This window comes from Salinicola lusitanus (assembly GCF_038648475.1).
GTDB classification, from domain to species: domain Bacteria; phylum Pseudomonadota; class Gammaproteobacteria; order Pseudomonadales; family Halomonadaceae; genus Salinicola; species Salinicola lusitanus.
Window position 1 is genome coordinate 3,823,012 of the sequence record NZ_CP151919.1, and the last position, 57,546, is coordinate 3,880,557.

Genomic DNA, 57,546 nt, shown 5'->3' on the forward strand with positions numbered 1-57,546 from the left:
GAACGGATTGAGCTTGCTCAATTGAGGCTTGAGGGATTTGGCCGACACCAGCCAGCCGCCCAACATCGTCGGGCCGAGAATCGCCGCCACCGTGAACAGCAGGAAAAGCGGCAGCAAGGCGATCAGGGTATGTTCGCCCATCGACCAGACATGGCTCAGCATGCGGGCCGTGTCGAACGCCAACCCGTGGTCGAAAAGAAAGGCCTGCTCCATGACGATGCTCAGCTCGTCATAGAGGTTGTTGCCCATGATCCAGAGTCCGAGCACGCCACTGACCAGCAACAGGAAGGTGGCGAGCTCGCGAGAGCGCGCCACCTGCCCCTCCTCGCGCGCTTTCTCGATGCGGCGGGGAGTCGCTGGTTCCGTCTTTTCCTGATCGCTGTCGTTCTGTTCGGCCAAGCGCGCGTCCCGCCCGGGAATGATTGGATGGACGCTATTCTGCTGGGAGGGAGGACAGTTCAAAGGGCGAAATAGCAGCGCGTTCGCCCTGCTATTTCGGGGGGAGAGGATGCGGGAAGGATGAAACGCCCGATAACGTGCGGGGTTGCCGTCAGAATCCCAGGCTGTCGAGCAAGTCGTCCACCTGGTCCTGACTGCTGACCACATCGGCGGCTTGGGGGTTGATCTGCGGCCCGTTCAGCAGAGAGCTTGACTGCGACGATGACTGCGTGGCCTGTTCCCGACGCTCGGATCCCTCGGGAGCGTTGTCGATCAGGACCTGGAGCAACTGCTGCTCGATCTCGTGGATCACCTCCATCATTCTCTTGATGACCTGACCGGTGAGGTCCTGGAAGTCCTGCGCCATCATGATCTCGAGCAACTGCGCATTGGTGGCGCTGGTCTGCTTCGGCACGGTCTGCAGGTAGGAACGCGTGTCCTTGACCAGCATCTTGGCTTCGTCGAGCGCCTTGGGTTCGGCGAACCAGGCATCCCAGCGCTTGTCGAGTGCGATCGCTTCGCTCTCCAGCGTGTTCTGGATGGGCTGAGCATGATCGATGGCGTTGAGTGCGCGCTCTGCGGCCTGCTCGGTCATCGACGCGACATAGCTGAGCCGGTCGCGGGCATCGGGAATGGCCTGGGCCGCTTTTTCCACTTCCTTGTCGAGACCCAGCTCGCGCATGTTCTCGCGCAGCATGCGGGTCAGGTGACCAATTCTGTGGATCAGGTCGTCGGGCGCTACGCTTTCGGCAACTCTGGCTTGAGGATTGGCACTACTCATGGTCTCCCCTCCCGAGGCGTTATTTGCCCAACTTTTCGAAAATTTTATTGAGTTTTTCTTCGAGCGTCGCGGCGGTGAATGGCTTCACGACATAACCATTGGCACCCGCCTGGGCAGCCGCGATGATGTTCTCTTTCTTGGCCTCGGCCGTCACCATCAACACCGGCAACGAGGAGAGTTTCGGATCCTGGCGAATTTCCTTGAGCATCTCCAGGCCGTCGAGATTGGGCATGTTCCAGTCGGAGACCACGAACTCGAAGCCGCCGGCCCTGAGCTTGGTCAGGGCTTCCTGACCATCCTCGGCTTCGTCCACGTTCTCGAATCCGAGTTCCTTGAGCAGACTGCGGACGATCCGACGCATGGTCGGGAAATCGTCCACCACCAGAATGCTCATGTTCTTGTCAGCCATCGTCTGTCCTCATCGAATCGTTTGGCGGGCCTGCTGAGAGTTATCGGCAGCGGACCCGCTCGCTTTAAACGCGCTGCGCGCGCCCCGCTATGTGCATCTGCTGGACCAGATGACCCGCGATGTCCTGCAGCCCGATGGTCTCGGTCGCGCCGCCCAGCGCAATGGCCTCCTTCGGCATGCCGAAGACCACGCAGCTCGCCTCGTCCTGGGCCACCGTGTGGGCACCCGCCTCGCGCATCTTCAACAGGCCCGCTGCCCCGTCACGCCCCATCCCGGTGAGAATGACGCCCAGCGCATTCCGACCGGCGCAGGTCGCCGCGGAGTCGAACAGCACATCGACCGAAGGGCGATGCCGATTGACGGGCGGCCCGTCGTCGAGCGCGATCACGTAGTTCGCCCCCGAGCGAGTCAGGCGCATATGCCAGTCTCCCGGGGCGATGTAGACATGTCCCGGCAGGACCCGTTCGCCGGCTTCGGCTTCCTTCACCGTCACTCGGCAGAGTCGATCGAGCCGTTCCGCGAAGGAGCGGGTAAAGCCACCCGGCATGTGCTGGGTGATCAGCACCGCCGGACTATTGGCCGGGAGCGGCTCGATGACCTGACGAATCGCTTCGGTGCCACCGGTCGACGCGCCGATGATGATGATCTTCTCGCTCGAGAGCATCGGCGCCTTCAAGACTTCCCGGGGCGCACCGGACTCCACCATCCGCCCCTGTTGCCGCGGACGCGCCTGGGCGGCAGCCCGGATCTTGTCGGCGATCATCCCTGCATATTCCATCATCCCCTCGCGGATGCCGACTTCGGGCTTGGCCACGAAGTCGACCGCGCCCAGTTCCAGCGCCTTGAGGGTGATTTCGGAACCGCGTTTCGTCAGGGAGGAGACCATCAGCACCGGCATGGGCCGCAGCCGCATCAATCGCTCCAGGAAATCCAACCCGTCCATGCGCGGCATCTCGACATCCAGGGTCAACACGTCGGGGTTGTGCCGCTTGATCAGATCGCGTGCGACAAGAGGGTCGGGCGCCGTGGCAACCACGGTCATGTCCGGTTGGTCATCGATGATTCTGGTCATCAGGTCCCGGATGAGTGCCGAATCGTCGACACATAGCACTTTGATCATCGGTTTCACCGTTCACTCCTTGCCGCATCAGACACGGTTCGCGGTGACGGCGATGCCAACGTGTAGACGGTCTGCCCTCGCAAGCGGAAAGCCTGACTCAGGAAGGAGAAGTTCTCCGAGTGGCCGGCGAACAGCAATCCATCGGGCTTCAACTGGGCGGCGAAGCGGCGCAGGATCTCGGCCTGAGTCTCCTTGTCGAAATAGATCATGACGTTACGACAGAAGATGATGTCGAACGGCCCGTTGATCGACCAGGACCCGGTGACCAGGTTGAGCGGTCGAAAATCGATCATCGCGGCGAGCTCCGGACGCACCCTGGCCTTGCCGGCCCGGGCACCGCTGCCACGCTGGAAGAATTGGCGACAGCGGGCCTCGCCGAGCTTCTCCACCGTCTCCAGCGAATACACGCCGGCTCGCGCCGTGTTCAACGCCTCGGTATCGATGTCGGTCGCCAGGATTTTCACCTGGGAGGCAGCCGCGCCCAGCGTCTCCTTCACCGTCATCGCCAGCGAATAGGGTTCCTCCCCGGTCGAGGCGCCAGCACACCAGATCTTGATGCCGGTGCCGCGACGACGTACCTCTTCGGCCAGCGTCGGGAAATGATGCGCCTCGCGAAAAAAGGCTGTCAGGTTCGTGGTCAGCGCGTTGGTAAAGGCCTCCCACTCCTCGGAATCCGAACGGGCTTCGAGCCTGTCGAGATAGTCGCCGAAGCGAGTCATGCCATGCAGGCGCAGGCGCTTTGCCAGTCGGCTGTAGACCATTTCACGCTTGTTTTCCGCCATGACGATACCGGCACGACGATAGATCAAGTCTCGGACCCGCTCGAAGTCACGTGGGGTAAAGTCGAGATCTCGCGTGAAACGCACGGCACCGTCGTCGCCACCATCGCCCTTGCCGGGTGCTGAGAACATGACCGCCTCGGTTTTCAAAATGCCTCCCACTCCTCGTTGTCATCCTTCACGTTATGCCGATCGGCACCCGGCAACTTGGCAGTCACCGGGGAGGGTTTCGCCAACTGCCGCTCAGGGTGCTTGCCAAGTCGGGGATCGCCGGGCTGCGTCACACGCTCCTCGCCGCTACCCGCCAGCCGGAAGACCGCGATCGAGAGAGAGAGGTGCTCGACGCTGGCGCGCAGCTCAGCGGCGGAGGAGGCAGTCGTCTGCACCCGCTCGGCGTTCTGCTGGGTCACTTCGTCCATCTGCGCGACAGCCTGACTGATCTGCTGGATGCCGCTGGTCTGCTCTTCCGAAGCCGCGGAAATCTCGCTGATGATGTCGTTGACGCGGGTCACCGCGTTGACGACTTCCTCGATCGATCCCTCCGCCTGCCGTACCAGATCGGCGCCATGTCCCACTTCCTGGCTGGAGCTGTCGATCAGGTTGCGAATCTCCTTGGCGGCGTTGGCACTGCGGCTGGCCAGGTTGCGCACCTCGTTGGCCACGACCGCGAAGCCTCTGCCCTGCTCCCCCGCCCTTGCCGCTTCGACGGAGGCATTCAACGCCAGAATATTGGTCTGGAACGCGATCGAGTCGATGACCCCGACGATATCGGCAACCTTGCGCGAGCTTTCGGTGATTCGCCCCATGGTCCCGACGACCTCGCCCATGACCTGGCCGCTGCGGCGCACGGTATCGGTGGCGCCATTGGCGAGTTGGCTGGCCTGGCGAGCGTTGTCGGCGTTCTGTTTCACGGTCGCCGTCATCTGCTCCATGCTGGAGGCCGTCTCCGCCAGCGATGCCGCCTGCTGCTCGGTACGCGAGGAGAGATCCTCGTTACCACTGGCGATATCCCGGGTCGCCGGCACCACCACGGCGACGTTCGAGTTCACGTCGCCGGCGATCGTTCCCAGGCTCTGGCGCATGTTGTTGAGCGCCCCGATCAGGCGCCCGACCTCATCGTTGCCGCGCTGCCGCAGCGTCGCGCCCAGGTTGCCCGAGGCGATCTGCAGCGTGAAGTCCAGCGCCTCGCGCACCGGTTTGAGCGTCGCCCGAATCGTGGTTATGCCGACGATCAGCAGCATGATGGCACCTGCTGCCAGCAGCGAGAGCAGGATGATCATCGTCATGCGCTGGGAGCTGGCGGCGTCGACCGCCAGCTCCGCACCACTCTGGCGTTTCGCCTCGACCAGCGCGTTGAGATCGGTGCTGGCCTTGTCGCTGTTGGCCTGCAGCACATCGTTGTAGGCCACGTAGGATTGGTAGAAGTCGCCATTGTTGAGCGCCGCCATGACCCCCTTCAGCCCGTCGTCCCGATAATTCTCGAGATCGGCGGCAAAGGTGTCCGCCGCGGCCGTCTGATTGATGGGCCGGTTCTCATAATAGGCGTCCCAGGTATCGTTCAATTCGCTGATGAGCGCATCGACTTGCACGTTGATTGGCGCCAAGTCGGCGGCCATCGGATTACTGACCGGCTTGGAGACCAGATCTCGACCTCTCGACATCAACTGGTCGATCTTCTGCAGTCGAGCCAGGTCCTCGAGTCCGTTGTTGGTCAGCGCCTGCAGCCGTTGGCCGTTTTCATGCAGGGCATAGACCGACACACCGCCACTGACGGCCAGCGCGATCAGCGCCAGTGCGATCATCGAGATCAGCCGCCCTTTCAGCGAGCGCAGGCTGAGACGCCGGAGGACGGGAATGACTCCCCGCGGTTTCAGTTCTCCCCGGTCGAGTCGGACGCCCCGCTTGCGACCGGCCAGCAGCATCGGGTAATGCTGCTCGGCGAGACGGCGCCGCTGGTCGGCCACCTTGGTGCGAACGGAGGTGTAGCCGGCAATCTTGCCGTCCTCGATGATGGGGGTGACCGTGGACTGGACCCAGTAATGAGACCCATCCTTGCGGCGGTTCTTGATCACCCCCGACCAGTTTTCGCCCTTCTGAAGGGTCTCCCAGAGGTCCGCGAATGCCGCAGCGGGCATGTCGGGATGGCGGACGATGTTATGGGGCGCACCGATCAGTTCTTCACGACTGAAACCGCTGACCTCCACGAACGCCGGATTGGCATAGGTGATTCGGCCTTTGAGATCGGTTCGCGAGATCAGGTACATGGAATCGTCGATCACGAATTCCCGATCAGTCACAGGTTGATTGTTTCGCATCGCAGCATCCCTGGTTTTGTTATGCCCAGTCAGGATCCGCCGGAGGGCACCCGGCGAACCAAATGTGATCATTGCGAACTGTTATCGGCCGATCGACCACGCTCTTGAGGCTTCTCTCTGGACGATACCCGCTCAGGCGAGCTGTTCCAGGTCCTGGTGTTCCCGCTCGCGGCCCGGTCGCCAATGCGTCAGCCCCGGGTTGTCGTCGCTGTCGGCGGGTGCCACGCGATAGTGCTCCAGCGTCGATTCGAGCTTTCGTGCTTGCCCCACCAGCGACTGGGAAGCATTGGCGGTCTGCTGCACCAGCGCGGCGTTCTGGCTGGTGACCTGATCGAGTTCGGTGATCGCCTGATTGACCTGCTCTATACCGCTGCGCTGTTCCCGCGACGCATTGGCGATCTCTTCCATCAGGCCGCTCACGCTCGCCACGGAAGACACGATCTCCTCCATCGCCCGGCCCGCCTGCTCGATCAGGGTGGCACCGCTATTGACCTGCTCTCCGGAGCCGGTGATCAATGTCCGGATCTCTCTGGATGCCTCTGCGCTGCGGCTTGCCAGGTTGCGCACTTCCTCGGCCACGACGGCGAATCCTCGTCCGGCGGAGCCGGCACGTGCGGCCTCGACGGAGGCGTTCAGAGCGAGAATATTGGTCTGGAAGGCGATGTTGTCGATCATGTCGACGATCTCGGCCATCTGCCGCGATCCCTCCTGGATCTTCGACATGGTGGTCTCGATGTCGCGCATCATCTCGCCCCCCTGCTGGGCCCGCTGGCGAGTCTGCATCGCGGCCTGGGTGGCGGTATCGGCATTGTCGGCGTTGTGGCGAACGGTCTGGGTCAGCTGCTCCATGCTGGACGCGGTCTCGACGATGGCGGCAGACTGCTGATCCGTTCGCACCGCCAGATCCTGGTTACCGCTGGCAATCTGTCCGGCGCCGACGTTGACCCACTCGGCGCTGGCTCGGATATCGGAGAAGGTCTTCGACAGGCGCTGGCGCATGCTTTCTATCGCGAAGAGAAGACTGTCGGTGTCCTTGGACTTGAGCTGCAGCGCCTGGGAGAAGTCGCCTTCGGCGATTTTCTGAATGCTGTTGCGTGCATGCCCCGGATCGCCACCCAGACGCCCGAGCACATTGCGAATGACCCAGGCCACGATCAGCGACAGCAAGCCACCGATAGCGGCGATCAGCGCCAGGTAGACCGCGGCGCCATCGGCCAGCACGGCATCGATATCGTCGACGTAGACTCCCGTGGCGATCTGCCAGTCCCACTGCGGTACGCGCATCACGTAACTGAGCTTCTCGTACATCTGGTCGCCATCGCTGCGACGGGAGGCGTAAGGCACGAGACCACCGTCAGGCTTCTGCGCGGCGGCCAACATCTCGCGATAGAGATAGACGCCGTTGGGATCCTGGTAATCCCGCATGCTATCCCCCGTCGCGCGCCTCGGATGCTCGACGATATCGAGGTTGGAGTCGAAGACGAAGACATAGCCGTCGGCGCCGAATCCGAGATGCGAGAGCGCATTGCGCGCCTGCTGCTTGGCGTCCGCTTCGCTCAGCTCTCCACTCTCGGCTTGACTGACGTAGCTGTCGACCAGTTGCTTGGCGCTGCCGATGAAGTACTGCAGGCTCTGGATTCGCTGCTCCATCAGGTTCTCGCGCATGGAGTAAAGCGACCAACCCGCCACCAGGATCAGGCCGACCCACATCAATCCCAATGTCGCCCATAACTTGCGACGCATCGTCCACTCTCGAAAATTCAGCATGGCATTCTTACCCGGGTTGCTCGAAAAATTGCTTGATGGATGCCACGCCCGCTCTTCCTGAAGCCGATAGTCAGCGCGACAGCTACTTTATCGGCCTTCAGGAAGCTTCCTTTATCGTCGTCAGACCAAAGTCCCACGCATCACCGAACCTTCACGGCGCATAAAAAAACCGCAGCCGAAGCTGCGGTTTTCGCCTGAGCCAGGGATTGGAATCAGGCACTTTCGGCCGTTCGTTCCACCAACTGCATCTCTTCGTGGGTCAGCAGCTTCTCGATGTCGACCAGTACCAGCATGCGATCCTCGAGACTGCCGATTCCGCTCAGATAATCCGAGGAGAGCGTCACGCCGAACTCCGGCGCCGGCTTGATCTGGTCCGGTGCCAGGCTCATCACGTCGGAGACGCCGTCGACGACGACGCCGACGATGCGATCATCGACGTTGACCACGATCACCACCGTCTGTCCGCCGTACTCGACCTTGTCGAGGTGGAACTTCAGGCGCAGGTCGATGATCGGGACGATGACGCCACGAAGATTGGTGACTCCCTTGATGAAGTCGGGCACGTTGGCAATGCGGGTGACATTCTCGTAACCCCGGATCTCCTGCACCTTGAGGATATCGACGGCGTACTCCTCGTCGCCCAGGGAGAAGACCAGATATTCACTGCTCGCTGCGTCATTGGCGAGGGCGTTCGTGTTCGCTTGTGCGCTCATGCTAGCGATACCTCTTGCAGGTGTTGATGTTTCGCCTCGTAACGCTGCTGCGACTTGCGTCGATCGAGACGATGTAGATCGGCAATGTCGAGAATCAAGGCCACGCTGCCATCACCGAGGATGGTGGCGGCGGAGATTCCCGGCACTCTGCGATAGTTGGTTTCGAGATTCTTGACCACGACCTGCTGCTGGCCGACAAGGTCGTCCACCAGCAGGGCATAGCGACGTCCCTCGCCCTGGACGATGACCGCGATGGCCTCGGTCAACTCGGTCTTGGCGCCGGTCACGTCCAACGCATGATGCAAGGCGATGATGGGAAGATACTCGTCGCGCACCTTGAGCAGTTGGTCGTCGCCGGCCATCGAGTAGAGGTCCTCGGATTGCGGCTGCAGAGACTCCAGCACCGCGTTCAACGGCAACAGGAAGGTTTCGTTGCCGCACCGGATCGACATGCCATCCAGAATCGCGAGCGTCAGCGGCAGCACGATCCGGGTCGTGGTCCCCTGGCCCGGCTTGCTCAGAATCTCGACGTGACCGCCCATCTCCTGGATGTTGCGCTTGACGACGTCCATGCCCACGCCCCGCCCGGAAACATCGCTGACCTGTTCGGCGGTAGAGAAACCCGGCGCGAAAATCAGTTGCCACACATCGTCATCGCTCATGGAGTCGGTGACGGCCAGACCACTGGATTTCGCCTTGGCCAGGATTCTCTCGCGATTGAGTCCGGCGCCATCGTCGATCACCTCGATCAGGATGTTGCCGCCCTGATGCTGGGCTGACAGGGTCAGACGCCCGGTCGGCGACTTACCGGCGGCTTCGCGCTTTTCCGGAGACTCCAGGCCATGGTCCAGGCTGTTCCTCACCAGGTGGGTCAGCGGATCGATGATGCGTTCGATCAGGCTCTTGTCGAGTTCGGTGGACTTGCCCTCGGTCACCAGTTCGACGTCCTTGCCCAGCTTGGCCGCCAGGTCTCGCACCAGGCGGGGGAAGCGGCTGAACACGTAGTCCATGGGCATCATGCGTATCGACATGACCGACTCCTGGAGATCGCGGGCGTTGCGCTGCAGGAGATTCATGCCGTTGACGAGCGGCCCGTGGGAGACGATATCCAGATCGCTAGCGGTCTGCTCCAGCATCGATTGGGTGATGATCAACTCACCCACCAGGTTGATGATCTGATCCACCTTGTCGACCGGTACCCGAATGGTACTGGACTCGCTGCCCTTGGCACTTTTCCCGCCGGACTTGCCGGGGGCGCGCGGTGACGTCGCGCCGCCCTTCGGCTCGACTTTGTCCGGCTCGGGAAGTTCGTCGGGCGTCACCGCAGGGGCCGGTTCAGTGTCGGGCATCGCCTCGGAGACCATCGGCGCCTGCGGCTCCGCCTGATCCGCCGCCGCTGTCGGGGCTTCCACTTCTATCGACAACTGCTCCGGCTCGATGATGAAACAGAGCACGGCTTCGATATCGTCCTGGGATTCGGTGCTATCGAGCACGACTCGATAGCGGGCGACATCGCCGGACTGGGAGGCGATCGTCCCGAAGTGCTGAAGCTCCTCCACCAGCAGCTCCCGGTCCTTGTCGCTGACGCCGCTCAGGGTGATCGAGAGCTGTCGTCCAGCGGTCTCGCCCGTGTCAGCGCGATCGATCTCGGCCTCGGCCGCTTTGCTGGTCTCTGGCGGCGGTGTCGGCGCCGGTACCGGATCCGGTTTCGTCTCCCCCTTCACCGCCGCCTCGCCCTGCCCCAACTCATCAAGCGCCATCTGCTGCAGCACGCGGGAGATGCGCTCGAACGCTTCCGCATCGGGCTCGCCGCCATTGCGATAGGCATCCAGTTGGTCATGCAACATATCTTTGGTTTCCAGGAACGTGTCGACGATATCGCGCCGCAGTTTGAGTTCGCCTCGCCGCGTATGGTCCAGCAGGTTCTCCAGCAGGTGGGTCGTTTCCTGCAGAACGGTGAAACCGAAGGTACCTGCCCCTCCCTTGATGGAGTGCGCGGCGCGAAAGATCGCGTTGAGGTCTTCGACATCCGGATCGTCGACATCGAGATCCAGCAGCAGGCGTTCCATATCCGCCAGCAGCTCTTCGGCTTCTTCAAAGAACGTGTCGTAAAAATCGGAAATGTCCATGTGCGGCGTGCCTATACCATTGATATATATGGACTTGAAAAGCCTGCTTCAGAATGCTCCCTCACACCCGCCCTCGAGCTGGCCTGAGTTCGTACCTGATCGCTGCTTACGATGTCCTCACTATCGGCAGCGTCTCTCGACCTCTTTAATCAATTCGTGGCCTGGCGATGCGTGCCACCATGCACTCGAGCCCCGCCCGCATCCGCCTCGACGACGGCAACCCCACTGCCGCCCCGGGCGGGCCGAGCCAGCGCTGCCTCGGTGCCTGTCTCGCGAGGTCCAACGAGTGCTCGAGCAGGCGCAGCGACATCCGTATCAGGCCCACTTCAACGATACCCTTGCCCAGAGCCCAGGCGGCAGAGCACGAAGCCGGGATGGCCCATGAGCAAAGAGGGCGAAGCAACGAACTGCCCGGATGCCACCGCCATTTCAGTTCCATGCGCGAACCCGGGAGGCGTTGCCACGCAACGGCTCCGCCTACAGGGCGCGACGACCTTGCATCAATTCGATGAACCCTGCCCGGTCATCGCCATGGGGCCGTCGTCATCAATCGCTGGGGGCAGAGCCTCCTCCGGGAAGGGTGCCCGCTCCTGCTGCTCGATGGCTCGGGCTGCGCGGTTGTCCAGTACCACTATGCTGATACGGCGATTGACATCGTCACTGGGCTGCGTATTCGGCAGGGAGACCCGGGACCCCATGCCAGCCACCCTCAGCAGCTTGTCGGGGGAGAGGCCGGCCGCGATCAGCTCTCTTCGGGAGGCGTTGGCACGATCGGCGGACAGCTCCCAGTTGCTATACCCTTTTTCGCCCCCGGCATAGGGAAGAGCATCGGTGTGGCCGCTGATACTGATCGGGTTGGGCATCTCGTTGAGAACCGGCGCGATTCGACGAAGAATCTTCTGCATGTAGGGCTCCAGCCGGTCGCTGCCGAGTTCGAACATGGGCCGCTTGTCGCTATCCACGATCTGGACCCGCAACCCCTCCGGCGAGAAGTCCATACGCAACTGTGACCGCAGCTCCTTGAGCTGGGGATCACTCTGGATCACGCTCTGCAGACGGTCGCGCAGGTAGCGCAGATTGCGCTGCTCGTCGCTCGAACGCGTCTGTTCGCGAACGTTGGCCCGACGCACTTCACCGTCGGTCTTGGTAGGGTTGTCGCCGCCGCCGGGGATGGCGCTGGTACTGGCCGTGGTCTTGTCGCCACCCGTCAACGCCACAGCGAGAGGCGTGCGGAAATACTCGGCAATGTGTTCCAGCTGGCTGGGGCTGGCGGTCGAGAGAATCCAGAGCACCAGGAACAAAGCCATCAGCGCCGTCATGAAATCGGCATAGGCGATTTTCCAGGACCCACCGTGATGCGCTGCCGCCTGAACACGCTTGCGCTTGATGATCAGCGGGCGCCGCTCACCGCTACCGCTCATGAGCCATCCGTCCCCGTGCCGCGCAAGGTCTGACCGCTGGAACGCACGTGCTCCTCGAGCTCACTGAAGGAAGGCCTCAGGGCGGTGAACAGCGCCTTGCGACCGAACTCGACGGCCAACTGCGGTGCCAGGCCGTTGAGGCTCGCCATCAGCGTGACGCGGATGCATTGCAGCATCTTGGTCGCCTCGCCCACCTGAAGATTGATGTGATGCGCTACCGGGGTGACGAAGCCGTACGCCAGCAGGATACCGGCAAAGGTACCGACCAGTGCCTGCGCGATCATCTGCCCCATCACCCCGGCCCCCTGGTCTGCAGAGCCCAGCGCATGCACTACTCCCATGACGGCAGCGACGATCCCGAACGCCGGCAGGCCATCACCGACCGCCGACAGCGAGTGGGCCGGCATCTCCGCCTCATGCTGGAACGTCTCGATCTCGTGCTCCATCAGCGCATCGATCTCGAACGGATCCATGTTGCCACTGACCATCAGGCGCAGGTAATCGGTCAGAAACGCCATGATCATCGGGTCGGAGAGTATCTTCGGGTAATCGGCGAAGATGGCGCTGTCCTGCGGCGAGTCGATATCGCGCTCGATCGCCAGCATGCCATCTCGACGCGCCTTGGTCAGGAGCCGGTACTGGAGTGCCATCAACTCCATGTACATCATCTTGTTGTAGCGCTTGGTGCGCTTGAGTTTCGAGAATGAACGCAGAGTGGCCTTGATCGCCTTGCCGTTGTTGGCACAGACGAAGGCACCGAGCGCCGCGCCAATGATCATGACGAACTCGGCGGGTTGGACCAGCGCGCCGAGATGACCGCCGATCGCGACGTAGCCACCGAACACGCTGCCTAAAACGATGATGTAGCCGACTAAGATCAGCACGGAGCGACTCCCGTATACAGTACATGGCGAACCTGATGACTGTATCGGCAGCGGACCCGGTGGGCTTGAGGGTGGGAATATCAGAAAAATGTCATTCGCCGAAAGCTTACGACGAATGGCTAATCCCCAGATGACGACAGGCATAAAAAAAGCGGGCGATGAAGCCCGCTTCGGCAGCGCGTTTCGCTAGATGGCCAGACGTTTCGCCAACGGCATCTCGACGGGGGTGAACGTCTGGTCCAAGGGCTTGGCGACCCGCTTTGTCTTGCGCGTTTTTCCTGCCCGGGATGGCGGCTGGCAGATCCCACAGACGTAATCGTGTGCGGGACTATGGGCATGGGCGACGAACTGGCCTTGACAGCCTTTGCAGCGGGACAGCTGCAAGAGATCGCTTTCGAAGAACCGGACCAGCGTCCAGGCACGGGTCAGCCCCAGCGTCGCTTCCACGCCGTCCAGTGACACTTGCTCCAGATAGAGCCGGTATGCCTTGACGAAGGCACTCATCCGCTCGCATCCCAGCTCGCCGTTGAGACGACGATAGATATTGTAGAAGAGCGAGGAGTGGATGTTCGGGAGCCAGGTCACGAACCAGTCGGCCGAAAACGGCAGCATGCCTTTCGGCGGCGACATTCCCTTGACCTCCTTGTAGAGCTTGATCAGCCGCCCACGACTCAGGTCGGTCTCCGTCTCGAGGACCTGCAGACGTGCGCCCAGTTCGATCAACTCGATTGCCAGCTGAACCTGGAACATCTCCGCGACAAGACTCTTGTCCGCCATGACTCAGCTCCTCTGCTGCACGGAGGACGGAGCGCGGCCGGCGCCGGCCATCAACAGCGCCGCATGGGTCTGCTCGAGACCCTGGGCCCGCGGATTGTGTACCAGCAGGTTCAGCTTGTCGGCATCGGTGAAGCGCAGATGACAGAGCAGCTGGTTGGTGCGAGACAGCTGCGTCAGCTGTTTGATCGACAACTGCCCGATGGTGTCGGCCAGGTCGGCATTGAGGTCGAGCCGAAACATCGCGGACTCTCGATCCTCGTTGAGCAGACGCTGAACCAGCAGCAAGTAGGAGAGATTGAGATCCTGAATGTCGTCGAGAAGACTGTTGGAGTGCATCACTAGATTCCCTGCGTATGGTTTTATTGGCACCAGTTGATCAGGTGCTCCGGGTTGCTATTGTTAGCGCTGTACATCAGCTCTTTATGATGGACCCAGTTTGCTACTTTTTGATGAAAAAAAGCAAGCATTGTTACAAATTATGTCCATAGGTAACTTGACCTTCGGCTGGCGCCGTGAGCGCAGCCAGTAAGCGATTGATCTATATCTCAATATCTTCAGTTGGATGGTTGAAAATCCTAATTGGAATTCGGTCTCTGGAACCGGTCAGTTACACAAGAAGTGCCGTATCGTTGAATCTTGTAACCGCGAATAAACGCTAATTCGACGTTTCCGACCCCAGAGACCGGTCGATCTGCTCGATCCAGACCAGGAGCTCCGCGATGACCTGATAGAGAGACTCAGGAATCCGAGCATCCAGATCCACCTGCATCAGAAGCGCGACCAACTCCGGCGAGTCATGCACGAAGATCCCTTCCTGGTTGGCGAGTTCGATGACGCGCTCGGCGAGGTTCCCGTACCCCTTGGCGACGACGCGCGGTGCGTCGGTACGCTCGCCGCTGTACGCCAAAGCCACGGCTCGCCGTCGTGCGTCATGCTCCCCATCACCATTCATGCCCGACTCCCCAGCGCCAGATCCACCTCCAGGCCCAGCGACAATAGTCGCTCCCGAAAGGGCGAAAGCTCGACCTCCATGATTTCCCGGGCCGACGCCTCGACGGGTGCGATCTCGACCTGCAGAGAGGCGTCGTGACGCGTGCGAAACACGAGGTCGACAACGCCCAGGGAGGGTAAGCGAACCTGAACCTCGGCACGCCAGGCGCTGGCGCCCCCCTCCTCACCCTCCTGGTCGCGGCGGCCCTGCGCCTCCTCCTGATCGTCGTCGAGCACGGTGTTGGTTGGAATCTCGCTCAAGACCATCACCATGGGAACGCCCGGCAGAAGCTGCCCTTCCCAGCGGAGGCTGGGGGCGGCGATCACCTCCAGTTGCTGGCGAACCAGCGACTGAAGCGTGTCCGAAGGGGACTGAGATAGCTGGTGGGCCCGCGTCATCGACGCCGAGGCCGGCGCGTCCGGGTCGCCTTTCGTGGACATCGCCATCGCATGCGTGGCACCAGCCAGCCGTGCGGCGCTCGCCTGGCCGGGCGCGTCATCAGGCAAGGCCGCGACACCGCCATGCAAGACGCCCGGCATACCGGGCGCGCCACCCCGGCTTGCGCCTCGTGGCACGAGGCTCCAGTCGTGGAGGCTCGGTGTGGGCGGCGACGGCGAAGTGAAGGCAGGACGGAATGTCAGGCTCAGCCAAGCCTGTGGCTCCCGCATCAGCGCGGCGCGAGGATACTGGCCCGCCATCCAGCGCAGCAGGTGAGACTCGTAGAAAACGCCACTTTCCCTGACGCTCTGCGACAGGGCCGCCGCCAGCGCCTGCGGACTATCTCCGGGTTGGACCAGCAACGAAAGGAGCGGTCTGATCGATGGCGCCTGGGTCGAGGGGAATCGCGCGAGGATATCCGCGATCTCATTCGCGGCGTGACTCAGGTGCAGCTGTGTCGATGATGCATCGATTCTGCCGGTCGCCGCGGGCGAGCCAGGCGCATTGCCGGCGGCGTTGCCAGGGAGCGGTACGCTCTCTCTGGTACCCGTCTGCTGATGCAACCTCGAGTCGCTGCGCGCCGGCTGGATGGCATCGGACGAGGTGGCCGCCGAGACCGGCAAGGGCTGGTCCTTGATGACCGGAGTATCGACACGCTTGCCAAGGACTTGATGCAGCAGGGTGTCGAGTATGGGGGTGATGCCGCTCACGGCCGCTCATCTGGCGGTACCGAGCGCAGTCGCGATGCGATGCTGCCCCGTCCAGCCTGATAGACCTCACCCAGCGCCTGCTGTCGCCGGGAACTGCCAATGAGATGGCTCAACTCTTCGCGCCTGGCCTCCAGCGCGCGCCGGGTTTCGGCATCCTGCTCCAGGATGCGCGCGAGCAACGCCATCTGCTCCTCGCGCTCCGCATCGCTCGACGGCCATTCACCGTCCTCGCTGCGCAGGCGCTCCAGCGACACCAGGTAACCGGCCTCGCACTGCACCAGCGCCTCCCAGTCCTGCTCCCGCGCCAGGCCAAGCATTCGATTCGACGTTTCGAGCAACTGACGGTACTGGTCGACGACCGACACGGCTGATCTCATTCGATCACACTCCTGCCAACGACGGTGTGGCGGGCGAATGCCGAAGCTCGCGCCAGCCGGATCCAATATTGTCGAGCAGCGATGCCGCGCGGTCCAGTTGGGTCACGTCGTCACGCAAATTGGCCTGCACCAGTTGCCGAGCGACATAATCGTAGAGTTGCGCGAGGTTCGCGGCGATCTCGCCGCCACGCTCGTGATCCAGAGCGGCTGCCAAACCGTTGTTGACGATATCGATCGCCTTGGAGATGGCCAGCCCCTTGGCCGAGCGGTTGCCGTCCTGCATATGCAGCCGGGCACTGTTGATGGCGGCCTGCGCCCCATCGAACAGCATGACGATCAGTTGATGGGGATCTGCGGACATCACCGCCGATTCGACGCCAACTCTGGCGTAAGCGCCGGCACCCTGTCGGGAATTCATCATCGTTGCGACCTATTACTGTTTGAGCTGGGCGTTCAGGGCGTTGAACTGCTGGGTCAGGTAATCACTGGTGGAATTCATCTGGGACACCAGCGAGTCGAGGCCAGCAAACTGGGAACGATAACGAGCGACCGTTGCATCGATGGACGTCTGCATCCGCGTATACCGATCACTCAAGCGCTCGAGCGAGGTGTCGATGCCGTCGGTGGCGATCTTCAGCAGCCCATCGTCATCCAGAATCGTCCCCATGGTGTCGTCGATGCTGGCGGCGAAGCCGCCCTCGCCATCGACACCAGCGAAGAACTGGCTGACCGCCTCGCTGTTGTTCGACATGGCATCGGCGAGCTTGTCGTCATCGACCTTCAGCGTGCCATCCAACTGACGTTCGATCCCGAGATCCGACAGCATCGAGAATTCGCCCCCGCCCCCGCCGAAGCTGACAACGCCACGAAGGCGCGACTCGATGCTGCGCATGGTCGAATTGCCCAGCAGCACGCCGGCCGTGTCGGAGTCCGAATCGTAGGAGGTGAGAGTATCTGCGGTGTTCTGGAAGCTATTATAGGCATCGACGAAGTCGTTCACCGCCTTCGTCATCGACTCGGTGTCCTTGGACACGCTGAGCGTCTGCGCGCTTTCCGTCGTCGATGTCAGGTTGAAAGTGACGCCTTCGAGGGCCCCTTCGACGGTATTGGATTGGCTAGTGATCGAGATCCCGTTGACGTCGAGTTTGGCATCCTGCGCCGGGACCGTCTCGCTGAACCCGAAGAGGTCGTCGTCGTCGGTCACCTGGATCGCTGACTGGGTACCCGTCTCCGAGGACGTCAGCGTCAACTGATACTGGGAGCCGTTGAACACGATCGCTGCAGTGGCACCGGTATCGGCCTTGTTGATCGCGTCCCGGATATCTTCCAGCGAGTCGTCGGTACCGATGGAGATGTCGACCGAATCGTTTTCGCCGACACTGATTCCCAGCGTACCGGACTTGCCGAGCGCTTCGGTCTTGTCGGTGGTCAAGCCGCCAGACGCCAGGGATTGGGCCTGGGCCAGTTGCGAGACCTTGACCTGGTAACGACCCGAAACGGCATCGCCGGTAATATTGGCGGTCACGCCATCGCCGGTCATCGAGCTGGTGACCGCGGTGAAGGTTTTCGGATCATTCAACTTGCCGACGGCGTCGCGCAGTGCCGTGAGCGAACTCTCGAGCGCTCCGAAAGCCGACAGTTTGGTCTTGTAGCTTTTCTGCTGGGTGACGATCGGCGTAAGCTTCTCGTTTTCCGCCTTTCTCAGGTCATCGAGCAGCCCGCTCAGGTCCAGCCCGGAACCGATCCCCAGTGACGATATGGTAGCCATGTAACCTCTCTAAGCCTTGACGCCATTTGTAACACGCCGATCGCAACGGCAGACGCCGATTAGGCGCACTTTCACGCGTCAATTTGCTCATCGGCTGCGGGCGGGGGAACTTTAGCGTCGCCTGATCGTCTTTTTCTTCCCGTTCGGGAAGGCAGCACACCTGGGTGGCCAGACGACCACTGGATAGGCGATCATAGGCCACCGACAATTTGCCACTCTCTGGAGAAGACATGGACGCGAACTCCCTGCATGCCGATTATCGATTGTGGCAGCGCTTTCAGCGCCAGGAACAGCTGGGGCGCGAGCACCAGGCCGCCCTGCGCAAGCTGGCGGACACCGGCGCCATGGCATCACGGGTCACCGAAGCCTATCGCAGCATGGCGGACCGCGCCGCCAAGGAAGGCGCCAGCTATCGAGCCCTGTTCCAGCGCCGGCGTGACAACGGCGAGAATCTCGCCTGCGAAGGCTGGCTGTTCGTGCGTCGTGTATTGGCGGAAGGCGGGACCACCCGCATCCGGGCCACGCTGTTCGAGACGTTCACGCTTGAAGAGGGGGATATCACGCCCTCCGCGGAGAGCCCGATAAAGATCACGCTGGATATCTACGACGAGCTCCTGGTCCAGAAAAGCATGAAACTGGGTTGCCGCACCGACCGTCACGACGACGAGAGAGATACGCGCTTCATCACGTTCCTCGATAGCGTGCGCGGCGATCTGCACCAGTACCTGTAACGGTTTCCGTCAGGCTCGACCCGAGCTTGATCGACAATGAGCCTCAATCGACCTAGGGAGATCTCTCGATGGCCAATCCTCTCCACCCTTCAAAAGTCCATTTTTCCGCACTGCCGCTGGAAAACCTGGATGGCGTCAGTGGTATCGTCCAGCCTGTGACCCAGACCCAGTCGGTGACACTGGAAAGTTCCGCCGCCATGCTGGTCACGGATTTCAGCGTCAGTCACCCCTATACCCTGCCGACCGGGAGCTCCATATCCCAGGCGCTGGAAACGATGAAGCAGGCCGGCGTCCGGCTGCTGATGCTGATCAACGCCAGCGGCAACTTCACCGGCGTGATCAATGCCCGGGAGTTGATCGGAGGCCGCCGTATCACGCTGGCGATGCAGAAGCACCAGATCGGGCGAGATGAAGTGACTGCCGAGATGATCCAGACGCCGCGCAGCGAACTGCATTCGCTCTCCTACTCCCGGATTTCCCACGCCAGCGTGGGCGATCTGGTGGAGACGCTGAAGACATCGGGTGACCAGCACGTACTGATCACCGAACCGGATGGCAGCGGCGCGTCGAGAATTCGCGGCATCATCTCCGCATCCAATATCAGCCGGGCGCTGGGAGTCGATTTCAACCATCCGCCGGAAGCTCGCACCTTTTCCGCGATCTGCCACGTCATCCTCGGCCACGACCTCTAGCCGCCTCATGAATTCCGTGACCGACAACCATGCCCTTCCGATCCTGGTCATCTACACCGGTGGAACCATCGGCATGCGGGAAAGCGCCCGGGGCCTGGTGGCCGCGGGCGACTTCGAATCCCGTATGGCGGCGGCGCTGTCGACGTTGCCGCCCGACAGGCAGCGAAGGCTGCCGCGACATGTGCTATGGGAAGCGGCCAGCCCGATCGACTCCAGCAGCGCCACGCCCGCCGACTGGGTGGCTCTGGCAAGCATGATCGCCGAGCGCTACCGGGAGTTCGCGGGGTTCGTGGTGCTGCATGGAACCGACACCCTCGCCTGGTGCGCGACCAGCCTGGCTTTTCGACTCCAGGGCCTGTCCAAGCCGGTCATCGTGACGGGGGCGCAAAAACCGCTGGAAGCCGCCGATAGCGACGCCCTCGACAACCTCGAGGCGGCGCTGCGGTTTGCCGCGGAGAGCACGTTGAGAGAAGTCTGTGTCAGCTTCGGCGGTCGTCTGATGAGGGGATGCCGGGCACGGAAATGGTACACTGAGTCCAGCCTCGGATTCGAGACGCCGAACTGGCCGCTGCTCGGCGAGATGGTGGATCACGCCCCTGTCCTCTACCCTTCTCGCTGCTGGCAAAGCCGGGGAGCACCGCAATTCGAGCTAGCCGCCGCGCCACTTCCCGACGTCGTGCGTCTGCCCCTCTGGCCGGGCATCCGCGCCAGGGATGTGGCTCGGTGGCTGGACGACGACCAGATCAAGGGTGTCGTCATCGAGTGCTGGGGGAGTGGCAATCTACCGGAAGACGCCGAGCTGCTCGGCGTCCTGGCTCGCGCCGCCTCGGCGGGCAAGACCATGGTCGCCATCAGCCAATGCCCGGTCGGAGGGGTGAACCTCGACGTCTATGCCACGGGTCGGACACTGACGGAGATCGGCATCTTGTCCGGCGATGACATGACGCCGGAAGCCGCTCACAGTAAACTCGCCCATCTGCTGGCCCAGGCGTTGTCACCGGAGGAACGCAAGCAGCGTTTCCTGACACCCCTCGTCGGCGAACGAGGCGCCTTCGCGACATAGCCTCGGATAGCGCCAAATCCCATACCAGACCGATTGCCCTGCCACAGGTTGACAGCATGACACCCTCGACTTCCCACTCCCCATCCGAGCCGGCCGTGGTCATATACTCCGGTGGGATGGACTCCTACACCGTCCTGCATCGCGCCATCCGCGACGGGTATACGGTCCATGCCCTGTCGTTCGACTACGGCCAGCGCCACGCCCGTGAACTCGACGTGGCCCGCCGCGTATGCGAGGACCTGGGAGTGTCTCATCGGGTCGTCGACATCCGCGCCATCCATCAGTTGATCGGTAATTCGGCACTGACGGATAGCAGTCGCGCGCTGCCCAAGGCGGACTACGCCGAAGACAACCTGGCCGATACCGTGGTACCCAACCGCAACATGATCCTGCTATCACTGGCGATCGGATATGCGGTCAATATCGAAGCCGCCGTCTGTTTCTATGGCGCACATGGTGGTGATCATGTCCTGTACCCTGACTGCCGACCGGCGTTCGTCGACCGCATGAACGACGTCGCCGCCATCGCCAACTTCGAATCGGTCAGAATCGAAGCGCCGTATCTACATAGCGACAAGGCAAGCATTCTCAGCGACGGGATCGAGATGGGACTCGACTACGCTCGGACTTGGACCTGTTACCTGGGCGGAGAGATCGCCTGTGGCGAGTGCGGCAGTTGCCGCGAGCGACTCGACGCCTTTGCCCGTGTCGGGATGGAGGATCCGATCCCCTACGCGCTGCCCGACCGACAGTAGGAGTGGGATGGGAACCGCTGGCGCTCGAAGCCGGCACAAAGGGCCCATTCACACCGCGTGAATTCCGCGTTTTCGCCGTTTTGCTCTATTCTGCCCTCGCCCGCCGGCTTGCGGTACAAAATCCAAGCAGTCTATCGTCGTCGCAGCACGTACCGACCCGCCAAACCCAGGCGAAACCGGCCCGACGGCCAGCCCGCATGAACCTAGCACGGAAGTTTGCATGTACAGCGTCAAAGAAGCCTTCTATACCTTGCAGGGAGAAGGCGCCCAAGCCGGTCGCGCCAGCGTTTTCTGTCGCTTCACCGGCTGCAATCTCTGGTCCGGCCGAGAGCGTGACCGCGCGAGAAGTCGGTGCACCTTCTGCGATACCGACTTCGTTGGAACCGATGGTCAGAATGGCGGCCAGTTTCTCGACGCCGCCACTCTGGCTGCCCATCTGACGGCACTCTGGCAGGCGCCCGATCAGGCCAACGTCTCCCGCTACGTGGTCTTCACCGGTGGCGAACCTCTGCTGCAGTTGGACGAGGCGCTGATCGATGCCATGCATGCGCAGGGATTCGAGGTCGCCGTCGAGACCAACGGCACCCTGTCGGCGCCCGCGGGTATCGACTGGATCTGCGTCAGCCCGAAAAGCGATACGACGCTGAGCCTGACCCGGGGCCACGAGCTCAAGCTCGTCTATCCCCAGGCGGGCGTCGATCCGGCGACTTTCGCCGGACTCGATTTCACCCATTTTTTCCTGCAGCCGATGGATCTCACGCCAGGTGCCATCATCAGCGATGGCGACCCGATGGCAGCAACCGTCGAGTATTGCCTTCAGCACCCGCAATGGCGTCTATCGCTGCAGACCCACAAGATCGCAGGAATCGATTGATGACCCTGTTCGTGAACAACCTGACCAATATCGACGCATCGATCTGGTCCCCCCAACGCGGACTGAGCGGCGCCAGTTGGCACGTCGATGTGGAACTCGACGGCGAGCTGGGGGAGGACGGCATGCTGTTCGACTTCGGCGAGGTCAAACCGTGGATCAAGTCGCGCCTCGATGCGGGCCTGGATCACACGTTACTCGTGCCGACCCAGGCAGCCGGCGTCAAGATCGAGGAGTGCAGCGAAGGTCTCCACCTGGCGGCCGAACTCCCCTTCCCTCTGGAGCTCCGGGCGCCTCGCCAAGGCTTCACCCTATTCCCGTGGGGAGAGATCACCTCGGAGCGCCTGGGCGCGCATCTCAGCACCGAACTCAGCAAACGACCGCCGCCTAGAGTCGAAGCGATCCGAATTCGTCTTCGCGAAGAGCTGGCCGACGGCGCGATCTATCGTTACAGCCACGGCCTCAAGCACCATAAGGGCAACTGCCAGCGCATCGCTCATGGCCATCGTTCGCATCTGCGAATCTGGCGGGATGGCCGACGCGACTCAGAACTAGAGATGCATTGGGCAAAGCGCCTGGATAACGGCTATCTGGTCGACGATGCCGATATCATCGAGCCCCGTCGCGGTGATGACATCATGCGAGTCCGCTATCGATCGGACCAGGGAAAGTTTCAGTTGCACCTGCCGAAAGAGCGCTGCCACACACTGCCCGCGCCCACCACCGTCGAAAACATCGCGGCCTGGTTAGCCGAACAGATTGCATCGTCCACCGGCGCTCACATCCGGGTGCAGGCATTCGAGGGAATCGACAAGGGTGCGCTCGCCGAGAGCCGCGGCACCCGTATGACGGGCTAGCAAGGCATGAGTTGCAGAGCCGGCTGCGGTGCTTGCTGCATCGCACCATCGATCACCACCCCCATTCCCGGCATGCCGGAGGGTAAGCCCGCCGGCATTCGCTGCGTGCAACTCGACGACGACAATCTATGTCGGCTATTCGGGGACGCAAGCCGCCCCGCCGTCTGCCGGCGCTTCGAGTACGATCGGGAGCTGTGCGGCGATGACCGCGAACAGGCGCTACGCATTCTCACGGAGTGGGAGCATGCCACTCGCTAAGTCGCACACCCTTGTGTGACCACCGCAGCCGCTCGGAGCAACCGGCCCCCATCAACCATCCTCTATGACGATAAAACCCTCCCGGCTGACGGTGAAGCACCGTCAGGCCAGAGAGGGTTCGACGAGAATCAGGCGAAGCGGCACGCCTGGCCGGCGAGAGGATCAGTTACGCTCGATGTCCGCCTCGTCCTGCAGCGTCTGGGTCAGCCCCTGAATGACGATCTGAGCCTGCAGACGTTGCGCCAAGCGTGTCGCAAAGTCTGCGTCACCGGAGTCCGCATCGCCCGGCTGCACTGACTCGACCCCGACGATGGCAACGCCATCCTGGCTATCGGCGTGCCCCCAGACCGTCTTGCCATCCTCGGGATGGGGAAGACGGAAGGCCTCCTGAAGCACGGCGTCCGGCAAGCCGTCGGCATCCCGGGTGACACTATCGGCCTGCTGCCAGTCGATATCCGCTGCCGCCTGGCCGCTGCGCAGCGACGCCAGGGTTGCGGTCGCGAGCTCCTGCAACCGCTGCCGAGTCTGCTGCGCCTTGACCGCGCTTTCGACCTGGGCCCGAACGTCGTCGAGCGGCAACGTGCTGGCTTCACGGTGATCGACGACACGAAGCGCAACCCGCTGCTGGTTGTCGGTCTCGATCACATCGCTGTTGTAGCCGTCCTCCAGCACATCCGGGGAGAACGCCGCTGCGGCGACATCTGGATTGGAGAGCACCCCTTCGCCACCCGCGTCCCGAGAGAACCAGTCACTGGTCATCACCTTCAGTCCAAGCTCGTCGGCGACGCTGGAGAGATCTTCCGCCTGATAGACATCATCGGTCATCTTCTGCGCCCGCTCATTGAAGAGCGACTGGGACTGTTCGAGCTTGACCTGTTGAACGAGGGCTTCGCGATCGTCCTCGAATGAAGGGATATCGATCCCTGTCACCTTGATGAGGTGCAGGCCGTACTGCGTCTGGACGATCTGCGACACCTGCCCCGGATCCAGTGAGAACGCGGCGTCATCGAAACTCTCGCCGAAGAACCCTTTCTGAATCGCGCCGAGATCCCCGCCTTTATTGGCCGAGGAAGAGTCATTGGAATACTCCCGCGCGAGATCGGCAAAATTTGCGCCCTGCGCCAGCTTGGACTGGACCTCGGCCAGCCGCTCCCGCGCCTGCGCTTCCGTGCGATCGTCACCGAACGTCACCAGAATGTGAGATACCTCGCGCGGAGCTTCGGCTCGCGCCTGCTCGTAGGCCTGACGCAACTGGTCGTCGCTGACCTCGATGTCCTTGGCCACATCCTCCTGATTCAGAACGATATAGTTGACCTTGACCTGCTCGGGGCGGAGATAGTCCTGCTGATGCTGGTCGTAATACTGCTGAAGATCGGCGTCGCTGGGGGCCACGGGTTGCTTGAGGTCCGCCGCTGACAACTGCGCATAGCGGAATGTCCGCTGCTGATGCTGCAGCGACGCCAGACGCGTCTTTTCGGACGGCAGCAGGAAAGTGGAAGCCGCAAGTCCCTGCTGGACCTGGCGCCGCAGAGTATCCGCTCGGAGCTCGCGACGGAAGGACGAAGGCGTGTAGCCGGCCTGGGCCAGACGGTTGGTAAACAGCTCGTCAGAGAAGCGACCGTTCTGATCCTGGAACTCAGGTAGCGACACGATCAGCTGATCCAGCTGACTGTCGGAGATGTGCAGCCCGCCCTCGCTGGCGTACTGATCCAGGGTGCGTTGCCGAATCAACTGATCGAGCACCTGGCTTCGGAACTGGCGCTCCTGGCTGGCTGGAACCTGGCCCGAGCGGATGCCTCGCTGAACCTGCGTTTCGACGGCCTGACGGCTGATGGACTCACCGTTCACAGTCGCCGCGTCGTTGCTCCCGGCAGAAAAGTAACTGACCAGAGACTCCGCGCCGAAAAGCGCAAAAGTGACGATGATGGCCCCCACGATGACTTTCGCCACCCACCCCTGAGAACCCTCACGAATTCGTTGCAGCATGCTGTCCTCGCATGTCGTTGACCCAAAGTTGCGCCCGTATCGTACACCGCCATGCCACCGAGGCGCACCCGGGAACGGATCATTGGCGACGGCGCCTGCGGCAGCCTATTCATTGCAACAGGCAATAAAAAAGCGCACCGCTGAGGCGATGCGCTTATGTGCGACGGGCTTTCATCGGCCGAACCGCCTTGGCCTTCTGGCGTTTAGCGAGACGCCAGCCCGCGACAGAGCGAAACTCAGTTCACCGCGTCTTTCAGTGCCTTGCCAGCCTTGAAGCTCGGCACCTTGGCAGCGCTGATGTTGATCGGCTTGCCAGTCTGCGGGTTACGGCCAGTACGCGCAGCACGTTCCTTGACCGCAAAAGTCCCGAACCCAACCAGTGCTACGGAGTCGCCTTTCTTCAGGCTGTCTGATACGGACTCGATCATCGCGTCGAGTGCACGAGTAGCAGCGGCCTTGGGAATATCGGCAGACGCAGCAATGGCTTCAATCAGCTCGGATTTATTCACACTTCACCCCTTGACTGTATACGAAATTAACAGGACATCGATGCGCAATCAGAGACGCGGTCACGATCACAACAAGTGGGCATTTTATAGCAATGCCAAGATTACCCTGTCAATCGAGATCCTTAGAAAACCGCGTCATATCGGGCTTGGCGCACGAAATTTGCTTATCGACAAGATCAATGTGTGCTGACATTGGTTTGCGAAGAAGTTACATCTTCGACAAGTTTTTCATCATCGTCGACATGGTTCGTCAATGCCGTTGACAACACGTCATCAATCCACTTCACCGAGCGAATGTCCAATGCATTCTTGATATTCTCGGGCACCTCTTTCAGGTCCCGACGATTATCCTCCGGTATGAGTACGATCTTTATACCACCGCGCCGGGCAGCCAGCAATTTCTCCTTTAATCCGCCGATCGGCATGACCTCGCCACGCAGGTTGACCTCGCCTGTCATGGCAACGTCACATCGTACCGGGCGCCCGGTGTAGGCGGAGACCATGGCGGTCACCATGCCGATACCGGCACTGGGGCCATCCTTGGGCGTCGCTCCCTCGGGGACGTGGATGTGCAGGTCCTCTTTCTCGAAACGCTCCGGATCGATACCGAACTGGCTGGCCCTGGCTCGGACCACGGTGTGCGCCGCGCTGACCGACTCCTTCATGACGTCGCCCAGCGAACCGGTCTTGTTGACGCGACCCTTGCCCGGCGTGACCACGGACTCGATGTACAGCAGCTCGCCACCGACCGAAGTCCACGCCAGGCCGGTGACCCGCCCGATCTGATGCTCCTGATCGGCCAGACCATAGCTGTATCGACGCACGCCAGCGTAACGCTCGATATCGTCCGCCGACAGCACCAGCCCCGCCTGAGCCCCCTGCCCCTTGCCGGCCTCGAGGCGCTCACGCAGAACCTTGCGGCTGACCTTGGCTATCTGACGCTCGAGTTCGCGCACCCCGGCCTCGCGGGAGTAATAGCGCACCAGCTCGAGGATAGACTCATCACTGAACGTCAGCTCTTCCTCCTTGAGGCCGTTGGCCTTGAGCTGCTTCGGAACCAGGTAACGCTTGGCGATGGCCAGCTTCTCGTCCTCGGTATAGCCCGGCAGCCGAATCACTTCCATGCGGTCGAGCAACGGCCCGGGGATGTTCATCGAATTGGCGGTACAGATGAACATTACGTCCGACAGGTCGTAGTCGAGTTCGAGATAGTGATCGCTGAACTTGTCGTTCTGCTCGGGATCGAGGACTTCGAGCAGTGCCGAGGAGGGATCTCCTCGGTGATCCATGCCGATCTTGTCGACCTCGTCGAGCAGAAACAGCGGGTTTCGCACCCCTGCCTTGCTCATCCGCTGTATCAGCTTGCCCGGTAGCGAGCCGATGTAGGTCCGGCGGTGGCCGCGAATCTCGGATTCGTCACGCACGCCGCCAAGGGCCAGTCGGACGTAACGCCGGTTGGTGGCGCGCGCGATGGACTGTCCCAGCGAGGTCTTGCCTACGCCAGGCGGCCCGACCAGACAGAGCACCGGCCCCTTGAGCTTCTTGACCCGCTTCTGCACGGCGAGATATTCCAGAATTCGCTCTTTGACCTCTTCCAGTCCATGGTGATCTTCGTCCAAGACTTTGACCGCGTGAGCCAGGTCGTGCTTGACGCGTGTGCGTTTCTTCCAGGGCACGGACAGCACCCAGTCCAGATAGGAGCGCACGACGGTCGCCTCCGCCGACGTCGGCGACATCATCTTGAGCTTGCCGAGTTCCTGCGTGGCCTTGTCGACGGCCTCCTGCGGCATGCCGGCTTCCTGGATGCGCTGCTCGTACTTCTCCGCTTCGTTGGGAACGTTCTCGAGCTCGCCCATCTCTTTCTGGATGGCCTTCATCTGCTCGTTGAGATAGTACTCGCGCTGGGATTTCTCCATCTGGTCCTTGACCCGCGAGCGGATGCGCTTCTCGACCTGGAGCAGATCGATCTCCGACTCGATCAGCGCCATCAGGTGTTCGACCCGATCACGCACGCGATCCATTTCGAGCAGTTCCTGCTTGTCGTCGATCTTCAACGACAGATGCGCGCAGATGGTGTCGACCAGCCGGCTGGGATCCTCGATCTCCTGCAGCGAGGACAGGACTTCGCTCGGCACTTTCTTGGACAGCTTGACGTACTGCTCGAACTGATTGAGCAGTACGCGAACCAGCGACTCCTGCTCGCGTTCGCTCAGCGGTTCACTGTCCCGCGCAACCGCCTGTGCGCTGATGAAGCCATCCTCATCCTCCAGGATCTCCTGGATATCGGCTCGAAAACTGCCTTCGATGAGAACCTTGACGGTACCATCGGGCAGCTTCAGCAACTGCATGATGTCGGCGACCGTGCCGATCCCGAACAGATCCTCGACGCCGGGATCGTCGTGGGCGGCCTCGCGCTGCGCGACGAGCAAAACGCGCTTGTCGTGCTCCATCGCCGTCTCCAGCGCGCGGATGGACTTTTCACGCCCCACGAACAATGGGATGACCATCTGCGGATAGACCACCACGTCACGCAGCGGCAAGAGCGGAAGCTTGAGTGTCTGGTCAGAGCTCTGCGCCATTACAGCATTTCCTCGACAAACTTTCGGATGGGTGAGCCACCAGAGCGGCAATAGGGAAGATACGTGGGGGCACCACCGCTCGGATGCAAGAGTGATCGACGCGGCGATAGCCATAAAAGCGAGGGGGCCTGTCAGGCCCCCTCGTCTAGGCAGGTAACAGCGCGGGTTCGATCACCCGTCCTTGTTGGCGACGCGGCTCTCTTCCTGCTTCGAGTAGATCAGCAACGGCTCGCTGTCGCCGGAAATGACGGAACCGTCGATCACGACCTTGGTCACGCCATCGAGTGACGGCACGTCGTACATGGTCTCCAGCAGCACCGACTCGAGGATCGAGCGCAGACCGCGCGCGCCCGTCTTGCGCTCCATGGCCTTATGGGCCACCGCTCGCAACGCATCCTCTCGAAAGTCCAGCTCGACACCTTCCATTTCGAACAGGTGGGCGTACTGCTTGACCAACGAGTTCTTGGGCTCGATCAGGATCTGGACCAGCGCGTCCTCGGTCAGCTCCGTCAACGTCGCGATGACCGGCAGGCGCCCGACGAACTCGGGGATCAAGCCGAACTTGACGAGATCTTCCGGTTCGACGTCGGCGAGAATATCGCCAACCCCCTTGTTGCTTTCCTTGCTCTTGACGGAGGCGTTGAAGCCGATCCCGCCCTTCTCGGCGCGGTCGCGGATCACCTTGTCCAGGCCGGCGAAGGCACCGCCGACGATGAACAGGATATTGCCAGTGTCGACCTGCAGAAACTCCTGCTGGGGATGCTTACGCCCCCCTTGCGGCGGCACGGAGGCCGTCGTGCCCTCGATCAGCTTGAGCAAGGCCTGCTGGACGCCTTCGCCGGAGACGTCGCGAGTGATCGACGGGTTATCCGACTTGCGGGAGATCTTGTCGATCTCGTCGATGTAGACGATACCGCGCTGAGCCTTCTCGACGTCGTAGTCGCACTTCTGCAACAGCTTCTGGATGATGTTCTCGACATCCTCACCGACATAGCCGGCTTCCGTCAGCGTGGTGGCGTCCGCAATCGTGAACGGCACGTTGAGCAGGCGCGCCAGCGTCTCCGCCAGCAGCGTCTTGCCGCTACCGGTCGGGCCGATCAGCAGGATATTGGACTTGCCCAGCTCGATGCTGTCGCTCTTGCCACCACTACTGCGCAGGCGCTTGTAATGGTTGTAGACAGCCACCGACAGCACCATCTTGGCGCGATCCTGGCCAATCACATAGTCGTCGAGCGTGTTGCGGATCTCTCGAGGTACGGGAAGACGGTCTTCATCGCTCTCGGCGTCGGCTTCCAGAACCTCTTCGCGAATGATGTCGTTGCAGAGATCGACACACTCGTCACAGATATAGACGGACGGCCCGGCGATTAGCTTGCGAACCTCGTTCTGGTTCTTGCCGCAGAACGAGCAGTAGAGCAGCTTGCCGTTGTCGTCTTTGCCTTTACCGTCGGCCATTCGTGTACCTCGTCAGGACGGCGACGCAGCGCGCCGCCGTGTGAAACCTTGACTCAAACGCTATCAGGATACCGGACGCTTATCCAGCATGGCGTCGATCAGGCCATATTCAACGGCCTGTTCGCCATCCATGAAGTTGTCCCGATCGGTGTCCTGAGCAATCTTGTCGATATCCTGCCCGGTGTGCTCGGCCAGAATGCGGTTCAGCTTCTGGCGAATGGTCAGGATTTCCCGGGTGTGGATCTCGATATCCGCAGCCTGGCCCTGATATCCCCCAAGCGGCTGGTGAATCATCATCCGCGAATGCGGCAGACAGAAGCGCTTGGATTTCGCACCGCCGGCAAGCAGCAGCGCACCCATGCTCGCCGCCTGGCCGATACAGACCGTGGAGACGTCGGGCTTGATGAACTGCATGGTGTCGTAGATGGACATGCCTGCGGTCACCGAGCCGCCCGGCGAGTTGATATAGAGGTGGATGTCCTTGTCCGGATTCTCGGACTCCAGGAACAGCAGTTGCGCCACGACCAGGTTGGCCATGTAGTCCTCGACCTGGCCAACCAGGAAGATGACACGCTCTTTGAGCAGACGAGAATAGATATCGTATGACCGCTCGCCGCGCGCACTCTGCTCCACCACCATCGGGACCAGGCCACCGGCATTACTGATGTCGAACTCGTTACGCATCGCGATTTCCTTACATCTGGTGATTGTCAGGCCCATCGACTAGCGACCCGGCCGGAACCGGGTCGTCTCGCTTACCAAGCACCCGTCATGCTTTGGAATCGCTTTCCTCGGCTTCGTCCTCTTCGGCCGCTTCCTCGGACTGCTGGGCGGCCTGCAGCACTTGCTCGTAGCTCATGCTGACGTCGTTAACCTGAGCCTGCTCGAGAAGCTTGTCAACGGCCTTGTCTTCCAGCACGGCCGATTTGACCTGGCCCTTGAGCTCATCGTTCTGCATGTACTGGTCGACGACCTGCTCCGGCTGCTGGTACTGGGTTGCCAGCTCCTCGGCACGGGCGCGGATTTCGTCATCGCTGGCATCGAGCTCGTGCTGCTTGATGACTTCCGCCAGCAGCAGGCCGATCTTGACGCGGGTGCGAGCCTGCTCGGCGAACAGCTCGTTCGGCAACTGGCTGACGTCGAAGTCTTCACCGAGGCCGAACTGCTGGGCGGCTTGACGCTTGAGCCCGTCGGTCTCCTGCTGGATCAGCGACTGCGGGACCGTGACGTCGTTGGCTTTCTGCAGCGCATCGAGAGCCTGCTGCTTGACCCGGTTACGGGCCGCCTGGCGGACTTCGCGCTCCATGTTGCCCTTGACCTCGGCCCGGAACTTGTCGGCATCGCCGTCTTCCACGCCGAACTCCTTGATGAAGTCGGCATCGACTTCCGGCAGCGCCTTGGCAGAGACTTCATGAACCTTGACCTTGAAGGTCGCCTCCTGACCCGCCAGGTGCTCGGCCTGGTAGTCCTCGGGGAAGGTCACGTTGATGCTCTTCTCGTCACCGGCCTTGGCGCCGACCAACTGCTCTTCGAAGCCCGGAATGAAGCGATTGGACCCCAGCTCGAGCTCGTGCCCTTCGGCGGAACCGCCCTCGAACGGCTCATCGCCGAGGAAGCCCTGGAAGTCGATCTTGACCTTGTCACCCTCTTCCGCTGCGCGTTCGACCGGCTGGAACTCGGCCCGCTGTCCGCGCAGGGTCTCGATCATCGTGTCGATATCGGCATCGGCGATCTCCGCCTGCGGGCGCTCGATGGGGGTGCCATCGATGCCGCTGAGCTCGATTTCCGGATAGACTTCGAGCGTGGCGACGAACTCCAGATCCTTGCCCGTCTGATCGACCTTCGGCTCGATCGAGGGGTAGCCGGCCGGGTTCAGGCTCTGCTCGGTGATTGCCCGCACGTAGTGCTGACGCATCAGCTCACTGACGACTTCATTGCGGACATCCTTGCCGTAACGCTGGCGCACGACCGCCATCGGGATCTTCCCTTGACGAAAGCCATTCAGACGAACGCGCTTGGCGGTGTCTTGCAGGCGAGTCGCAACCGCTTCATCGACCTCGGCTGCGGGAACCTGAACAGTGATGCGACGTTCGATCTGGGATGTCGTCTCAACGGAAACTTGCATAGATGATCCTCTACCGACGGGGGCGTTCTGTGAATGCAACTCAAAGACTGTGACTTCAAAACTGTCATTTCAAAGCAAGGGGGCGATTTTAAGAACCCCCATGCCTACTGGCAAGCTGACTAGCGCGGTAAATGGTACCGATCGGGGCAAAATACAAGCCTGATGCGGCAAAAATCGACTTTAGGAGGATTCTCGATGCACTCGAGCCATCGATCGACGACGCCTGGCCGCATAGTGAAGCCGACAGCCGGAGAGAAAAGCCATGAGAGGAAATAGACTAACGAAGGGAAGAAATGGGGTGGATGATGGGGATCGAACCCACGACCACCGGAGCCACAATCCGGGGCTCTACCACTGAGCTACACCCACCATTTCTAGAAGCTTGGTCGGTAATGGGGTGGATGATGGGGATCGAACCCACGACCACCGGAGCCACAATCCGGGGCTCTACCACTGAGCTACACCCACCATACCGACTCTGCATCGACCGGGAACGCGTCACGCCGTGTTGAGTGGCGCGCCCAGCAGGACTCGAACCTGCAACCTACGGCTTAGAAGGCCGTTGCTCTATCCGGTTGAGCTATAGGCGCATTCCAATACCGGCTGCATTTCCATCGACACGCGAAGACGACAGCTTTGGTCGGGGTAGAGGGATTTGAACCCCCGACATCCTGCTCCCAAAGCAGGCGCGCTACCAGACTGCGCTATACCCCGATGCCGCGTTTTTCGTGGCCGATGACTCTACGAGCCCTTCGATGCGCTGCGTATTCTACGGATCCTTTCAGCGGGGTCAAGCCTTTACGTGCACTCAGGCTCGATTCGTCAGGCAGCGAGGAAGTCACCGTCGGACCCGAATCCCACTTCCCCGTCACCGTGCGTTGACTGCATCGCTGGGCGTGCGAAAATTGCCCACCTCCTCCGGCGACCCGCCGGCCTTCAGGACTCAGAAAGGAAAGTCGATGACCGCTCAGTTGATCGATGGCAAAGCCATTGCCGGCGCAATTCGCAGTCAGGTAAAAGCCGACGTGGAACATCGTACCCAACAAGGGCTGCGCCGCCCGGGGCTGGCCGTCATTCTGATCGGTCACGACCCGGCATCGGAGGTCTACGTCAGCCACAAGCACCGGGCCTGCGAAAACGCCGGCATCCTCTCCTTCAGCCATCGGCTCGAGACCACCACGACCCAAAAGGAGCTGGAAGCGCTGATCGACCGGCTGAACGCCGACCCGACCGTCGATGGCATTCTGCTGCAACTGCCACTGCCAGCCCATCTCGACGCCAACCCCCTGCTCGAGCGCATTCGTCCGGACAAGGATGTCGACGGGTTCCACCCTTACAACCTCGGGCGCCTGGCACAGCGACTTCCGTTGCTGCGCCCCTGCACCCCCAAGGGCATCATCACCCTGCTGGAGCATAACCGGATCCCGCTGCGAGGACTGGACGCCACCATCGTCGGCGCCTCCAACATCGTCGGTCGGCCCATGGCGCTCGAACTACTGCTCGCCGGCTGCACCACCACGATCTGCCATCGCTTCACCCAAGGACTCGAGGAGAAGGTCAGACAAGCCGACCTGCTGGTGGTCGCCACCGGCAAGCCCGGCCTGATCGATGGCAACTGGATCAAACCGGGGGCGATCGTCATCGACGTGGGCATCAACCGCCAGCAGGATGGCACGCTGATCGGCGACGTCGATTTCGATACCGCCGCCGAACGCGCCAGCTGGATCACGCCGGTACCCGGCGGCGTCGGCCCAATGACCGTCGCCACGCTGCTGCAGAACACCCTGCAGGCCGCCGAACTCCATGATGCACAGTGAATCATCGACCGCTCCCATCAGGACAATGGATCATCCCATGCAGACTCTCGGTATCATCGGCGCCATGGAGCAGGAAGTCGCCCTGCTCGCCTCCCGCCTGGACAACCCCCGCACCGAACATCACCCTGGCGGCATCTTCCATTGCGGCGAGCGTCACGGCCTTCGGATCGTGCTGCTCCAGTCCGGGATCGGCAAGGTCAACGCCACGGTAGGCGCAACCCAACTGATGACCCACTACCGCCCGGACGCCATCATCAATACCGGCTCCGCGGGCGGCTTCGGTGCGGCGATGGAAGTCGGCGACGTGGTCATCTCCAGCGAGGTGCGCCACCATGACGTCGACGTCACGGCATTCGGCTACGAGATGGGCCAGGTCCCCGGGATGCCCGCCGGCTTCAGCGCCGACCCGGGATTGATCGACACTGCCCGTGCCTGCATCGAGACACTCGGGGCCCTGCGCGTCCACGAGGGGTTGATCTGCACCGGCGACAGCTTCATGGCCGACCCGGCGCGCGTCGATGCCGTGCGCGAGCACTTCCCCCAGATGCTGGCCGTGGAGATGGAAGCCGCCGCCATTGCCCAGACGTGCCACCTGTTCGGCTGTCCGTTCGTGGTCATCAGGGCGCTATCGGATATCGCCGGCAAGGAGTCCAGCCTCTCGTTCGACGCCTTCCTGGAACAAGCCGCGACTCACTCCGCCGAAATGGTCGAGGCGATCATCGCCCGCCTGGCCGGCGTCTGAGACCGAGCCGATCGCCATGACGACGAACCCCGCCAATTGGCGGGGTTCGTCGTTTCAGGACAGCGTCGGCTCAGGCCGGCGGCGCTTCGAAACTCCAGCGCGTTCCCTCGCGGGAGTCCTTCAGCACGATACCCAGCGCGGCCAGTTCGTCGCGAATTCGATCGGCTTCGGCGAAATCCCGATGGCTCTTGGCCGTCGCCCGCGCCTCGATTCGGGACTCGATCTCGGCCTCGCTCAGCGGCAGCTCGGCAGCACCAGCCTTGAAGAACTCGGCGGGCGACCGCTCGAGCAAGCCCAGCAGATTCGCCAGCCGCTTGAGCTCCTGGCCGAGCGCGCTGGCGTGAGCCGGCTCGGCATCTCTTAGCCGATTGATCTCCCGCGCCAGGTCGAACAGTACCGACAGGGCTTCAGGCGTATTGAAATCGTCGCTCATCGCCGCCGAGAAGCGCTCGGCATAGATGCCCTTGACGTCGCCGTGAGCCGGCTCGACGCCGTCCAGGGCATGGTAGAAACGCTCGAGCGACTTGCGGGCATCGCTCAGGGACTCCGGCGCATAGTTGATCGGACTGCGATAGTGGCTCGCCACCAGCAGGTAGCGCACCACTTCCGGATCGTGAACTTCCAGCACCTCGCGGATCGTGAAGAAGTTGCCCAGCGACTTGGACATCTTCTCCTGGTTGACCCGTACCGCGCCGGCATGCATCCACACATTGACGTAGGGCTTGCCGGTGGCCGCCTCGCTCTGGGCGATCTCGTTCTCGTGATGCGGGAAGGTCAGATCCGGCCCGCCGCCATGGATATCGAAGGTCTCGCCCAGGCAGCAGGTCGACATCGCCGAGCACTCGATATGCCAGCCTGGCCGACCTTCGCCCCAGGGCGAAGACCAGCTGGCCTCGCCCGGCTTGGCCGCCTTCCAGAGCACGAAGTCGAGCGGATCCTCCTTGTGTTCGTCGACGTCGACCCGGGCACCCGCGCGCATGTCGTCGAGATTGCGGTTGTTGAGCTTGCCATAGTCGGCAAAGCGGCGAACACGGTAGTAGACGTCGCCGTTGGCGGCCGCGTAGGCATAGCCGCCTTCGATCAGGCGCTCGATCATCGCCACGATCTCCGGGATATGTCCGGTGGCGCGAGGCTCCGCATCCGGCCGCAGAACTCCCAGCCGCGCCTCGTCCTCGTGCATGGCCGCGATCATGCGCTCGGTCAGCGCCGAAATCGACTCGCCGTTCTCCTCCGCGCGCCGGAGAATCTTGTCGTCGATGTCGGTGATGTTGCGAACGTAGGTCACGTCCAGGCCGGTCTGGCGCAGCCAGCGCGTGATCACGTCGAACGCCACCATGACCCGGGCATGACCCAGGTGGCAGTAGTCGTAGACCGTCATCCCGCAGACGTACATCCGCACCTTGCCGGGCTCGATGGGATCGAGTTTCGCCTTGCGGCGCGTCAGCGTGTTGTAGATCTCCAGCCCGCTCATGTTCTCGTTCCTTCAGCCCTGCTTCTTCTGAATCTTGGCCCAGCTGTCCTTGAGCCCCACGGTGCGATTGAATACCAGCTTGCCATCGCGACAGGCGTGACGATCGGCGCAGAAGTAACCGACCCGCTCGAACTGGTAGCGCGCTTCCGGTTCGGCATTCGCCAGCGAGGGCTCGGCGATGCCCTGCACCGTGACCAGCGACTCCGGGTTCAGGTGATCGAGGAAATCGGCATCCTTGTCCCGATCCGGCGCCTCGTCGAGGAACAGGTTGTCGTAGAGCCTGACCTCCACCGGTACGCCATGCTCGGCGCTGACCCAGTGGATGACGCCCTTGACCTTGCGCCCTTCCGGATTCTTGCCCAGGGTCTCGAAGTCGACACTGCAGTGGAGCGCGACGATCTCGCCCTCGTCGTTCTTGATCACCTCGTCACAACGAATGACGTAGCCATTGCGCAGGCGAACCTCCTTCCCTGGTGCCAGACGGAAGAACTTCTTCGGCGGTTCCTCCATGAAGTCTTCGCGATCGATCCAGATCTCGCGGGTCAGCGGCAGCTGGCGGGTACCCATGTCCTCCCGCGCCGGGTGCCCCGGCACCTCGAACACCTCGCCGTGGTCCGCGGGAAGGTTGGTCAGCACCACCTTGAGCGGATCGAGCACGCACATCGCCCGCGGCGCGTTGTCCTCGAGATCCGAGCGGATGGCGAAATGGAGCATCGCGATATCGACCACGTTGGCGGCTCGGCTGACCCCGGTCATGTCGCAGAACTTGCGCAGCGACGCCGGCGTGTAACCGCGACGGCGAAGTCCGGAGATCGTCGGCATGCGCGGGTCGTCCCAGCCATCGACCACGTCCCGGTCGACCAGCAGCTTGAGCTTGCGCTTGGAGGTGACCGTGTAATTGACGTTCATCCGCGCGAACTCGGTCTGGCGCGGCCTGGAGGGGACCGGCAACTGCGCCAGGAACCACTCGTAGAGCGGGCGGTGATCCTCGAACTCCAGCGTGCACAGCGAGTGAGTGATGCCTTCGATGGCATCGGACTGGCCATGGGCGAAATCGTAGGAAGGGTAGATCTTCCAGGCATCGCCGGTCTGGTGGTGTGTTGCATGACGGATGCGGTAGAGGATCGGGTCGCGCAGGTTGATATTCGGCGCGGCCATGTCGATCCTGGCCCGCAGCACCTTGCTGCCCTCGGCGAACTCGCCCAGCCGCATGCGCTCCAGCAGATCCAGATTTTCCTCGACACCGCGCTCCCGATAGGGGCTCGGTCGGCCCGGCTCGGTCAGCGTTCCCCGGTATTCGCGAATCTCCTCCGGGGAGAGGTCGTCGACGTAGGCCTTGCCCTCACGGACCAGATGCTGTGCCCAGGCATAGAGCTGGTCGAAGTAGTCGGACGCGAAGCGCACCGAGCCGCTCCATTCGTAGCCGAGCCAGCGGATGTCTTCCTGGATCGCGTCGATGTAGGCCTGCTCTTCCTTGGCCGGGTTGGTATCGTCGAAGCGAAGATGGCAGCGCCCACCGAACTGCTCCGCCAGGCCAAAGTTGACCCAGATCGACTTGGCATGGCCGATATGCAGGAACCCATTCGGCTCCGGCGGAAAGCGGGTCACGATCGTCGTCGCCTGCCCCGACTCGAGCTCGTCGCGAATCTGGTTACGCAGGAAATTCGGCGCCCCTTGCTGGGTCTCGGCACCGGGCTGGGCTTCGGAACGATCGTTGGGACTTTCGGCGCTCGTGTTGCTTTCGACGCTCATGGAATGCAGGCAACCTCTATGATTCGGATGATCGGCCGACGATGCGGCCCTGATGACCGCAGGTTAACACGCGCGGACAGCGGTTTCTCCCGGCGACCCAAAGCCGCTATTATAGCGCGACGCCCGCGGCCGGCGCCAAGCCGCCTGCCGTCTCACGACAGCCAGAATCAGCCAGGATTTCAGATGATCGTTTTGCACACCAATCACGGCGCCATCAAGCTCGAACTCGATTTCGAGAAGGCCCCGAAAACCGCCGCCAATTTCGAGCAGTACGTTCGCGACGGCCATTACGACGGCACCCTCTTTCACCGCGTGATTGATGGGTTCATGGTTCAGGGCGGCGGCTTCGACACCGACTTCGAGCAGAAGCCGACGCGCACGACGATCGAGAACGAAGCCGACAATGGCCTCACCAACCAGAAAGGCACCGTCGCCATGGCGCGCACCCAGGACCCCCACTCCGCCAGCGCCCAGTTCTTCGTCAACGTCTCCGACAACGACTTCCTCAACCACCGCGACAAGAGCGTGCAGGGCTGGGGCTACTGCGTATTCGGGCGCGTGGTCGACGGCATGGAGGTAGTCGACCAGATCCGCCAGGTGGCAACCGGACGGCGTGGCATGCACAGCGATGTCCCCGTCGAGGATGTCATCATCGAACGTGCCGAAGTCACGGATTGACCTTCCCCCTCACGGGCCGACCACCGACAGGAACCACTCCCCGCATGCAACTGCTGATCGCCGATCTCCATCTTCAACCCTCGCAGCCGGACATCGCCAAGGGTTTCATCGACTACTTGCGCGGGCCGGTCCGACAGGCCTCGTCGCTGACCATTCTGGGCGACCTGTTCGAGGCCTGGATCGGCGACGACTACCGGGGCGAGTTCGAGCAGCGGATCATCGCCGAGTTGAAGGCCTGCGCCGAAGCCGGTACCCGGCTGGCTTTCATGCACGGCAACCGGGACTTTCTGATCGGCGAGGCGTTTGCCGCCGATAGCGGCTGCGCCCTGCTCGACGACCCCACGGTGATGGAACTGGGCGGACAGCGGGTCCTGCTGATGCACGGCGACAGCCTGTGTACTCGCGACGAGGCTTACATGGCTTTCCGACGCCAGGCTCGCGACCCCGCCTGGCAGGCGCAGATCCTGGCGATGCCGGTGGATGAGCGCATGGCGCTGGCCAGGAAACTTCGGGAACAGTCCGGCGAAGCCAACACCAACAAGGCCGAGGACATCATGGATGTCACCCCCGAAGCCGTCGTCGAGACGATGCAGGCCCATGACGTGAGCGTCATGATCCATGGTCACACTCACCGACCGGCCGTGCACGAACTGAACGTCGGTGGGGAGCCGGCGAAGCGTTACGTGATCGGCGACTGGCGCCCCGGCAAGGGTTGGCAGCTGAGAGTGGACGACGACGGCCTGACACTGGCGTCGTTCCCGATCTGATCGTGCCCGGTGAGTCACCGAGGGGCTTACCCCTTGCCGGTGACTCACCGACCTCCCCGCACCAAGCCTAGAGCTGGAAGTCGGCCGGATGGGACGAAGCGGCGCTGACATTGTCCAGCAGCGTTCGCCAGCGAGTCAGAACCGGCGCATCGGACAGCGCCACCTCCCCCAGCCGATAACGCAGCGCCCGCTGCTTTTCCCGGTCGCCGGGATCGACCAGGGAGAGCCACATCTCGAGGCTTTTCAACTCCATGTGGGGGCTGCCGGCTTCGACGGCCCAGCTTCTCGACGCTTCGATGAGGGACGCCACGCTCGCCATGTCGTCGCCCCGGCGATGCTTGACCCGGGCCATCTGCAAGCCGATTTGGGGCATCATCAGGGAGCGCCGTGTCAGCGCATGCTCGAGACAGGGCTCGAGATACGCCGCGGCGCGCCCCACATCGTTGAGCGCCAGGCAGGCGTCGCCGTACCACAGGAACGGTCGCTGCCAGGGCTCCCTGCCCGTCAACTCGCTCAACCGGGCCACGCTGGACTCGATTCTCTGCAGGCCCCGCGCCTCTCCGGCCAGCGACTGACTCCACCCCAGCACGCACTCCGCCTCCCAGTGCCAGCGCTGGAGATCCGCGGTACGCGTCATCTCGTGGGCGCGACGGCCACGTTCGGTCGCCAGATGGATATGTCCCAGTTGCCGGTAGAGGGACGCGGCGAATATCAGCGCCATGGCCAACGACCCCGGATGCCGCACGGACTCCGCCAGGCGAATGGCGGCTTCCATCTGCTGCTCCGCGCGTCGATAGTCACCCCGCAGGCAGAGGGTCCAGCTCTGATAGCAGGCCGCGGCTACCTGCGGATGATCGGAGTAAGGTAACCACTCCAGCACCATGGGCCAACTCAGCGGATCGACCTGATCGAGGTGCTCGTAGGCCAGCGAAATCCGGCCGCTCCAGTATTCGCCATGGGCGCGGGCATAGAGCGCCAGACGCTGGTAGCGCGGATCGTCGATGCGTCGCGCCAGATCGCGCAACTGCAAGGCCAGCGACTCCGCCTCTTGCGTGGCGTGGCGCTGGCTGGCGCCCACCCAGAGCCCCCAGGTCACCAGAAACGCCTGATCGTCGGCTTCATCGTCATCCGGTATCGAACCTTGCCACAGACTCTGCGCCCGGAGAAAACTCTCCTGCGCCGCCGGAGAGCCATGCCCTTCCAGCGCGTAGCAAGCCTGCCCTTTCACCGTCAGCAGACTGATTTCACGCTCGGCGCCACCGCCGGAAGCCACTGTCAGGCTGGCAAGACCGGACTCGGCCATTTTCAACGCCGTGCGGTTGGCGCTGACCTTGAGCGCACTCCTTGCCGCCATTTCGAAGTAGCGTGCGGCCCGGGCCGGATCGCCGCTCCGGCGCAGATGCTCGGCGAAATCCCCGGGATGACGGCTGATCCACGCGGGGTAACTGGATTCGATCAGTTTCACGACCTGCTGATGCAGCACGATCCGCACATCCTGCGGACACGAGAGATAGGCCGCTTCCTGCAGCAGCGGATGGCTGAACTGGAAATCGTAGGGCGGCATGTCGCAGGGCTCGATGATCTCGAGCCTTCGCATCTGCTCCAGTGCCGCCTTGAAGAGATCGTCACCGATCGCCAGACCGGCGCGCAGCATGCCGGCTTCGAACTGACGGCCAAGCGTTGCCGCCATGTGCGCGACATGGCGATACCCCTGCAGTTGGTCGATACGGCTGGCGAGCAACCCCAGCAACCCGCTCGGTAGGCTGTCGGCGTCCAGGCGCCTGCCCTCGCGCCGATCGATCTCGAGCCGGCGGCAGATCTCCTGCAAGTAGAGAGGAACCCCCTCGCACCGCTCGATCAACTGTTCGCGCAGTCGCAGGTTCAGCTTGAGGCGATGGCGGCGGGCCAGGTAGTCCAGCATGTCAGCGGACTGCTCCGCATCGAGGCGCCCCAGCACCACCTGCTGATCCCAGTTCAACCTGACCGAGGGAACCTCCCGGTTCTGATGGGAGGCAACCAGTAACAAGGCCGTGTGAATCGGCAGCCGGGCCTGGAGATTCTGCAGGACTTTCAGTGACGGCTCGTCCAGCCACTGCAGATCGTCGACGATGATCACCAGCGGACGGCGAGAGCGAGTGGTCTCGAGAATCAGTGCCTGGGTCAGTTGGGTGACCAGCTCCACCGCCTCGTCGGCGTCCTCCCTGGCCAGCGACGCCCGCCCGAGCACGTCGACCAGCAGCTGCCGGCGCTCGACGCCGACTCGCTCCATCGCGGGAATCCGGTCGACCAGTCCCCTGATCGCGGCGTCATCCGGCTCCGCTTCGAGATACCACCCCAGCAGCGCCTGGACCAGCCCGTAGGATGTCTGACTCGACAAGCGAGTCGTGGGCCGCCAGAAAACCGCCGCGTCCTCTTGTTGCAGATATTCCCGGAAGTGGATCATCAAGGCGGACTTGCCGATACCCGTGTCGCCCAGTACCAGCAGGCTCTGCCGCAGCCCGAGGGAGACCCGAGCCAGCGCATCGCGCAACTGGCGGAGTTCGGTCTCGCGTCCGGTAAGGCTCGGCGGCAGGGTCTCGCGACAGGAAGACTCCACGCCCAGCACCAGCCCCCGCCGCTGAACCCGACCGTCGCTGCTGATCAGACGGGGAGTCAGGCGGGATTGCAGGTCGAAAGCCGGCGGCAGGTGCTGACTGGCGTTGAGCGAGATGACCAGTTCGCTGCTCTTGGCCGCCACCATCATGGCCAGCGCCACCTGCGTCACGTCGCCGAACGGATCGATCGAGTGCCGCTCCGGAAGCCAGATCACGCGACCGCTATCCAGGCCGGCCGTCAGCGTGAACCGGGGCGGCGCCTCCTCGCCCTGCCACAGATTATCGAGCTCGTGGGTGAGCCCTTGGCGACAATGCTCGAACAGCGCCACTAGTTCGGCCAGCTGATGGGTTGGGCCGTGGGTGCCGAAGCAGGCGAGCCCCACGCCACTCCCTACTGCGGCCTGCCAGAAACCGCCAAGATGGCGACACTGGGTCTCCAGCCACCGGAACAGCTGGTCCTGAGCCTTCAGGCAAGCCAGCGCCCGACCGAGGTCGTTTCCGGCGTCCGCCGGTCGGAGCGCAATCGCCATGACCGTGACCTGGCGATAATCGATATCTTCCGCCGAGTACCCTGGCACCTCCCGCCGCCCCTGGGGCGTGTCGGCGCCGACGCCGTTCGACCAATCGAGGTGTATCTGTCCCGGTTCCGGCCCCTCCGACCAGAATCTCGCCAGTTGCAGAAAGCCGGGCTCGGGCTGCTGGCCGGATAGCGCCAGGTGTTGCAGAAAGGCGTTGAACTGTTCCCGGGCGGCGGCGAACTGCCCGTGCTCGGCAAGCTGTCGCACCAATCGCTCGTGGAAAGGACCAAAGTCCGGGATTCGGTGGATCAGGGTTCGCAGCAGCCCCTCGGGCAGCGCCGAGCACGCCTCCAGCACTCGTTCCGCGTATTCGGTCAAGCGCTGTCGCCACTCGCCCCGGGTGCGTACCAGCCACTGCTGGAAAGCGACGCACTGGCCCAGATGCAGTTCGGACAGCAGGTCGCCGCGATAGTAGTCGAGCAGCCGCTCGAGGACATCGATGGAAGGCGGTTCTCGCAGCAGGCCGTCCACCTCGCGAAGATCCCAGTGAACACTGGGCGGCAGATCGAAGGAGATGGTCTGCCGGGTGACGGTCAGGGACGACTCGGCGAGATCGCCGAGGCTGTGCCGGAGGCAGTGAAGGGCATGGCGAAGGTTCGTCCTCCCCGACTTGACGCCCTGGTCCGGCCATAGCATTTCTGCCAGCGCGGCACGGCTCGCCGGCGCCTCCTGCATCAGCAGGTAGATCAGCAGCGCCTTCACCTTGTCGTAGCTGAAGTGCGTCAGCGCCTGATCACCCTGCCGATACCCGAAATGTCCGAAGAGCGCGATTGTTGTTGTTGCTCGACCTGAATTCATCGTTGTCCATTATCCGATAGAAGAAGCGACCACACGCAGATCATCGCCAAGCCGGTTGACACGCGCCCCTGGTCGACCTGGGCCAGCATGATCGCCGAGGTTGCGACGACTCACGGCGAGGTCGCTCTCGGCACGCCGCTGTGAAAGCGGAACATGGCGTCTTCGCCTTCGATCAACGCTTTTTCGTGAGCGGCGAAGCGAGTCACGCGTTCGGCCACGGCGGCCTTGCCGCCATAGCGTTCGGCGAGCCCGAGGTAATCCTCGAAATGACGCCCTTCCGAACGCACCAGGGAGCGATAGAACTTGGCAAGCGGCTCATCGAGATGAGGAATCAGCCGTGCGAAACGCTCACACGAGCGCGCTTCGATGAACGCGCCCACGATCAGAATATCGATCAATCGATCCGGCTCTTCTCGTGCTACGTGTTCACGCAGCCCCTCCGCGTAGCGCGACGCCTGAATGTGGGAGTAGTCGACTCCCCGCTCCTGCATCAAACCGACCACCTGCTCGAAATGGAGAAGCTCCTCACGCGCCAGCTGAGACATCTTGGTCAGAAGTTCGGGGCGATCGACATACCGGAACATCAGGCTCATCGCGGTAGAGGCGGCCTTCTTTTCACACTGCGCATGGTCGATCAACAACAGCGCCGGGTTTTCCAGTGCGGCGTCGATCCAGCGCCGAGGCGTGGCACAAGGTAGGAATTCGAGCAGCTCGACCGGCAGCAAGCGGTCGATGTCGACATCGATGTCATCGGTCATTCGTTGAGTAGTCATTGACGTTCTTCGGGCGCTTGGCAGGCAACTGCCAGCCCCGTTTTGCGGATGGAAGACATCGGGCCGTGGCGAGACATGTCATATTTCCCGACCCGGAGAACCTCTCGAGGATTGCGGCCACTCGATACGTTGAATCAGAGTGGATTCGAATCCAGTGGGCTCATGGTAGCGCCTGCCCGACGAGACTTCGATAGCCATTTCCACGACCATGGTGACATTGACGGCAGACCGGAAGTGGCGGAAGACCGGTGCCGACGTGGCCTCCTTAACATTGTCGACAGTTTCACGTAGACTTCGCAGCGCCCACCGCAGCCGATTTCGTGACAGCCATGTCAATGGCCGCCAGACGATCCTGGCTTGCCGAAGGACGAGACGTTCCGTACCTGCCGCGTCCTGGCCCGGATTCCGTCTCGCTCATGCGGGCTCTAACTCTAGATGAGGGTCTCCACCGTGCTTGAAGCTTACCGCCAACATGTCGAGGAGCGCGCCCAGGAAGGCGTGCCGCCGAAACCGTTGACCGCCGAAATGACCGCCCAACTGGTCGAGCTGCTCAAGCAGCCGCCCGCCGGTGAAGAGGCATTTCTCCTCGAACTGATCACCGATCGCGTGCCGCCCGGTGTCGACGAGGCCGCCTACGTCAAGGCCGGCTTCCTCACCGCCATCGCCAAGGGCGAGTCGACCTCGCCGCTGATCGACAAGATCCACGCGGTCAAGCTGCTGGGGACCATGCAGGGCGGCTACAACATCGCCACCCTGGTCGAGCTGCTGGACGACAGTGAGCTGGCCCAGGAAGTGGGCGAGCAGCTCAAGCACACCCTGCTGATGTTCGACGCCTTCCACGATGTCGCCGAGCGGGCCAAGAGCGGCAACGCCGTGGCCCAGGGCGTGCTCGAGTCGTGGGCCGAGGCCGAGTGGTTCCTGGCCAAGCCGGCGCTGGCCGACAAGATCAGCATCGCCGTGTTCAAGGTACCCGGCGAGACCAACACCGACGACCTGTCGCCGGCGCCGGATGCCTGGTCGCGCCCCGACATCCCGCTCCACGCCAACGCCATGCTCAAGAACCCGCGCGACGGCATCGAGCCGGAAGTGGCGGGCAGCAAGGGCCCGCTGGCGCAGATCGAGGCGGTCAAGGCCAAGGGCTTCCCGGTCGCCTACGTCGGCGACGTGGTGGGCACCGGCTCCTCGCGCAAGTCGGCGACCAACTCGGTGCTGTGGTTCTTCGGCGACGACATCCCCCACGTCCCCAACAAGCGGGCCGGCGGGTTCTGCTTCGGCGGCAAGATCGCACCGATCTTCTTCAACACCATGGAAGACGCCGGCGCCCTGCCGATCGAGATGGATGTCGACAAGCTCGAAATGGGCGACGTCATCGATGTCTATCCGTATGAAGGCAAGGTGACCCGTCACGACAGCGACGAAGTCGTTTCCACCTTCGCGCTCAAGACCCAGGTGATCCTCGACGAAGTGCGCGCCGGTGGCCGTATCCCCCTGATCATCGGCCGCGGTTTGACCGAGAAGGCGCGCAACGAACTCGGCCTGCCGGGCTCGGATATCTTCCGCAAGCCGGAACAGCCGGGCGACACCGGCAAGGGCTTCACCCTGGCCCAGAAGATGGTCGGCAAGGCCTGCGACATGGACGGCGTCCGCCCGGGCATGTACTGCGAGCCGAAGATGACCACGGTCGGCTCCCAGGACACCACCGGCCCGATGACTCGCGACGAGCTCAAGGATCTGGCGTGCCTCGGCTTCCAGGCCGACCTGGTAATGCAGTCCTTCTGCCACACCGCCGCCTATCCCAAGCCGGTCGACGTCGAGACCCATCACACCCTGCCCGACTTCATCATGAACCGTGGCGGCGTCTCGCTGCGACCGGGCGATGGCATCATCCACTCCTGGCTCAACCGCATGCTGCTGCCGGACACCGTCGGTACCGGTGGTGACTCGCACACCCGTTTCCCGATGGGGATCTCGTTCCCGGCAGGCTCCGGGCTGGTGGCCTTCGCGGCGGCCACCGGCGTGATGCCGCTGGACATGCCGGAATCGGTGCTGGTGCGGTTCAAGGGTGAGCGTCAGCCGGGCATCACCCTGCGCGACCTGGTCCACGCGATCCCCTACTACGCGATCCAGCAAGGGCACCTGACGGTGGCCAAGTCCGGCAAGAAGAACATCTTCTCCGGCCGCATTCTGGAGATCGAAGGTCTCGAGGATCTCACCGCCGAGCAGGCGTTCGAGCTCTCCGACGCCTCCGCGGAGCGCAGCGCTGCGGGTTGCACCATCACGCTGGGCGAAGAGCGCGTTACCGAGTACCTGAACTCCAACGTCACCCTGCTGAAGTGGATGATCAGCGCCGGCTATGGCGACCGCCGCACGCTGGAGCGCCGTATCGAAGCCATGGAAGCGTGGCTGGCCAACCCCAGCCTGATGCGCGCCGACGCCGACGCCGAGTACGCTGCGGTGATCGAGATCGACCTGGCCGAGATCGACCAGCCGGTGCTCTGTGCGCCCAACGATCCCGACGATGCGCGTCTGCTCTCCGAGGTTGCCGGCCAGAAGATCGATGAAGTCTTCATCGGCTCGTGCATGACCAACATCGGCCACTTCCGCGCCGCCGGCAAATTGCTCGAGAAGCAGCCGGCCGGCAGCCTGAAAACGCGCCTGTGGCTTGCACCGCCGACCAAGATGGACCAACATCAACTGACCGAGGAGGGCTACTACGGCATCTACGGCAAAGCTGGCGCTCGCATGGAGATGCCAGGCTGCTCGCTTTGCATGGGCAACCAGGCACGCGTCGCGCCGAAGTCGACCGTGGTATCCACCTCAACCCGTAACTTCCCCAACCGTCTGGGCGACGGCGCCGATGTCTATTTGGCATCGGCAGAGCTCGCGGCCATCGCCGCGGTCGAAGGCCGCCTGCCCACGGTGGAGGAGTACAAGGCTACCATGGGTGAGTTCAATGCCATGGCGGGTGAGATCTACCGCTACCTGAACTTCCATGAGATAGAGGATTTCCAGAAAGCGGCCTCGAGCGTCATTCCGGTCGCCCAGGAAGCCTGACACGTCTCTTCCGATGCTCGCGCTTCATGAAGAGGTCACCGAAACGCCCCGCCAACGCGGGGCGTTTTTTTATGCCTGACCTCGATGAGAGATCGCTTGCGTCTGACCGGGGCTAATCATAAAGTCTGACCGAGTCATGAAACGCTGTTCACCAGCGTCGACGATCCGTACACGCCGGTAGCCATTCGTCATCCGCATGGCAATTCGCCGATGAGGCCACGGAATGCCTGTCCGGACGCATTCAAGGGAGATTCACGATGAAGAAGAAGATCTGGCTCGTCATTCCGATGACGATGTCTCCGCTGCTGTTGGCGCCGACGGCGCAGGCGGCCAACGCCGACGGGCTCTATCTTGGCATCGGCGGTGGCTACGGTGAGGTGGCGAGCAGCGACAGCGAGATCGGCAAGTTTGCCGGGGCCAGCGGCGAAAGCTATCACGTCGACGATGATGACAGCGTCTACAAGGCATTCGTCGGCTACGAATACAACCCCTACTTCGCCACCGAGGCCTTCTACGCCGATCTGGGCAAGCCCAACCTGATCCGGGGTGGCAATGTCGTCGATCTCAAGAGCAAGGCCTACGGCTTGAGTCTGGTCGGCAAGCTGCCGGTCGGCGCTGGCTTCGAGCTGTTCGCCAAGGCGGGTATGGCACGTTGGGAAACGGAGGCCAGGGGCGAGCTCAGCGCCACGTCGGATCTCGATGACAATGACGGGATCGACCCGGTCTATGGTGCCGGCGTGCAGTACCGCTATCAGCACCTTCTGCTGCGCACCGAATACGAGCGCTACGATTTCGACAGCAATTTCAAGGTCGATACCTACACCGCCTCCGTGGGCTGGCAGTTCTAGACCCGCGGTTGACGATACCGTGTCCAGGCCGCCTCCGAGCGGCCTTTTTCGTTCATGGCCGGACGAACTTGCAAAGATGACCGTTTGACGACAACACTGAATGGCACACCTTGTCGCGACCATTCGTCATTGAGACCACTTTGGCCCAGGAAGGGGCACCGCCGACCACTCCATGCTAGCACCCAGATCACTGATACAAGACATCGCCCGGCAGATCCGCGCCCACCTGCGTTCGCTGATCGCCTTCCACCTGTTCTTCACGTTACTCGCCTCGGCGGTATGGGTGCCGCTGTCGGCCAACACGCTGTCCGGACTCCTCCGTCGCATCGGCCGCCCCGTGCTCAGCAACGGACAGATTCTGGATGTCGCCTTCTCGCCCTGGGGGCTGCTCTGGCTGCTGGTGGCGATCGGACTCAGCTTCCTGGTGATCTTCCTCCAGCAGGCGGGAATGATGCTCGTCGTCTCGAGCCAGGCCGGGAATCGTTATCGGGTGGCCATGGGTTCGCTGTGGCACGTGCTACGCCGTTTTCCGGCCTTGATGACCCTCACCCTGCTCCAGGTCGGAAGCCACCTTCTCCTGGCCGCCCCGTTCGCCATCGGCCTCTCCCACCTCTACAGCGCCATGCTCGGCGATATCGAGCCCTATATTCTGATCCACTTGAAGCCTCCCGAGCTGTGGGAGTTTCTCGCCGTGGCGACGCCGATCGTTGTGGTGCTGGTCCTACTCAGCGCCGCCCTCTATTTCCGCTGGTTCCTGGCACTGCCGGCGATGATGCTCGACGGGCTGAAGCCGATCGCCGCGTTGAAACGCAGCCGCGAATTGACCCAGGGGCGTCGCCTGCGGATGGCCCTGGCCGTCGTCGGCATGGCGCTGCTGGTGGCGGCCATCCCGGTTGTCTTCACCCTGGCCTTCAACACCCTGGGCGGGACGTTGCTCGGGTATCTGCCGGAGCGCAACAGCGTGCTGATTCCGGCGATGCTGACCTATCTGGCGCTGTATATCGTCACCACGATCGCCCTCACTTTCCTGGGCATCGCAGCCAACAGCCTGGTGGTGATCACGCTATACCACCGTGCCATCGGGCGGGCGCCAGTGTTTCGCCCCGCCGCGACGCCGCAGCGCTCCGGGGTGATCGCCTGGGGGGCAGAGATCCTGCTGCTGGTCTTTGCCCTGGGCCAGGCGGGCTGGATACTGCATGGGTTCGAGATCAACGACCACGTCACTATCACCGCCCATCGCGGCAGTTCTCTGGTGGCACCCGAGAACACCATGGCCTCGATGAACCAGGCCATCGCCGACGGTGCCGACTACATGGAACTGGACGTGCGCCTGAGCGGCGACGGGCAGGTCGTCGTCTCCCACGACAACAATCTGAGTCGATTGACCGGGGTCGACCGTAACATCAGCGACATGACGCTGGCGGAGATCGAACAGGTCGATGTCGGCTCCTACTTCGGCGATGCCTTCGTCGGCGAGCGCATTCCCACGTTCCAGCAGGTCCTGGACAACGCGCGGGATCGCATCGGGCTCTACGTCGAGCTCAAGCCGGCGCCAGGCACCGCCGAGGAACTGGCCCAGAAGGTCATCGCTCAGTTGAAGGCCAGCCAGATGACGGACCACGCCGTGATTGCCTCGCTGTCACCCGATGTCATCGAGGTGGTCAAGGGCCTGGACGGAGAGCTGCGGACCACCCTGTTTCTGCAGTTCGTCCTGCCCGGCGCGCTGCATACCACCGACGCCGACATCATCGGTCTGCGCCACACCCAGGCCACGCCGAGCCTGCTGAGGACCATTCACGATACCGGCCGAGGGGTGGCGGTATGGACCGTCAATGGTATCGGCGACATGTCGCGCTATCTCGACATGGGGGTCGACAATATCATCACCGATCGGCCCGATGCCCTCGCCAATATCCTGCAGGAAAGACGGGCCATGTCGGACGGCGAACTGCTGCTGGTGAAGCTGCGCAACTGGCTGCGTTCGTGACCCCTCCGACGACAGCACGGTTGCCGACGTCTTGTCATCACGTCAAAACCAAAAAAGCCGGCGCGAGGGTATCGCGCCGACCCTTGGGCTGCTCAATGACGATCAGCCCAGCGTTTCACCCGCCAGCATGAACCAGGTCTCGAGCACGGCGTCCGGATTCAGCGAGACCGAATCGATCCCCTGTTCCATCAGCCACTTGGCAAGCTCCGGATGGTCGGAAGGTCCCTGGCCGCAGATGCCCACGTACTTCCCTTGGGCCTTGCAGGCCTGGATCGCCATCGACAGCAGCTTCTTGACCGCCGGGTCCCGCTCGTCGAACAGGTGGGCGATGATCGCGGAGTCGCGATCCAGACCCAGCGTCAACTGGGTCAGGTCGTTGGAACCGATGGAGAACCCATCGAAATGCTCCAGGAACTCGTCGGCCAGCAGCGCGTTGGAGGGGAGCTCGCACATCATGATGATCTTGAGCCCGTTGTCGCCGCGTTTGAGGCCGTTGGCCTCGAGCAGGTCGACCACCGCCTTGCCCTCGGCCGGCGTGCGCACGAACGGCACCATGATCTCGACGTTGTTGAGCCCCATCTCGTCGCGAACGCGCTTGAGCGCCCGGCACTCCAGCTCGAAGCAGGCCCGGAAGTCGTCGGAGATGTAGCGCGAGGCGCCGCGGAAGCCGAGCATCGGATTCTCTTCGCCCGGCTCGTAGAGCTTGCCGCCGATCAGGTTCTCGTATTCGTTGGACTTGAAGTCCGACAGCCGCACGATCACGCGCTTGGGATAGAACGCCGCCGCCAGGGTGGAGATGCCCTCGACCAGACGATCCACGTAGAAGCTGACCGGGTCGTCGTAGCCGGCGGTGCGCAGGTCGATGGTCTGCTGCAGGTCGCTGGAGAGCTTGTCGTAATCCATTAGTGCCCGCGGATGCACGCCGATCATGCGGTTGATGATGAACTCCAGCCGCGCCAGGCCGATGCCTTCGTTGGGCAGTCCGGCAAAGGCGAAGGCGCGATCCGGGTTACCCACGTTCATCATGATCTTGAACGGAATCTCCGGCATGGCGTCGACGCTGGTGGTCTGGCAGTCGAACTCCAGCTTGCCCTGGTAGACGTGCCCGGTGTCGCCCTCGGCGCAGGAGACCGTCACCTCGACGTCATCCTGGAGCAGCTCGGTGGCGTCGCCACAGCCGACCACGGCGGGAATCCCCAGCTCGCGGGCGATGATCGCCGCATGGCAGGTACGCCCCCCGCGATTGGTGACAATGGCGGACGCACGCTTCATGATCGGCTCCCAGTCGGGATCGGTCATGTCGGTCACCAGCACGTCGCCGGACTGTACCTTGTGCATCTCCTCCGGCGATGCCACCAGCTTGACCTTGCCCTGGCCGATCCGCTGACCGATGGCGCGACCGTCGACCAGCACGCGGCTCTTGTTCTTGAGCGTGAAACGCTCCAGGGTGCCGCCCTCCTGGTTCGACACTACCGTCTCCGGCCGGGCCTGGACGATGTAGAGCTTGCCATCGTCGCCGTCACGGGCCCATTCGATGTCCATCGGACGGCCGTAATGTTTCTCGATGGTCACGGCCTGGCGTGCCAGCTCCATCACATCGTCGTCGCTCAGGCAGAAGCGCTGGCGGTCGGCATGGGCGACATCGACCGTCTTGACCGAGCGGCCAGCAGCGGCGTCATCGGTATAGACCATCTTGATCCGCTTGGAGCCCAGTGTCCGTCGCAGCACCGCGGGCCGGCCGGCAGCCAGCGTCGGCTTGTGAACGTAGAACTCGTCGGGATTGACCGCCCCCTGCACCACGGTCTCGCCCAGGCCCCAGGCGCCGGTCACGAACACCGCGTCGCGATAGCCGGACTCGGTGTCCAGCGTGAACATCACCCCAGCCGCCGCCGTCTCGGAGCGCACCATCTTCTGGACGCCTGCGGAGAGCGCGACGTTCTCATGCGGGTAGCCGCGATGCACGCGGTAGGAGATGGCGCGATCGTTGAACAGCGAGGCGAAGACCTCGTGGACGGCACGCTTGACGTTGTCGAAGCCGTCGATATTGAGAAAGGTCTCCTGCTGCCCGGCGAAGGAGGCATCGGGAAGGTCCTCCGCGGTAGCCGATGAACGCACCGCCACCTTGAGGTTGGGATGGCGGGCCTGCAACGTCTGATAGGCATCACCCAGCGCATCCTCGAAGGCGGGGGGCAAGGGCGTATCGATCACCCACTGGCGGATCCTCTCGCCCACCTTGGCCAGCATCTCGGTATCGTCGACGTCCAGCTTGGAGAGCTCGGCATTGATGCGGTCGTTCAAGCCGTCATGGGCCAGGAACTCGCGATAGGCATGGGAGGTGGTGGCGAAACCGCCGGGCACGGTGACCCCGGCGTCCGCCAGGTTGGAGATCATCTCCCCCAGCGAGGCGTTCTTGCCACCGACGCGCTCGACATCGGACATCCCCAACTGCTCGAAAGTGATAATGAATGGTTCCAAAGTCGTCTCCTGATCGTCTCGGCCGGCCACCGCTGATGAACCGTGGCACATGAAACGGCGCGCTCCGCTGCGCCTCGATGGGGCCAGAAGCTAACAGGCGACTTTCGGCTTAGCCAGAAGTTTAAGGGCGTAGAGTTTGGAGTATTTCTACAGGAATTCGCCCATTTCGCGCATTCCTGTAGTCCCGCGAGGCGAGGCGACTTCTCCACCGACGACGAGTTGCCCCGGCCGCGGATTTCAGCCGACAATGGGCGATCGACATCTACGGATCAATGCCATGCCCCGCACCGCCTTCTTCATCTCCGACGGCACCGGCATCACCGCGGAGACCCTCGGTCGCAGCCTGCTCTCACAGTTCGAGAACACGGATTTCATCCAGGTCACCAAGCCCTACATCGACACCCTCGACAAGGCCCGTTCGCTGGTCGGCATCATCGAGTCCACCGCCGAGCGCGACGGGATCCGTCCCATCGTCATCGACACCATCGTCGACCAGGCGATCCGCAGCATCGTCGCCGAGGCGCCGGCCTTCAAGGTCGACATCTTCTCCACCTTCCTCGCCCCGCTGGAAGAAGAGCTGGAGACCCACTCGACGTATACCGTCGGCCGCACCCACGCGATCGGCCGCGACGATGTCTACATGCATCGTATCGAGGCGGTCAATTTCGCCCTCGACAACGATGACGGCGCGCGAACGCATCAGTATCAGGAGGCAGACATCATCCTGATCGGCGTCTCCCGCTGCGGCAAGACGCCCACCTCGCTCTATCTGGCACTGCAGTTCGGCATCCGTGCCGCCAACTATCCGCTGACCGAGGACGACCTGGACGAGAACGGCATTCTCAACCTCCCGCCGTCACTGGCCAACCATCGCCACAAGCTGTTCGGCTTGACCATCGATGCCCGCCGGCTGTCGGCCATCCGCACCGAGCGTCGGCCAGACAGCCGTTACTGCTCGATGGACCAATGCATGCAGGAGATCGGCCAGGCGGAAGCGCTCTATCGCCGCCACAACATTCCGTTCATCGACACCACGCGCTTCTCGATCGAAGAGATCTCGACGCGCATGATGAACGAAACCGGCCTGCAGAGACGTTTCAGCCCGCGCTAGGCGGGCTGAAACGAGACTCGGAGCATCAGCGGTCGGCTCACAACCCCTTGGGCGCGAAGATACCCGGCGCGTTACGCCAGTACCCCTTGTAATCCATGCCGAAGCCGAACACGTAGCGATCGACGACCTCCAGGCCGCAGTAGTCGGCCTTCAGATCCGGCGACGACTTGCGATCGTGTCGCTTGTCGACCAGCACCGCCGTCGAGATGCTCGCCGCGCCAGCCTGGCGGCAGTAATCGAGAATGGCCGCCAGCGTGGCGCCCTCGTCGAGAATGTCGTCGACGATCACGACATGGCGACCGGCCATGGGAATCTCCGGCGACACTCGCCAGAACAGCTCACCGCCGCGGATACCACCGCGATAGCGGGTAGCGTGCAGATAGTCGACTTCCAGCGGAAAACCGAGCCGCGTCAGCAGATGTCCGGTGGTGATCAGGCCGCCGTTCATGACGCAATAGAAGACCGGCAGCTTGTCGCCCAACTGGTTCGTGATATCGGCCGCCATGCGGTCCAGCGCCTGTTCCACCTGCGCCTGGTCGATCAGGCAATCGGCGTTGTCCATCACTTCCTGCATCGAGCTCAGGGCGTCGATCGAGGGGGGTTGATTCATCGTCTACGGTTCACCATGGAAAGAGCGACGGCCAGGGTCATCACCGGCCGTCGCGGGAAAACAGAGGGTCTCTACCCGTCATTCGGACTCGTTGAGCGATTCGAGACGGACGTGGGTGCGCCGCCAGCGGGAGATCGCGGCGAGCGACGCCAGCGTGGGGCGGGCGCGGGCGTAACGCAGTTTGGCGACACGCTGGGCCTGGCGCCCCTCACAGGCCGCGACGATCTCGCGTGCTGCTGCGGGAGCATTGCAGATGACGGCCATGTCGCAACCGGCCCCCCAGGCCGCTTCGGCCCGCTCGCTGGGTGACCCGGCGGCGTGCGCCGCCGCCATGGTCAGATCATCCGAGAAGATGGCGCCCTTGAAACCGAGCTCCTCGCGCAGCATCCCGAGCCAGCTGGGAGAGAACCCGGCGGGCCGATCGTCGAACGCGGAGTAGATGACGTGAGCCGGCATGATGCCATCCAGCTTGGTGGCGAGCCTGGCGAAAGGCACCAGGTCGTGCTCGCGCAGCTCCGCCAGGGAGCGCGGATCCTCGGCAACCCCGAAATGAGAGTCCTGCCGCGCTCCCCCGTGGCCGGGAAAGTGCTTGCCGACAGCGACCATGCCCGCTTCGTGGAGCCCCTCGATGAAGGCGCCCGCCAGCACGGCGACCACCTCCGGATCCGGCGAGAAACTTCGCGACCCGATGGCGGGCGACTGGTCGTCGTCGAGATCGAGCACAGGCGCGAAACTCAGATCGAACCCGCAAGCGGCCATCTCCATGCCCAGCAGCCAGCCGGCGTCCTGGGTCAGGGTCAATGCCGACTCGGGGGACTCCGCGAAGTGGTGGCCCAGTACCGCCATGGGCGGTATCTGCGTCACGCCCTCCTTCAAGCGCTGCACCCGACCACCTTCCTGATCGATCGCAACCAGGATATCGGGGCGACACTCGCGAATCTGGCCGATCAACGCCTGGGTCGTGGCGACGTCCGGGGTGTTCCTGGCAAACAGCAAGACACCACCGACCTCCGCTCGCGAGATCAACTGGCGCTCTTCGTCACGTAACTGGGTGCCTTCGACATCCAGCATGACCGGGCCGAGAGGTTGAGTCATAGCTAACACCTGAGACCATTGAGCGCCCGATTCTAGACGACAGTGGGTTCCCATGACAGAGGCCGAGGGTGCCAGGAGTCATCCTCTCACTCGACAGCCGAACCGACCTTCTCGAGGGACGCAGGCAGCGGCGCCTGCATGCCGGCCACCACGACCGGACGAAGGTGGCGGATCAGCTCCCTGACCGACATGTGTTCCTGATACTCGCTGTCGGCGATATCCCTCAGCGCATCCAGTCCGGACAGGGTGAAGATCACCGTGCCCAGCATGAAATGGAGTCGCCAGAATCGCTCGGCATCCGGCAGGTCCGGCGTCGCCAGTCGCAGGCAGCGGACGAAACGGTGGAACGTCTCCCCGTAGTGCTCCTGGATGTAGCGCCGCAGATGTCCCTGGGCCTGCGTATAGGCCAACCCCAGCAGCTTCATGAAGACCTTGAGGCTGTTACGTTCGGCGGGCACCTCCAGAACGCTGGTGGCAAGCTGCTCCAGCAGTACCTCGAGTGGCACGCCCCCGTTCCGGTAGCGAGCCTCCAGCCCATCCAGCGCCAGATTCAGCCGCTCCGAGAAGGGATCGAGATAGCGGGCAAACACGGCCTGGATCAACGCTTTCTTGGACCCAAAATGATAATTCACCGCCGCCAGATTGACCTTGGCCCGGGTCGTGATGTTGCGCAGCGAGGTTTCAGCGAACCCCTTTTCGGCAAAAAGGACCTCCGCCGTATCGAGAATACGAGTAACGGTGTCGGGTCGGGCCATGTCATACCTCGTGCCTGAGAACAACGACTTAGAACGATTATGATTCTAATCATTCCCACACAAGCCACACAATCGAGCATTTCGTCGGACCTGGAGTTCCGGGTCTCCCAGTCCGGGCGCGAAAGACTTCCCTCATCGCCAACGACTGGATACAATTCCAGCCTGTATGCATGAACACGCCTGGCTGCGGATCGGACGCCACCCAATCCGATCCATGTCCAGTTGGATAACGCCTGGCAATCCAAGCAGGCCCCAAATCGCCTGATTGACCCTCAAGGCCCGGGAGAGACCGATGGCGCGACCGCTCACCGCACGACAGCAGAACGTCTATGATTTCATCGTCAAGACGATGGGCGAATTCGGCTACCCGCCGACACGAGCCGAAATCGCCCGCGCGCTGGGGTTCCGCTCCCCCAACGCCGCCGAGGAGCACTTGCGCGCGCTGGACCGCAAGGGCGTCATCCGCATGATACCCGGCACCTCCCGCGGGATCCGACTGCCCACCAGCGGGCAGGAAGCCGAGCCCGCCGAAGCCGCTGCCGAGGGCTTGCCGGTGATCGGCAGCGTCGCTGCGGGCAGCCCGATTCTGGCCACCGAACACATCGACCGATACTGCCCCCTCCCGGCCGACTATTTCACGCCCAGCGCCGACTACCTGCTCCGGGTTCGCGGACTGTCGATGAAGGACGCCGGAATCTTCGACGGCGACCTGCTCGCCGTTCACCGCACCCAGGAGATTCGCAACGGCCAGATCGTCGTGGCAAGGCTGGAAGACGACGTCACCGTCAAGCGCTTCCAGCGCCAGGGTAGCCGGGTCACGCTCATCGCCGAGAATGCGGACTTCGAGCCCATCGTGATCGATCTGAAGCATCAGCACCTGGAGATCGAGGGACTCGGCGTTGGCGTCATTCGCGGTGGCAACGGCACCGGCCTTCACTGAGGCTATCGCCCGGCGCCATGCGCAAGATTCTGCACGCCGACTGCGACTGCTTCTACGCGGCCGTGGAGATGCGCGACGATCCGTCGCTCGCGAATACGCCGCTGGCGATCGGCGGAAGTGCCGAGCGACGGGGGGTGATCGCTACCTGCAACTACCCGGCGCGGCAATTCGGCGTGCACTCCGCCATGCCCACGGCGCGAGCGCTGCGTCTGTGTCCCGAGTTGAAGCTGCTGCCGCCCGACTTCAACAAGTATCGGGAAGTATCGCAGCAGATCCAGGCGATCTTTCACGAACTGACACCGCTGGTCGAGCCACTCTCTCTCGATGAAGCCTACCTCGACGTGACCGAAGTCACCCGATTCCGGGGCAGCGCCACCTGGATGGCTCGCTGGCTCAAGGACGAAGCCCTGGCGAGAACGGGCATCGTCATCTCGGTCGGCGTCGCCCCCAACAAGTTCCTTGCCAAGATCGCCAGCGACTGGGACAAACCCGACGGCCTGTTTGTGATCCCGCCGACGGAGATGGAGTCGTTCATTACCGACTTGCCGGTCAGGAAACTCCATGGCGTCGGGCCGGCGACGGCAACCAAGCTCGATACCTTGGGGATCGCCAGTTGTGCCGATCTCCGGGCCCAGTCGATGGACAAGCTGCTGGATCAGTTCGGCAAGTTCGGACGCCGTCTGCACGAATTGGCGCACGGCATCGACGACCGTCCGGTCAATGTCTCGCGTGAACGCAAATCCGTCAGCGTCGAGACCACCTATGACCGCGACCTGCCCCACCTGAGTGACTGTCACGGCGCGCTCGAGCCCCTGATCGAGAAACTCCACGATCGCGTCGCCCGCCATGGCGATCCTGCCATTGCCAAGCAGTTCGTCAAAGTACGCTTCGACGACTTCTCCAGCACCACGCAGGAAACGGGGGCTCGCGGCATCATCGACGCGCGCTTCCATGAGCTGCTGGAGAGCGCATGGCGACGAGGCGAGCGCCCGGTCAGGCTGCT

The 57,546-nt window shown here is 62.7% G+C and carries 49 protein-coding genes and 4 tRNA genes (2 of these 53 cut by a window edge); 17 read left to right on the forward strand and 36 right to left on the reverse strand.

All coding sequences use genetic code 11. The features are described 5' to 3' along the window. The 18 genes from flhB to fliD form a co-directional block, all read right to left on the reverse strand. Positions 1-399, reverse strand: the start of a protein-coding gene (gene flhB / locus AAGT95_RS17260; RefSeq protein ID WP_342594612.1) for a flagellar biosynthesis protein FlhB. 765 nt of this gene lie to the left of the window's left edge; the window shows 399 of its 1,164 coding nt (coding positions 1-399); the start codon lies at positions 397-399; its stop codon lies beyond the left edge, outside the window. Between the two features lie 151 nt (positions 400-550). After that, positions 551-1,219 carry a protein phosphatase CheZ gene (cheZ, locus tag AAGT95_RS17265; RefSeq protein ID WP_110599396.1) on the reverse strand — a complete coding sequence of 223 codons (669 nt, stop codon included), beginning with the start codon at positions 1,217-1,219 and terminating at the stop codon, positions 551-553. Positions 1,220-1,238: 19 nt separating this feature from the next. Continuing rightward, positions 1,239-1,628 (reverse strand): chemotaxis response regulator CheY, encoded by a 390-nt coding sequence (cheY, locus tag AAGT95_RS17270; protein ID WP_110599394.1) that lies wholly within the window; start codon positions 1,626-1,628, stop codon positions 1,239-1,241. A gap of 64 nt (positions 1,629-1,692) precedes the next feature. Continuing rightward, complete coding sequence (locus AAGT95_RS17275; RefSeq protein WP_110600405.1) at positions 1,693-2,748, reverse strand: protein-glutamate methylesterase/protein-glutamine glutaminase; 1,056 nt, start codon at positions 2,746-2,748, stop codon at positions 1,693-1,695. Between the two features lie 5 nt (positions 2,749-2,753). After that, positions 2,754-3,659: a CheR family methyltransferase gene (locus tag AAGT95_RS17280; RefSeq protein ID WP_110600403.1), complete on the reverse strand. Its 906-nt coding sequence runs from the start codon at positions 3,657-3,659 to the stop codon at positions 2,754-2,756. A gap of 14 nt (positions 3,660-3,673) precedes the next feature. Continuing rightward, a complete protein-coding gene (locus AAGT95_RS17285; protein ID WP_342594613.1) occupies positions 3,674-5,806 on the reverse strand; it encodes a methyl-accepting chemotaxis protein in 2,133 nt (710 codons plus the stop codon). Positions 5,807-5,974: 168 nt separating this feature from the next. Next, positions 5,975-7,585, reverse strand: a complete 1,611-nt coding sequence (locus AAGT95_RS17290; protein WP_162302608.1) for a methyl-accepting chemotaxis protein — start codon at positions 7,583-7,585, stop codon at positions 5,975-5,977. 236 nt (positions 7,586-7,821) lie between these two features. Beyond that, positions 7,822-8,322 carry a chemotaxis protein CheW gene (locus AAGT95_RS17295; RefSeq protein WP_110599389.1) on the reverse strand — a complete coding sequence of 167 codons (501 nt, stop codon included), beginning with the start codon at positions 8,320-8,322 and terminating at the stop codon, positions 7,822-7,824. After that, positions 8,319-10,451 carry a chemotaxis protein CheA gene (cheA, locus tag AAGT95_RS17300; protein WP_342594614.1) on the reverse strand — a complete coding sequence of 711 codons (2,133 nt, stop codon included), beginning with the start codon at positions 10,449-10,451 and terminating at the stop codon, positions 8,319-8,321. Before cheA ends, AAGT95_RS17295 begins: the two co-directional genes overlap by 4 nt. 500 nt (positions 10,452-10,951) lie before the next feature. Continuing rightward, positions 10,952-11,872, reverse strand: coding sequence for a flagellar motor protein MotB (gene motB / locus AAGT95_RS17305; RefSeq protein WP_342594615.1), 921 nt, complete (start codon positions 11,870-11,872; stop codon positions 10,952-10,954). Then, positions 11,869-12,756, reverse strand: coding sequence for a flagellar motor stator protein MotA (gene motA / locus AAGT95_RS17310; RefSeq protein ID WP_110599383.1), 888 nt, complete (start codon positions 12,754-12,756; stop codon positions 11,869-11,871). Before motA ends, motB begins: the two co-directional genes overlap by 4 nt. 186 nt (positions 12,757-12,942) lie before the next feature. After that, a complete protein-coding gene (gene flhC, locus AAGT95_RS17315; RefSeq protein WP_110599381.1) occupies positions 12,943-13,533 on the reverse strand; it encodes a flagellar transcriptional regulator FlhC in 591 nt (196 codons plus the stop codon). Positions 13,534-13,536: 3 nt separating this feature from the next. Continuing rightward, positions 13,537-13,869 (reverse strand): flagellar transcriptional regulator FlhD, encoded by a 333-nt coding sequence (gene flhD, locus AAGT95_RS17320; RefSeq protein ID WP_110599379.1) that lies wholly within the window; start codon positions 13,867-13,869, stop codon positions 13,537-13,539. Between the two features lie 319 nt (positions 13,870-14,188). Then, entirely contained in the window at positions 14,189-14,485 is a 297-nt protein-coding gene (locus AAGT95_RS17325) for an EscU/YscU/HrcU family type III secretion system export apparatus switch protein (RefSeq protein WP_110599377.1), read from the reverse strand. Then, complete coding sequence (locus tag AAGT95_RS17330) at positions 14,482-15,672, reverse strand: hypothetical protein (protein ID WP_342594616.1); 1,191 nt, start codon at positions 15,670-15,672, stop codon at positions 14,482-14,484. Before AAGT95_RS17330 ends, AAGT95_RS17325 begins: the two co-directional genes overlap by 4 nt. Continuing rightward, on the reverse strand, positions 15,669-16,049 hold the full coding sequence (locus AAGT95_RS17335) for a flagellar protein FliT (RefSeq protein WP_110599373.1): 381 nt from the start codon (positions 16,047-16,049) through the stop codon (positions 15,669-15,671). Before AAGT95_RS17335 ends, AAGT95_RS17330 begins: the two co-directional genes overlap by 4 nt. A 4-nt stretch (positions 16,050-16,053) precedes the next feature. After that, entirely contained in the window at positions 16,054-16,467 is a 414-nt protein-coding gene (fliS, locus tag AAGT95_RS17340) for a flagellar export chaperone FliS (RefSeq protein WP_110599371.1), read from the reverse strand. Positions 16,468-16,482: 15 nt separating this feature from the next. Next, positions 16,483-17,817 carry a flagellar filament capping protein FliD gene (gene fliD / locus AAGT95_RS17345; RefSeq protein ID WP_342594617.1) on the reverse strand — a complete coding sequence of 445 codons (1,335 nt, stop codon included), beginning with the start codon at positions 17,815-17,817 and terminating at the stop codon, positions 16,483-16,485. Positions 17,818-18,047: 230 nt separating this feature from the next. Between fliD and AAGT95_RS17350 the strand changes: the two genes are divergently transcribed. The 7 genes from AAGT95_RS17350 (at position 18,048) to AAGT95_RS17380 (ending at position 23,044) form a co-directional block, all read left to right on the forward strand. Continuing rightward, positions 18,048-18,548: a hypothetical protein gene (locus AAGT95_RS17350; protein WP_342594618.1), complete on the forward strand. Its 501-nt coding sequence runs from the start codon at positions 18,048-18,050 to the stop codon at positions 18,546-18,548. 68 nt (positions 18,549-18,616) lie between these two features. Next, positions 18,617-19,240 carry a CBS domain-containing protein gene (locus AAGT95_RS17355; protein ID WP_110599365.1) on the forward strand — a complete coding sequence of 208 codons (624 nt, stop codon included), beginning with the start codon at positions 18,617-18,619 and terminating at the stop codon, positions 19,238-19,240. A gap of 7 nt (positions 19,241-19,247) precedes the next feature. After that, on the forward strand, positions 19,248-20,303 hold the full coding sequence (locus tag AAGT95_RS17360; RefSeq protein ID WP_342594619.1) for an asparaginase: 1,056 nt from the start codon (positions 19,248-19,250) through the stop codon (positions 20,301-20,303). A gap of 56 nt (positions 20,304-20,359) precedes the next feature. Then, complete coding sequence (gene queC, locus AAGT95_RS17365) at positions 20,360-21,058, forward strand: 7-cyano-7-deazaguanine synthase QueC (protein ID WP_342594620.1); 699 nt, start codon at positions 20,360-20,362, stop codon at positions 21,056-21,058. 220 nt (positions 21,059-21,278) lie between these two features. Then, a complete protein-coding gene (gene queE / locus AAGT95_RS17370) occupies positions 21,279-21,932 on the forward strand; it encodes a 7-carboxy-7-deazaguanine synthase (RefSeq protein WP_342594621.1) in 654 nt (217 codons plus the stop codon). Further along, a complete protein-coding gene (locus AAGT95_RS17375) occupies positions 21,932-22,786 on the forward strand; it encodes a 6-carboxytetrahydropterin synthase (RefSeq protein WP_342594622.1) in 855 nt (284 codons plus the stop codon). Before queE ends, AAGT95_RS17375 begins: the two co-directional genes overlap by 1 nt. A gap of 6 nt (positions 22,787-22,792) precedes the next feature. Next, on the forward strand, positions 22,793-23,044 hold the full coding sequence (locus tag AAGT95_RS17380; protein WP_342594623.1) for a YkgJ family cysteine cluster protein: 252 nt from the start codon (positions 22,793-22,795) through the stop codon (positions 23,042-23,044). Between the two features lie 162 nt (positions 23,045-23,206). On the opposite strand, the gene AAGT95_RS17385 is transcribed toward AAGT95_RS17380, so the two are convergent. The 10 genes from AAGT95_RS17385 to AAGT95_RS17430 form a co-directional block, all read right to left on the reverse strand. Next, the gene (locus AAGT95_RS17385) at positions 23,207-25,030 is read right to left on the reverse strand and encodes a SurA N-terminal domain-containing protein (RefSeq protein ID WP_342594624.1); all 1,824 of its coding nucleotides are present in this window, start codon (positions 25,028-25,030) and stop codon (positions 23,207-23,209) included. Between the two features lie 236 nt (positions 25,031-25,266). Next, on the reverse strand, positions 25,267-25,539 hold the full coding sequence (hupB, locus tag AAGT95_RS17390) for a nucleoid-associated protein HU-beta (protein ID WP_110599351.1): 273 nt from the start codon (positions 25,537-25,539) through the stop codon (positions 25,267-25,269). A 176-nt stretch (positions 25,540-25,715) separates the two neighbouring features. Then, on the reverse strand, positions 25,716-28,118 hold the full coding sequence (gene lon / locus AAGT95_RS17395) for an endopeptidase La (protein WP_342594625.1): 2,403 nt from the start codon (positions 28,116-28,118) through the stop codon (positions 25,716-25,718). A gap of 171 nt (positions 28,119-28,289) precedes the next feature. Continuing rightward, a complete protein-coding gene (clpX, locus tag AAGT95_RS17400) occupies positions 28,290-29,573 on the reverse strand; it encodes an ATP-dependent Clp protease ATP-binding subunit ClpX (protein WP_110716225.1) in 1,284 nt (427 codons plus the stop codon). Positions 29,574-29,636: 63 nt separating this feature from the next. Beyond that, positions 29,637-30,257, reverse strand: a complete 621-nt coding sequence (gene clpP, locus AAGT95_RS17405) for an ATP-dependent Clp endopeptidase proteolytic subunit ClpP (protein ID WP_110599345.1) — start codon at positions 30,255-30,257, stop codon at positions 29,637-29,639. 85 nt (positions 30,258-30,342) lie between these two features. Next, complete coding sequence (gene tig / locus AAGT95_RS17410; RefSeq protein ID WP_342594626.1) at positions 30,343-31,698, reverse strand: trigger factor; 1,356 nt, start codon at positions 31,696-31,698, stop codon at positions 30,343-30,345. Between the two features lie 294 nt (positions 31,699-31,992). Beyond that, positions 31,993-32,067, reverse strand: a tRNA-His gene (locus AAGT95_RS17415). A gap of 24 nt (positions 32,068-32,091) precedes the next feature. Continuing rightward, positions 32,092-32,166, reverse strand: a tRNA-His gene (locus tag AAGT95_RS17420). A 45-nt stretch (positions 32,167-32,211) separates the two neighbouring features. Beyond that, positions 32,212-32,288: transfer RNA gene (locus AAGT95_RS17425), tRNA-Arg, on the reverse strand. Between the two features lie 47 nt (positions 32,289-32,335). Continuing rightward, positions 32,336-32,412 (reverse strand) — tRNA-Pro (locus AAGT95_RS17430). A 245-nt stretch (positions 32,413-32,657) separates the two neighbouring features. Here AAGT95_RS17430 and folD point away from each other — a divergent pair. Together folD and mtnN are read left to right on the forward strand one after the other, a co-directional pair. After that, positions 32,658-33,515 carry a bifunctional methylenetetrahydrofolate dehydrogenase/methenyltetrahydrofolate cyclohydrolase FolD gene (gene folD, locus AAGT95_RS17435; RefSeq protein WP_110599341.1) on the forward strand — a complete coding sequence of 286 codons (858 nt, stop codon included), beginning with the start codon at positions 32,658-32,660 and terminating at the stop codon, positions 33,513-33,515. A 37-nt stretch (positions 33,516-33,552) separates the two neighbouring features. Next, positions 33,553-34,257: a 5'-methylthioadenosine/S-adenosylhomocysteine nucleosidase gene (gene mtnN / locus AAGT95_RS17440; RefSeq protein ID WP_110599339.1), complete on the forward strand. Its 705-nt coding sequence runs from the start codon at positions 33,553-33,555 to the stop codon at positions 34,255-34,257. 70 nt (positions 34,258-34,327) lie between these two features. Here the strand turns inward: mtnN and cysS are convergent, their stop codons facing one another. Both cysS and AAGT95_RS17450 read right to left on the reverse strand, forming a co-directional pair. Continuing rightward, complete coding sequence (gene cysS / locus AAGT95_RS17445) at positions 34,328-35,719, reverse strand: cysteine--tRNA ligase (RefSeq protein ID WP_342596544.1); 1,392 nt, start codon at positions 35,717-35,719, stop codon at positions 34,328-34,330. A 21-nt stretch (positions 35,720-35,740) separates the two neighbouring features. Continuing rightward, entirely contained in the window at positions 35,741-37,480 is a 1,740-nt protein-coding gene (locus AAGT95_RS17450; protein WP_342594627.1) for a glutamine--tRNA ligase/YqeY domain fusion protein, read from the reverse strand. 183 nt (positions 37,481-37,663) lie between these two features. Here AAGT95_RS17450 and AAGT95_RS17455 point away from each other — a divergent pair, with 183 nt between their 5' ends. Next, positions 37,664-38,158 (forward strand): peptidylprolyl isomerase, encoded by a 495-nt coding sequence (locus AAGT95_RS17455; protein WP_110599333.1) that lies wholly within the window; start codon positions 37,664-37,666, stop codon positions 38,156-38,158. Positions 38,159-38,202: 44 nt separating this feature from the next. Then, positions 38,203-38,925 carry a UDP-2,3-diacylglucosamine diphosphatase gene (locus AAGT95_RS17460; protein ID WP_342594628.1) on the forward strand — a complete coding sequence of 241 codons (723 nt, stop codon included), beginning with the start codon at positions 38,203-38,205 and terminating at the stop codon, positions 38,923-38,925. 67 nt (positions 38,926-38,992) lie between these two features. On the opposite strand, the gene AAGT95_RS17465 is transcribed toward AAGT95_RS17460, so the two are convergent. Next, positions 38,993-42,895: an AAA family ATPase gene (locus AAGT95_RS17465; RefSeq protein ID WP_342594629.1), complete on the reverse strand. Its 3,903-nt coding sequence runs from the start codon at positions 42,893-42,895 to the stop codon at positions 38,993-38,995. 110 nt (positions 42,896-43,005) lie between these two features. Continuing rightward, complete coding sequence (locus AAGT95_RS17470) at positions 43,006-43,668, reverse strand: tRNA-(ms[2]io[6]A)-hydroxylase (protein ID WP_342594630.1); 663 nt, start codon at positions 43,666-43,668, stop codon at positions 43,006-43,008. A 450-nt stretch (positions 43,669-44,118) separates the two neighbouring features. Between AAGT95_RS17470 and acnB the strand changes: the two genes are divergently transcribed. From acnB to AAGT95_RS17485, 3 genes are all read left to right on the forward strand, one after another. Next, positions 44,119-46,722, forward strand: a complete 2,604-nt coding sequence (acnB, locus tag AAGT95_RS17475) for a bifunctional aconitate hydratase 2/2-methylisocitrate dehydratase (protein WP_342594631.1) — start codon at positions 44,119-44,121, stop codon at positions 46,720-46,722. 257 nt (positions 46,723-46,979) lie between these two features. Next, a complete protein-coding gene (locus AAGT95_RS17480; protein WP_342594632.1) occupies positions 46,980-47,570 on the forward strand; it encodes an outer membrane beta-barrel protein in 591 nt (196 codons plus the stop codon). Between the two features lie 172 nt (positions 47,571-47,742). Further along, the gene (locus AAGT95_RS17485) at positions 47,743-49,557 is read left to right on the forward strand and encodes a glycerophosphodiester phosphodiesterase (RefSeq protein ID WP_110599325.1); all 1,815 of its coding nucleotides are present in this window, start codon (positions 47,743-47,745) and stop codon (positions 49,555-49,557) included. A gap of 102 nt (positions 49,558-49,659) precedes the next feature. Here AAGT95_RS17485 and ppsA read toward each other — a convergent pair whose 3' ends face one another. Beyond that, a complete protein-coding gene (ppsA, locus tag AAGT95_RS17490) occupies positions 49,660-51,996 on the reverse strand; it encodes a phosphoenolpyruvate synthase (protein ID WP_425356060.1) in 2,337 nt (778 codons plus the stop codon). 313 nt (positions 51,997-52,309) lie between these two features. Between ppsA and ppsR the strand changes: the two genes are divergently transcribed. Beyond that, positions 52,310-53,143 (forward strand): posphoenolpyruvate synthetase regulatory kinase/phosphorylase PpsR, encoded by an 834-nt coding sequence (ppsR, locus tag AAGT95_RS17495; protein ID WP_110600397.1) that lies wholly within the window; start codon positions 52,310-52,312, stop codon positions 53,141-53,143. A 37-nt stretch (positions 53,144-53,180) separates the two neighbouring features. On the opposite strand, the gene AAGT95_RS17500 is transcribed toward ppsR, so the two are convergent. The 3 genes from AAGT95_RS17500 to AAGT95_RS17510 all read right to left on the reverse strand — a co-directional run bounded on the left by AAGT95_RS17500 (position 53,181) and on the right by AAGT95_RS17510 (position 55,603). Beyond that, entirely contained in the window at positions 53,181-53,753 is a 573-nt protein-coding gene (locus AAGT95_RS17500; RefSeq protein WP_110599321.1) for a hypoxanthine-guanine phosphoribosyltransferase, read from the reverse strand. Positions 53,754-53,831: 78 nt separating this feature from the next. Further along, positions 53,832-54,848, reverse strand: coding sequence for a beta-N-acetylhexosaminidase (gene nagZ, locus AAGT95_RS17505; RefSeq protein ID WP_342594633.1), 1,017 nt, complete (start codon positions 54,846-54,848; stop codon positions 53,832-53,834). Between the two features lie 86 nt (positions 54,849-54,934). Next, positions 54,935-55,603: a TetR/AcrR family transcriptional regulator gene (locus AAGT95_RS17510; protein WP_110599317.1), complete on the reverse strand. Its 669-nt coding sequence runs from the start codon at positions 55,601-55,603 to the stop codon at positions 54,935-54,937. 292 nt (positions 55,604-55,895) lie between these two features. Here AAGT95_RS17510 and lexA point away from each other — a divergent pair, with 292 nt between their 5' ends. Together lexA and dinB are read left to right on the forward strand one after the other, a co-directional pair. Continuing rightward, a complete protein-coding gene (lexA, locus tag AAGT95_RS17515; protein ID WP_342594634.1) occupies positions 55,896-56,543 on the forward strand; it encodes a transcriptional repressor LexA in 648 nt (215 codons plus the stop codon). Between the two features lie 17 nt (positions 56,544-56,560). Continuing rightward, on the forward strand, positions 56,561-57,546 hold the 5' portion of the coding sequence (gene dinB, locus AAGT95_RS17520; protein ID WP_110599313.1) for a DNA polymerase IV. 82 nt of this gene lie beyond the right edge of the window; 986 of the gene's 1,068 nt are visible here — the first part of the coding sequence; its start codon is at positions 56,561-56,563; its stop codon lies off the right edge, out of view.

Excerpts from the sequence above, each read along its gene's own strand:
- cheZ (WP_110599396.1), bottom strand. The coding sequence starts at position 1,219 with ATGAGTAGTGCCAATCCTCAAGCCAGAGTTGCCGAAAGCGTAGCGCCC.
- cheY (WP_110599394.1), bottom strand. The coding sequence starts at position 1,628 with ATGGCTGACAAGAACATGAGCATTCTGGTGGTGGACGATTTCCCGACC.
- AAGT95_RS17275 (WP_110600405.1), bottom strand. The coding sequence starts at position 2,748 with ATGATCAAAGTGCTATGTGTCGACGATTCGGCACTCATCCGGGACCTG.
- AAGT95_RS17280 (WP_110600403.1), bottom strand. The coding sequence starts at position 3,659 with ATGTTCTCAGCACCCGGCAAGGGCGATGGTGGCGACGACGGTGCCGTG.
- AAGT95_RS17290 (WP_162302608.1), bottom strand. The coding sequence starts at position 7,585 with ATGCGTCGCAAGTTATGGGCGACATTGGGATTGATGTGGGTCGGCCTG.
- AAGT95_RS17295 (WP_110599389.1), bottom strand. The coding sequence starts at position 8,322 with ATGAGCGCACAAGCGAACACGAACGCCCTCGCCAATGACGCAGCGAGC.
- cheA (WP_342594614.1), bottom strand. The coding sequence starts at position 10,451 with ATGGACATTTCCGATTTTTACGACACGTTCTTTGAAGAAGCCGAAGAG.
- motB (WP_342594615.1), bottom strand. The coding sequence starts at position 11,872 with ATGAGCGGTAGCGGTGAGCGGCGCCCGCTGATCATCAAGCGCAAGCGT.
- flhC (WP_110599381.1), bottom strand. The coding sequence starts at position 13,533 with ATGGCGGACAAGAGTCTTGTCGCGGAGATGTTCCAGGTTCAGCTGGCA.
- flhD (WP_110599379.1), bottom strand. The coding sequence starts at position 13,869 with ATGCACTCCAACAGTCTTCTCGACGACATTCAGGATCTCAATCTCTCC.
- AAGT95_RS17325 (WP_110599377.1), bottom strand. The coding sequence starts at position 14,485 with ATGAATGGTGATGGGGAGCATGACGCACGACGGCGAGCCGTGGCTTTG.
- AAGT95_RS17335 (WP_110599373.1), bottom strand. The coding sequence starts at position 16,049 with ATGAGATCAGCCGTGTCGGTCGTCGACCAGTACCGTCAGTTGCTCGAA.
- fliS (WP_110599371.1), bottom strand. The coding sequence starts at position 16,467 with ATGAATTCCCGACAGGGTGCCGGCGCTTACGCCAGAGTTGGCGTCGAA.
- fliD (WP_342594617.1), bottom strand. The coding sequence starts at position 17,817 with ATGGCTACCATATCGTCACTGGGGATCGGTTCCGGGCTGGACCTGAGC.
- AAGT95_RS17350 (WP_342594618.1), top strand. The coding sequence starts at position 18,048 with ATGGACGCGAACTCCCTGCATGCCGATTATCGATTGTGGCAGCGCTTT.
- AAGT95_RS17355 (WP_110599365.1), top strand. The coding sequence starts at position 18,617 with ATGGCCAATCCTCTCCACCCTTCAAAAGTCCATTTTTCCGCACTGCCG.
- AAGT95_RS17360 (WP_342594619.1), top strand. The coding sequence starts at position 19,248 with ATGAATTCCGTGACCGACAACCATGCCCTTCCGATCCTGGTCATCTAC.
- queC (WP_342594620.1), top strand. The coding sequence starts at position 20,360 with ATGACACCCTCGACTTCCCACTCCCCATCCGAGCCGGCCGTGGTCATA.
- queE (WP_342594621.1), top strand. The coding sequence starts at position 21,279 with ATGTACAGCGTCAAAGAAGCCTTCTATACCTTGCAGGGAGAAGGCGCC.
- AAGT95_RS17375 (WP_342594622.1), top strand. The coding sequence starts at position 21,932 with ATGACCCTGTTCGTGAACAACCTGACCAATATCGACGCATCGATCTGG.
- AAGT95_RS17380 (WP_342594623.1), top strand. The coding sequence starts at position 22,793 with ATGAGTTGCAGAGCCGGCTGCGGTGCTTGCTGCATCGCACCATCGATC.
- AAGT95_RS17385 (WP_342594624.1), bottom strand. The coding sequence starts at position 25,030 with ATGCTGCAACGAATTCGTGAGGGTTCTCAGGGGTGGGTGGCGAAAGTC.
- lon (WP_342594625.1), bottom strand. The coding sequence starts at position 28,118 with ATGGCGCAGAGCTCTGACCAGACACTCAAGCTTCCGCTCTTGCCGCTG.
- clpX (WP_110716225.1), bottom strand. The coding sequence starts at position 29,573 with ATGGCCGACGGTAAAGGCAAAGACGACAACGGCAAGCTGCTCTACTGC.
- clpP (WP_110599345.1), bottom strand. The coding sequence starts at position 30,257 with ATGCGTAACGAGTTCGACATCAGTAATGCCGGTGGCCTGGTCCCGATG.
- tig (WP_342594626.1), bottom strand. The coding sequence starts at position 31,698 with ATGCAAGTTTCCGTTGAGACGACATCCCAGATCGAACGTCGCATCACT.
- folD (WP_110599341.1), top strand. The coding sequence starts at position 32,658 with ATGACCGCTCAGTTGATCGATGGCAAAGCCATTGCCGGCGCAATTCGC.
- mtnN (WP_110599339.1), top strand. The coding sequence starts at position 33,553 with ATGCAGACTCTCGGTATCATCGGCGCCATGGAGCAGGAAGTCGCCCTG.
- AAGT95_RS17450 (WP_342594627.1), bottom strand. The coding sequence starts at position 37,480 with ATGAGCGTCGAAAGCAACACGAGCGCCGAAAGTCCCAACGATCGTTCC.
- AAGT95_RS17455 (WP_110599333.1), top strand. The coding sequence starts at position 37,664 with ATGATCGTTTTGCACACCAATCACGGCGCCATCAAGCTCGAACTCGAT.
- AAGT95_RS17460 (WP_342594628.1), top strand. The coding sequence starts at position 38,203 with ATGCAACTGCTGATCGCCGATCTCCATCTTCAACCCTCGCAGCCGGAC.
- AAGT95_RS17465 (WP_342594629.1), bottom strand. The coding sequence starts at position 42,895 with ATGAATTCAGGTCGAGCAACAACAACAATCGCGCTCTTCGGACATTTC.
- AAGT95_RS17470 (WP_342594630.1), bottom strand. The coding sequence starts at position 43,668 with ATGACTACTCAACGAATGACCGATGACATCGATGTCGACATCGACCGC.
- AAGT95_RS17480 (WP_342594632.1), top strand. The coding sequence starts at position 46,980 with ATGAAGAAGAAGATCTGGCTCGTCATTCCGATGACGATGTCTCCGCTG.
- AAGT95_RS17485 (WP_110599325.1), top strand. The coding sequence starts at position 47,743 with ATGCTAGCACCCAGATCACTGATACAAGACATCGCCCGGCAGATCCGC.
- ppsA (WP_425356060.1), bottom strand. The coding sequence starts at position 51,996 with ATGTCCGATGTCGAGCGCGTCGGTGGCAAGAACGCCTCGCTGGGGGAG.
- ppsR (WP_110600397.1), top strand. The coding sequence starts at position 52,310 with ATGCCCCGCACCGCCTTCTTCATCTCCGACGGCACCGGCATCACCGCG.
- AAGT95_RS17500 (WP_110599321.1), bottom strand. The coding sequence starts at position 53,753 with ATGAATCAACCCCCCTCGATCGACGCCCTGAGCTCGATGCAGGAAGTG.
- nagZ (WP_342594633.1), bottom strand. The coding sequence starts at position 54,848 with ATGACTCAACCTCTCGGCCCGGTCATGCTGGATGTCGAAGGCACCCAG.
- AAGT95_RS17510 (WP_110599317.1), bottom strand. The coding sequence starts at position 55,603 with ATGGCCCGACCCGACACCGTTACTCGTATTCTCGATACGGCGGAGGTC.
- lexA (WP_342594634.1), top strand. The coding sequence starts at position 55,896 with ATGGCGCGACCGCTCACCGCACGACAGCAGAACGTCTATGATTTCATC.